Below are 57,671 nucleotides of genomic sequence, written 5' to 3'. Positions count from 1 at the left end.
CTACCTCCTCGGACGGCTCCTCAAGCAGCAGGTCGATGGGTTGCAACTCGACAACGGGCCCAGTCGCCGTGTTGAACGCCTTCCCCGGCTCCTGCCAGAGAAACGATGGGTTCACGATGTCGTCGGTGTAGGCGCGGGCGTATGCCGTCCCGCACTGACGGCAAGTGAACAGTTCGAAGACACGTGATCCGCAATCGCAGGTGGCCCGCGGCTGGCCGTACATCGCGCCGATGGGGCCTGGCGGTATACCGTCGCGACCCACGGCGCAGCCGGGATCGAGGCAGGCCCAGAGTCCTGGCAGTCCACGGAAAAAGGCATGCACACGACACGGCAAAAGGCCGGCCTCGTCAGGCTTGAGGCGGGCAGCACTGGCAAGCGAGATGAGTGTCGATACTGCTCGATCGGCTAGTTCGGCCTTCGCACCTGGGAACACCAGCGACCCCAAATCGCTGACCGGGAGAGCCTTCTTCATCGTCTCGTTGACGAGCTTTGCAAGCGGTGGGAAGTCGCGGAGCGCCTGATACAGCACCGCGCTCGACGTCGTTCCTGAATCGGCCGTGGTGTTGCGGTGATCGAGCAAGCTGACGACGGCATCAAGCCGTGCGGCATCGTCCTCGGCCCGGTAGTACTGGTCCATCGGGATGCCCGCGAGCATGGCGGCATCTGCCACCGATCCCACCGCCTCGGGTTTGCGAAGGGCGAGAGTGCCGACAACGGCATCGAAGTCATCGACGTCCTTGCCGGTGAGTTGGGCGGCAAAGGCTCGGGCGTATTCGGTGTCCGAGAAGCTCGCGCTTGTGGCGATGACTTGGACTCGCTCGGCCGGGATACCAAGCCGTGCCCGCAGTCGCCTCATGAGGAGGGCAACTTCTGCGCCAGCCGCACCCCGGTAAAGGTGCGCTTCGTCGATGATCAGGAAGAACTTCTCGCTGGGGTTTTCCTGTAGCCACTGCCTCGTGGCGTCAAAGATGGGCCGCTCCAACGGCCGCATCAGCATGTACTCCAGCATCGAGTAGTTGGTGATGAGAACGTCAGGTGGCCAATTGAGCACTTCGTGACGTGTGAGGAGTTCCGGGTCGTCAGGCAGCATCACTGCCCGCTGGAACTCGCCCGTCTGCGGGTTCTGCCAGCGCTGCCCGCTGGAGCCGTACCACGCCTTGAGGTCAGGCTTCGCCGGCCACTTTCCACGCGCCTTGAGCTCCTTGATCAGTTGACGGGCCCGCTTCTGCCGACTCGACCCGCCGTTCGCAGCCTCATCGATGAGGGCGATGTAATATTTCTCAAGCGACTTGAGTTTGACCTGGTCCTTTTTGGCGCTGCGCACACCTGGATAGAGCGTGCGACTGGTGTAGCGCGCGAACCGCGCGGGACGACCAGCCCAGATGTCGAACTGCGCCGTCACGCGGTCATCGCCAAGCAAGAGTCGCAGACGGCCAAGCTGGTCGTTGACCAGGGCGTTCATCGGGTAAAGGACAAGAGCGCGCACGGCGGGCGTGCCGAAAGACCCCGGCCGGTTTGCCGCCTCCTCCGCCAGCTTCGCAAGCATGGGCAGGAGGAAAGTCTCCGTCTTGCCCGAGCCGGTACCGGTGGTGACGACCAGGCTCCGACCGTCGCGCGCAGTAGCTTCAAGCGCGGTCGCCTGATGTGTGTACGGCGGGTCGAACAGTAGTGGTTTCACACCGCCCGACGTGGACGTCAGGACCGAGAAGAGCTGATGAACAGCGGGGTCGAGTTCTAGGTCCGCAAAGTGCTTGCCGGGTGTGTAGCGCGGGGTACTCTCCAAGAATGGCGCCCGATAGGTGTTGCCCTCCTCATCGAGTAGCAACTGCCGCTGGCGGATCAGCGACGGGTGTCCGACGTGGTATGTCGCCTCTATGTACTCCCGGAGAGCTGTCCGAATCTCGTCGATCGTCTCCGCGATCGTGAGCGCACGCGCTGTCATGTTTCCTGCACTTCCTCAGCAATTTGCATCCACAATGAATTGAACAAGAACTCCCTGACGTTGCCCTGAGCGCCGTCAGAAACACGGTAGGAGAACAACGACCCCTGAGACTTCGCGACAGGCAGGCCGGTCAGGTCGAGATACCGCTCGGCCCACGACGGCAGAGGACCGAAGAAGTCGAAGATGTAGCCCCCGTCCGGCTGGCCGGTCGGCCGGACCCGGAAGACCTGGGCGCTGCCTCGTTCGGCGTCGAGCGCGGCCTGCAGTCGGCGAGCCTCGTCCCACCCTGGGGCGACCGTTGAGTCGACTGGCAAGTCCAGCACAGCCTGAGGTACGCCGTCTCCGAGTTCCACCGCACACCAGACCGCCGCACCGTACGCCTGCGGGCGTCGGCCGACGAACAGGCCCTGATCGGTCAGAGCCGGCTCCCGCCATCGACCCTTGTAGTAGCGCACCGGTGCCGCCGCGTCGATGAGCGTCAACCCACTGATCTGACCTGGCGTCTGCGATGCTGCAAGTCGCTCTCGAGCTTCCTTAACAACCGTAGCTGCCTTATCATGGCGGGGTGCCTTGGTCCACTGCTCTCGCGTCAGTCGATGAAGGCCAGCTGCCGCCAGCACCTCTCTAGCTTCGCCGGGATCGAGCACCACCGAACGGGTGTGGGACTCATAGGTCACCGCCCTGCCGAGCCGTTCCTCATCAACAATCGGCCCGGCATTCGGTCGGATGCCAACTAGGAGGAAGTGGCCCTGCTGCTTCTCTACGTACGAAGGCGGGCCAAGGAAGAGTAACCGTGCCCGACCGCCGCTAGGACGGAGTTCTAGCAAGTCACCTGCACTAACCAGTACGTCGAGCGTCTCATTGACCTCATGCCGCTTCAAGCCAGGAATCAAGGGCATCAGGACATCCAGTACTGAGTCGACAATCTGACGTGGGGACGCCGGACACAAGAAGGACGCGGCGCGGCGCAGAGACGCGCAGATAGCTTCCGTCGAGAAAAGATCGACGGCGCTCTCATCGAGACCGAGGACGCCAGCCGTGAGTAGAGCCATCTCGTCGCGATTCACTCGCTGGATGCTCATCCCACACCTCCCGTTATTTCCTCTATCGTGCCCAGGACCGCGAACCGAGCGGCGCGTATCAGAACGGGGTCGGTCAGGACGCAGCGTAGATACCGATTGCGTTCCGTCTCGTCCCAGTCGAGCAGGTCGCCAGGAGAGCTAGCCAGTTGCAGAAGGAGGCGGGAACCCTTCATTGTGTTCGTTATACCTGCTGCCTCCATCAGGCCAGAGACCGCGCCGCCAAAGCCCTGGATAAGGACTTCGGGAGTACTCCAGCGCCACAAGTTGTCCGCGATCGCGTGCGCCGCTTTGCGTTGCGACGGGGAATCGCCCACAAGCGTCTGGGCCCGGTTGAGATCAATGTCGTCGACCGCTAGGCCGACGACCCTATGCTCGAAGGTTGCCCACTGCCCTGGGGCCAGCATGACTGCCGTGGCGGTCGTGATCGCATCGAGCACAAGCTGACGCTCATGTGCGCCGAACGGGTGAGCGGGCAGTTCCGCATCCTTCCACATACGATGGTGCTGGATGAGCGTACTCACCTCTGCGAGCGACTTCTGAGCGGTCGGTATCGAAGGCCGCACGACCCCGAGCCGGAGTAGCTGGTTCGGCTCGGGCGGAACAATCTGACCGACTACCTGTTCGCCGTTGGTAGCCCACAGCAGGCCACCACGGGGCGGAGCGACGAACACTTGATCGGATGGCCGCTCTTCCGCAGTCAGCGGACGCTCCACCGAAAAAAACTTGATCGAGACCGAGTTGGCGTCCGTTCGATCTATCAAACGGGCGACGTAATCGCCCTCGCGGTGCCGAGCGGACAGTACCCATCGGAGCCCTCGGAAGCCACGCTCGCACGACACCGTTGCGAAGCCAATGCCCGCCCGGCTCACTGCCAAGTGGGCAACGTCGGCTTCATCGTAATGCTTGGCGAGATCAGGCACATGGCGAAGCTGGCTGAACAACCGTCGCCAATCATTCCCTGTGATCGGAAGCCGTAGGCTCCGCTGGAACGAACTTAGTTCGATACCGTAGCCGTCGCACAGTGTGATTCTCAGGTCGGCGATCGTCCCGTCCGGACCATCGAGTTCGACCACCGCGTGGCCGTCCCAAAGCTCAGGCAGGCTCGGCTGGGCAGGCAGTGTGCGCAACCGGAGGCCTTCGCCGGCGGTGGAACCCTCGTCGTGCACCTGCGGGTCGCGGATCGTCGCGACCAGGGATCCCTCGGCCTTGCGGCCATCACCATCGGGATCCCCGATAGAGACAACAATCTCGTGGGTGCCGACTTCGAGGCCGTCGAGGATCAGGAATACCTCGGTCTCATGCGTCGGCCACTCTACATAGTGCGGCTCTCCGTTGATCGACAGCCGTGCCTTCGGCGGAGAGTGCTGAGCATGGACCGCGATCAGCGCGGGCTCTCCCGCGAGCCACTCGACAGCGCCTTCGCCATCCCAACTGCTCGCTACCACACCCACAGGTCTGATGCTGACATCGGAAACAACCGACAGTCCAGCCAACACCAGGGCTTTCGCATCTATCTCACTGAGCACAGTGGGCACGGCAAGATCGTACGCACTGACGCCCTCGACCGCGACGTCAGCCGCCTGACACCAGGCGACGTCCGGCGGCGCCAACTCCGTCGCGCCGACGATGCAGTACCGAACGCCAGGGCGAACAAACTTACCTTTCACTTCAACTCCGGGCTCGCCGGGCGCACGCCGGAACACCCACCACGGTCCGCTCGTGATCCGGCACTGATCCGCGATAAGCAGATTGACTTCCTGCGACGCACGCTGGAGCCGCAGGAACGGCTCCGTCGGCGCAGGCCAAGAACTGAACTCCACCGGCGCGGTGGCGAACAACAGGCCACCCGTTGGGATGACCTGACGAGCACCTGCGACGACGGCGCGGTACTTGCGCAGTTCGTCGTAGACGATCGGAAGGGTGTGTTGGAGTGACTTGAGATCGGGCAGGACGGCGTAGGCCTTCCAGACCCCACCTTCGCGCTTGACCTGCAGCTTGGGATCGGTCGCAGCGGGGAGGCGCTTCTGCTGTCGATCTCCCTGTCTGCCCGCTCGGGCTGCTGGCCTGAAGTTGTGTGTCCGCACGGTGCTGGCCGAGCGGCGAGCGTCATGCAACCAGCGTCGCGACTGTCGTTCGCTGTTGAGACTCTCGACCAGGCGCGCCAGGGTGGTCGAGGCAATGTAGGGCGAATCCTCATCTTCCCCGGAGAGCAGCAGCGCCACAGCGACATGACCGACAAGCGCGGTGTTCTGACAGAACTTCTCTAGGCGGTCACTGTAGCGCCGCGACCACGAGTGCAGCCGCACACCGAGTTCGTGCGGGTCATCGAGAAACTCAGGCCACCCAGTACGGTAGTCGGACAACATCTTCGCGAGTTGGACCTGGAGATAGCGAGGCAGCACCGCGTGCGTGATTGGCCACGCGATCTTCCTGAAGGTGTTGGCCCAAGCGCCCTGCGGGATTGCTCCGCCGTACTCCCGCGCGAACTTCCGGAACCAGGTACGAATGCGATCGCGCTCGTACTCGCTGTCGACCCAACCCTGTGTCGCCTTGGCGTAGATAGGCCAGTACTCGCCCCCGTCGTAGATGTAGCCCACCTCAGCGGCGTGGACAACGAACGGCAACCACGAGTGTCCGCTTGCCCGAGCGTGTAGCCCTTCCCGATGGGCCGACCGCACAGCCTCCTGGAGTAGTTCCAGGTCATTATCTGTGAGCCTGTGCTCCAGCGCGAAGACCGGCGCTGGAGGGTCGAGCAACTGGCGACGCTTGTACAGCGCACTGAAGTGGACGTCGAGTTCACCGTGGAGGTACTCCAACGTCTCCGAGGTGCTCGCGCGAGAGACTTCAGCCATCGTGGTGTTCCCTTACGTCGATCCGATCAACTCGTCATTAAATCGATCACAGTCTGGCTGAGGCTACCGACAGATTCGCAACAATTTGCAGGTGCAGACTGGATTTTGCCGACATCCAACGATCCTATCGGAACCCTTCAAATCACCTGTCGATAGGGCGCTCCGGTATCGATAGCTCGAACTGCGGCGTGGCACAGGCATAGGCACGTCGAACCTACGCCGGCTGGACGGGCGAGCGGTCGGCACCGCTCAGGGGACCAGAAAGATGCTCCCGGAAATGACGAGGCCCTGGTGAGAAACATGCTCTCACCAGGGCTTTCGGTCGGGCTGACAGGATTTGAACCTGCGACCCCTTGACCCCCAGTCAAGTGCGCTACCAAGCTGCGCTACAGCCCGATGGTCGCCGCTCGCACGGCAAACCAACCTGGACTAGCGTACCGCATCGCGAATGCTCGTCGATGCGGGGCTCAGTCGCCCCGGCGAAGAGCTCTTTACCCACCCGTCACTGGAAACGGCAGGGCAGCCCTTGCTCCTACATAGTCATCTGCGTGCGAAGTTGAGAGGAGATGACGGAAGGCGCGTCAGAATCTCGTTGCCAGTGCGGCCGCCTCAGTCGTCGCCACTGTCGAGAATGTGGAAACTCACTGGGGTGCCGTGCTCCACCGTGCGCGAGACCGTGCAGTACTTGTCGTGGGACAGGGTCACGAGTTTCTCGACCCGGTCTTTCGCGCGCTGCCCGTCTGCATCGTTGAGGAACGTAATGTCGAAACTCAGTTCAATGGCCTCAAGCCGGGACGCCCCGTCCTCATCGAGCTTCTCGCCGGCCGCTTTCACCGTGAACCGGGTCGGTTCGGTTCGGCGACTGGTGACGGTGTCCACATCGATCGACGAGCACCCGGCGATCGCGGCGAGCAACAGCTCGACCGGCGTCATCAGCCCCTCACCGCTGCCGAATTCGACGCTCGCGCCCGATGGCGCCTCGGCGCGGTAATGGTTCTGGGCGACTCGGGTCAGGTCAATACTGCGTGTGTTCTCGCTCATGGGCCCATCATGCCACCGTCAGCGTCGGTCGCCGCGTCCAGATAGAACCAGCGGCCGGCACGCTTGCGGAAGCGCGAGCGCTCCTCAATGACCTGCTCGCCATTGTCATCGCGGAACCGCGCCCGGAAGTGAACTTCCCCCACCTCATCGTCGGCAGTGCCGCCGATCACCTGGAGAATCTCCAACCCGAGCCAGACTGTCCCCCGGCTGGCATCCACCTCTGCCGGGCGAGTGCGTGGGTGCCAGGTGCGGAACAGATGATCGGCATCCCGGCGAACGAATGCGGTGTACCGGGAACGCATCAGCGCCTCGGCGCTGGTCGGCCAGGATGTCAGGTCCATCGCCGGCTGGCAGCACTCGGCGAAGGAGGCTCCGGCAGGCAGGCCACCACAGGGACACGTCATCCGGCCACTGTATTCCAGGTGCCGTAGCCAGACCCACAGGTGCCGCCGTCAGTTTCCCGGATGCGTGCACCGGTGGAGCTCCGGCGTCAGAATAGGTTGGCTGCGAACCCTCGACTGCATTCGCCGGCGAAGTGCAACCCGAGGCAACCAGACGCTACTAGGCACTCCCGCTAGTACTTGTTCGGGCCGCAGGGCGAGTAGACCCTCGGTAGTCGGACAATCACTGCCAACGGCGCTCCACGCCGACTGGCGGCTTTGCGAACGAAGATGGCCGAGCGGCGGCATCGTCCGAACACTCGATCGACAGGCGCCAACGGCTTGGCTGCATCCGCACCAGAAGGAAACCGAGTCAACCAGACGTTACTAGTCAGCCAAGCCGCAACGACGCTCCACCCAAGCCCCCAGGACCGGGGCGGCGAGAACTGCCTCTTGCCGTGCCCAATAGCGCCAGCTAACATACAACTCAACGGTTGTAGAAAGTTTGAAGTGATGCTCAGGTGGAACAGCTCTTTCCTACGCAGGCAGGCACCGCCCGACCTCGGAATCCCCGGCGATCCAGGCTGAGCTGAACCATAAGCTACCCCTTAAGAATCCAGATCACCGAAACGGAGCATCAGATGTCATTTCAGGCCTACCTTGACACGATCGAGGACAAGACCGGACTCACGCCCCGCGCCCTGGTCGAGATCGCGGAGCAGAAGGGCTTCAACGATCCATCCGTCAAGGCGGGCGCCATCCTGGAATGGCTCAAGGAGGACTACGGACTCGGACGCGGCCACGGAATGGCGCTCGTTCACGTGATCAAGAACGGCCCACAGATCAGCGAGAAACACGTCGGCACGACCGGGACGCACCGTGACGAGACCGACGTTCTGTGGCTGGACGGCAAGGCCACGAAACCAACGTCGTAGGTCTGCCCTGCCGAAGGCCGGCTCTCGGGGAGGTCCGTCGTCCGTGGAAACGTCGCTGCAAGGTCCGCCCACCCTCCGGAAGCCGCTGCGTGAACGCGTACGCAAAGCGCCGCTCCTCGGAACTGCTCCTCGGACGCGCGGTAGACATCGCTCCGAAGGGGCGAAAGCGCTGCTCCCGGCAGGCATCGTCCGACGTACCGGCGGAAGCCGCGCTTCCCGGAAAGCACCCCTCAGAATGCCCGGCGAAAGCAGCCTCCGCCCGAACCACCCCTCAAAACCCCCGCACCTAACCCCCAGCACGCCCTCTCCTCCCCCGCGCCAACAACACCGCTACGCCGCCGGCAACGAGAAGCGCAAGCACTCCCAGCGCGACGCTCACAGTACGCAGCGCGGTGCTGAATCCGGTGCCAGCCAGGTGTCCGCCGCTGATCGCGGCCAGGGCGGACCCCACTACCGCGAGCGCAATCGTCTCCGCGGTAAGCCGTCCGGTATTGAACAAACCGGCGGCGGTCCCGGCTTGTTTGGCGTCGACCCCGGAGATTGCCAGGCCATCGATCACGCCAGTGGTCAGTCCAACGCCCACACCGGTGAGCAGCAACGGAGCGAATAATTGCCAGGCCGTACTGTCCGCTCCGATCGTCGCCAGGAGCAGAACGCCGGCACCGCTGACCGCCGCCGACCCGGAAACCAGCAGCACCACCGAGCGCCTGGCGATCATTGCCCCGACCGAGGGCAACACAACCGAGGGCACGGTGAGCATCAGCAACCACAATCCAGCCTGATCCGCCTCCAGGCCGATCACGTCGATCAGGTAGGACGGCAGGTAGACCAGCAGCGGCACGAGCACACCCATCATCGTTCCGGCGACTATAGTCAGGCCGGCAAACGTCCGATTGCCCAGCAAGCCGAGGTCGAACATCGGATCACTTACGCGCCGCTCCACCAGGACGAAAAGGCTGCCGAGCACGAGCGCCGCAACCATTCCGCCGATGACCACCAGACTGCCGATGCCGAACGACGGCGCCACCACGAAAACGACGATCAGCACAATCAGACTCGACGTGAACAGTGCGCCACCAAGCCAATCGATGCGCCGACCGCGAAGACCAGGCAGCCTGGGCAACAGCGGGCAGAGCACAAGGACCAGTCCGGAAAGCACCGCCGGAAGCGCGAAAACTGAACGCCAGCCCAACGCCGTCACCAGAAAACCGGACACGGTAGGACCGAAGGCAAGCCCGATGCCGAGCACAGTGCCCAGCGCCCCAAATGCCCGGGTGCGCGCCGACCCCTGGAAGCTGGCAGCGAGGATCGATGATCCGGTGGCGACGGCTGCCGCAGCACCGAGCCCGGCTACAGCCCGTGCCGCATTGAGCAGCAGAATGTCGTCGGCCAGCACACAGCTGAGGCTGCCGACCAGGAACAGCACAATGCCGGCCGAAAACAACCGGCGCCGTCCGAGCAGATCCGCAAGCGAACCGGCGAAGGTCAGAAACGCGGCGAAGCAGGTGTTGTAGCCGTTGACCACCCATTGGGCCGCGGGAAGCGTCGCGGCCAGGTCGCGCTGAATGCCCGGGAGAGCCAGCGCCGCACCGGTGATTGTCAGCGGGAACGCCAGGGACGCCAATAGCACGGCTGCCAGCGCGAGCCGGTTTCGGGCAAAGGTAGAGACAGAGAAATGAAAGGGGTGCACAGAGAGCTCCGTGAATCGAACGCGGAGCCGGGTAGCGCTGTGGGCCACACCGGCGTTGGACGCTGATACGGCGAAGCGTGGTACTAGGAGTTCACGCCGCCGCTAGGGACGGCGCACTCTGTCTGACTCTGGCACGGAACCAACCTACCCGACGTGGCCGAGCACTGCCTGGAATTACACCAGCACCCGGCTCAGGTCATAGGCGATCGGACGCTCCAGCTGGTCGAATCCGCAGGAACGGGCGTCCCGGTCCGGGCGCCAGCGGGAGAACTGGGCGGTATGCCGGAATCGCGCGCCCTCCATCTGGTCATAGCGCACCTCCGCGACCCGATCCGGCCGCAGCCGAACGTACGAGGTGTCCTTGTTGGAGGAGAAACGGTTCTTCTCGGTCTCGCCCCTCACGATGTCGCCCGCCTCGTCCCGCAGAACCAGCGGCTCCAGCTCGTCAATCAGCTCCAGCCGGCGGGCATCGCTGAACGCCGACGCGCCGCCAATGTTTTGCAGATCGCCGTTGTCGTCATAGAGGCCGAGAAGCAACGAACCGACTCCGCTGCCACTCTTGTGAATCCGGTAGCCGAGCAGCACGACATCCGCCGTCCGGTGGTGCTTGGTCTTCAGCATCAGCCGTTTGCCCGGTGAGTATGCGGCTGCAAGCGGCTTCGCCACGACACCGTCGAGACCGGCGCCCTCGAACTCGACCAGCCAGCGCCGGGCTAGGTCGACATCCGTGGTGGTCTGCGAAACATGGATCGGATCCCCGAGTTCGCCGGCCAGTTGCTCGAGCGCCGCCCGTCGCTGCTCGAACGGAGTATCGACGTAACTCTCCTCCCCCTGGCCGAGCAGGTCGAAAGCCACGAATATCGCCGGCGTCTCTTCCGCCAGTTTGCTGATCCGGCTGGCTGCCGGGTGGATGCGTTGCGACAGCGCTTCCCAATCCAGCCGTTCACTCCCGGGCTCCCCGGCACGAACCACGATCTCGCCGTCCAGCACGCACGGGCCGGGCAGCAGCCGGGCGAAGGCCTCGGTCAGTTCGGGAAAATAGCGGGTGAGCATCTTGGAGCCGCGGCTACCGATCTCACAGGATTCGCCGTCGAAGTAGACAATGCCGCGAAAACCGTCCCATTTCGGCTCGTAACTGAGCCCTCCCGACACACTGCCGGGGTCGGGCACCGTGGGCACCGCTTTCGCGAGCATAGGCGCGACCGGCGAGCTGTGCGAAGGAATCATCCTTCGATCTTGGAACCTAATGTCGTGAATTACAACCAGCGTTGAGTACACTTTCGACAAAAGACTTAAATACTCACTGTGACTGCCGACGAAACTACTGAAAAACAAAACTGCGGCATCCCCCCATTCAATCGAAGGCTCACAGTTGAACATCATGAAGAAGGCGCTATTCGTTGGCGCCACATCGCTCGCGCTGGTCGCGGGAACCATTTCCACCGCACAGGCCGCCCCGCGCCCCGTCGACATCACCGGTTACTCCGTGAAAGACGTCGTCTTTGACCGCGCCGGCTGCCAGCGGGTACCGGTCAAAGTCAAGGCGAGAATCGACAAGACGGTCGATCGGGAAAGCCTCTCGGCAATTGTGGAACTGGCGCGCGGGAAGTACATCTACACGGATGAGGGATACGCATTCACCGACGGCTCGTCCGGCGAGGCGCTGATCTGCGATGACGATGGCTACGGCAAAATCAAGGTAGGCCCGGCCGAGGTCGACGGGATGCTTAAGAACTCCGAGGATGAGTTCTACTCCAAAGACAAGACCACCTCGTCGTTCCACGTCCGGGTCAAGGCCAAAGCGGCGCTCAACGCAAAGCGCAGCGGCAGCAAGGTTGTGCTGACCGCCAGCGCAAGCCGCTTCAACGAGCACACCGACGCCTACAAGGCGTATTCGCCCAAGAAGGCCAAGATTCAGGTCAAGTCCGGAACCAAATGGAAGACAGTGAAAACCGTCGACCTGAAAAAGGGCAAGGCAACGTACACCGTAAAGCGAAAGTCGAAGGCAAGCTACCGGCTCACTTTCGACCAGGTCACCTGGGCAACCGGGGCCACATCGAAATCGGTTAAGAAATAACAGCAGGCGAAAAGGCTCGGCCAATCGGCCGGGCCTTTCCGCATTCCCGGCTGCCATCGACAAACGAATGGGGCTAGCGGGCTTGTCGAGGGGTCGCCATTAGGTCACAGGCTGTCCGCTGGGATAGCTACTGTCGAACCATGAAAACAAGCAGCACGGAAATCCAGCCATTCCGCATTCAGATTCCGCAGCCCGACCTGGATGCCCTGAATGACCGATTGACCCGTACCCGCTGGCCCGACGAGCTGCCTGACGTCGGCTGGACCTACGGCACCCCCACCAGCTACCTGAAAGGGCTGGCCGAGTACTGGCGGGACTCTTACGACTGGCGGAAGTACGAGGCGAAGCTCAACGAGTTTCCGCAGTTCACGACCACAATCGACGGGCAGAACATTCACTTCCTGCACGTCCGATCACCCGAGCCGGACGCGCTGCCGCTGATCATCACTCACGGATGGCCGGGTTCGATCGTGGAGTTCATGAACATCATCGGGCCGCTCACCGATCCGCGTGCCCATGGCGGCGACCCCGCAGACGCGTTTCACGTCATCGCCCCTTCGATACCCGGGTTCGGATTCTCCGGACCAACGCGGGAGGCAGGATGGGACATGTCGCGGATCGCGCGTGCCTGGGCGGAGCTGATGATTCGGCTTGGCTATGAGCGGTACGGCGCCCAAGGCGGCGACACCGGCTCTGTGATCTCACCGATGCTGGGCGGCATCGACTCCGAGCACGTCGTGGGCGTCCATGTCAACGGCAGTCTCGGGTTTCCCACCGGAGATCCCGGAGAGCTAGCCGGTCTGAGCGAAGCTGAGCTGGCGCGACTCTCCAGCATGGAAGGACAGATGCAGGATGACGTTGGGTACGCGATCATCCAGTCGACGAGGCCGCAGACGGTTGGGGTCGGACTCTCCGACTCGCCTGCCGGGCAGCTCGCCTGGATCGTCGAGAAGTTCAAGGAGTGGACCGACCCTGCCGCCGAGCTCCCCGAGGACGCAGTCGATCGCGACCAAATGCTCACCAACGTCAGCCTGTATTGGCTCACTGGTACGGCCACTTCGTCGGCGCGACTCTACAAGGAGGGGCAGGCCAGCTGGGGGCAACAGGCGAAACGATCCGAGGTGCCTTCCGGTGTGGCCGTATTCCCAGGCGACTTAGGGATTCGACCTATTGCCGAGCGCGAGAACAACGTCGTGCACTGGTCGGAGTTCGAGCGCGGCGGCCATTTCCCGGCCATGGAGGTCCCCGAGCTCCTGGTCGGGGATGTGCGCACGTTCTTCCGCGGCCTCCGGTAGCGAGCGTAATGTCGTGATGCGCCAGCACCGCACGAAGCTCCCGCAGAAGCCTCAGATGCAAGACGCCCCCGGCAGGTGGTCCATCACCTGCCAGGGGCTAATCCGAGACTCAACCTATGTGGATAGGGAGTCGCGGACTGCTCACCAGCCTACGCCTTCGATGCCGGTTACAGACAATCACCGAGTGAAGTGGCACCCTGAATAGGTGAGCTATCCGAACAGCGAGACCCACGAGCACTCCCCGCGCATCGAGACCCTGCTGATTCTCGGCGCCTCGGGCGATCTGACCGGCAGGCTGCTGCTGCCCGGCCTCGCCAGCCTGCTGGCAGAGGGCAAGGGAACCGATATCACCCTGGTTGGCGCAGGATCCGACGACTGGACGGCCGAGCAGTGGCGGTCCAGGCTGAAGGAGTCGTTCTCGGCGGCACACGACACAGCACAAAACGCAGCGGACGACGCCGGAGAAAGGGCACTGGCCAGAATCCAGACCACGTCGGAGTACGTCCGGATCGACGTCACCGAGCCCGGGGCGCTGGCGAAACTGCTTGGTTCCCTGCAGGGCCCGATTGCGATCTATTTCGCGCTGCCACCGGCCATCAGCCAGAAGGCATGTTCCGTGCTGAAGGCGAGCGACCTACCCGCCGGCACCCGCCTGGTGCTTGAGAAACCGTTCGGATCCGGTCAGGAATCTGCACACGCTTTGAACGAAACGCTCGCGAGCCTGGTCCCCGAGCACCAGATCCACCGCGTCGACCATTTCCTGGGCAAGTCAACCGTGCTCAACATCCTTGGCCTGCGCTTTGCCAACCGGCTGTTGGAGCCGCTGTGGAACAACAACCACATCGAGAAGGTCGAAATCGTCTTTGACGAGGCCCTCACCCTTGAGGACCGTGCCCGGTACTACGACACAGCCGGCGCTCTGCGCGACATGATCCAGAGCCATCTACTGGAGGTGATGGCGCTGATCGCCATCGACCCGCCGACCTCCATCTCCGAGCGCGACCTGCGCGACCAGATCGGCGCGGTATTGCGGGCAACCGCCATCGATGGCGCGCCCGCGAAGAGTAGCCGGCGTGCCCGGTACACCGCGGGGACAATCGGCGCGTGTGACGTGCCGAACTACGTCGACGAGGCCGGCATCGATGCCGCCCGGCAGACCGAGACGCTGGCCGAGGTTCAGGTCGCCGTCAGCAGCTGGCGCTGGGCGGGCGTCCCCTTCATCCTCCGCTCCGGCAAGGCACTCGGCGCAGCCCGCAAGGAAGCGCTTATCACCTTCAAGCCAGTCCCCCACCTGCCAGCCGGACTGACCGGCGTCGACACGCCCACCCGGCTGCGGATCGGCTTCGGGCCGGACACCCTGCAACTGGAAATCGACGTCAACGGCCCCGGCGACGTCTTCACACTGAATCGCACTACTCTTTCCGCCGACCTGCACGCTTCCAGACTTTCGCCCTACGGCGAGGTCCTCGATGGCGTGCTGAGCGGCGACCCGCTGCTATCGGTCCGTTCGGATACCGCGGAAGAATGCTGGCGGATCGTCGAACCGGTCCTGAAGGCATGGAAGAACAACGAGGTGCCGCTGGAAGAGTACCCGGCCGGCTCGGATGGCCCGTCCGGCTGGCCGAGCTGACCGTCCGGTTATACCAGCGGGCAGAGCATCGTGTCGGAATTGCCGTTACGTCCGACAATCTCGAAGCCCTTGAGCCGATAGAGCTCCCTGGCCTGGTTGGCATCCTCGACGCTGAGGCTGACACCGTCGTACCCGAGGTCACGGGCCCTGGCCAGCAGTTCATCGATCAGCCGGCTGCCGATACCCAGTCCTCGATGCTCCTCACGGACCGCGATCGTCAGCTCGGGTACCAGCGAGGAGACGTAGCCATAGCCTGGGTCGTCGACGTCGAACAGCCGGCACCACGCGGCGCCGGCCGGCTGCTGATCGCCGTCGGTGCCCTGCCCGGCAAGCTCAGCGACGACGCCGAAGTCACCGGTCCGGGGCCAGCCGTCCACGTAATGCGAGATGTTGTCGTCATCCAGAACCTCGGCCCGGCTCCGCTGGTGGAACATCGACCAGTTTGCGGCCTCGACCAGCATCTCGGTCAGGAACTCGGCATCGTCCGCCTCCGCGGCCCGTATTGTGGCATCCATCGCTATCCGTCTGTTGAGCTATCTGTCTGTTGAGCTATCTGATCTGTTGAGCGGGCTTCGTCCCCAAAGCGTACGAAGCCGTCACCCAGCTTACGAAGCCTTCCTACCTCGACCCGCTACCGGTACCGCCGGGCGGCGTCCAAGGTCTGTGCCAGGTAGCCACCGCCGAACAGGATGACGTGCGCCAGCAGCGGAAACAACTGATGCAGGGCGATCCTTTCCCGCCAGCCGGGTTTCAGCGGGAACACCAGCGAATAGGACGCGGTGATCCGGTCCAGGAATGGCGCGCCGAACAGGTGCAGCATTGCCAGGTCACTCTCCCGATGTCCGCCATGGGCCGCCGGATCGATCAGCACGGCGCCAGCGTCAGTCCACAACAGATTTCCCGCCCAGAGGTCGCCGTGCAGCCGGGCCGGCCGGTCCCCGTCATCGAATTCGCCATCCCGGAGCCGGCGCAGCACCGGTTCGAAATGCCGCGCCTCGTCTGCGTCCAAGGATCCTCGTTCGGCCGCGGTATCGATCAGTGGCTGCAAGCGATAGTCGGCGTAAAACCTGCCCCAGCCGGGTTGGCCAGCAACCGATCCGGCCTGGTCGGTAGCCGACGCAGCCTGGCCAGCACCCGATCCGGCCTGGTCGGTAGCCGACGCGGCCGAGCCGTCCACCAACGGCATCGGGAGTGCGTCACCCAGCGGACCGAAGTAACCATCGCCGTGCCAGCCCTCGGGAGCGGCTCCGAAACCAGGCGCCCCGGCATCATGCGTCGCCGCCAGCCGCTCGCCGAAAGCCGCCGCGGCCTGTGCCGACGGCGCGACGCTGTGCAGTCGCTCCAGGCACAACTCGCCATCGCCGACCGTCAACACAGGAACGACTGCAGCTCCGCCCTCGGCAGCGGCGAGCCAGCGCAGGGCCGCCACCTCCCAGTCGAGAACCCGCTCAGATCCAGGCGGGTAACGCTTGCGATAGATCTCGGAGGCCGGCATCAGCCCAGATTAGCGAAGGCCCGGCAGTCTGGAATGGCCCGGCAGGCTACGCCGGGCGCAAGTCCCGGACTACACCTAGGCCGCTCCCGGCTCCTTCCCAGGCTTTACCGTCTACCATGGTCAAACCTCCTTCCGTGCATGGCGAACGAAAGTCGGTACCGATATGGCCCGGAAAGCGAAGGTCCTGTTGTGGATTGCGGCGGCAGTCGTCGTCGTGGTGGCCGGAGTAGCGATCGGCACCAGGCTCTATGTCGCGGGAGAGAATGAACGGGCGCCCTCGGCACTCACAGGTTCGCCCCAGACAACCGCGCAGGCATCGGAGCCGGCAGAGACAATCGACGGCAGCTGGACCAGCGTCGATGGTTCGCAGGCCGGTTACCGGGTGAAGGAAGTACTCAACGGCAATGACGTCAACGTCGTCGGCCGCACCGACCAGGTGGAGAGCACTGTCACTGTCGAGGGCAAAAAGGCGACCACGGCCGACATCACTGTAGACCTCGTTTCCGTCGCAACCGACCAGGACAAACGTGATCAGTATTTCGCCGGTCACGCAATCGACACGAATACCTACCCGGATGCCACCTTCAGCCTGACCGAGCCACTGGACCTCGCCACGATTGCCGAGAGTACCGGGGAGCTGGACATCGAAGCCAAAGGAACGCTTTCGATCAACGGCGTCGACAATGAAGTTTCAACCACGTTCAACGTGCGGCGCGAGGCCGAGACCATCACCGTCACCGGTTCGATTCCGCTCACCTTCGACGATTACAACGTGACCGCTCCGGATCTGGGCTTCGTCAAGGTCGAGCCCGAAGGCCAGATCGAGTTCGCGATCAACTACGCAAAGAGCTGACATCTGAGCTGATCGCACCAGACGGTGCGTTACAGTTCGATCCGTGACTCCTCGCCGATTCCCCAGATCTTTGCTGATCGCCTGCGTCATGCTCGGAATCCTCTCCAGTGGCTCGATCGCACCGGCCGCGGCGTGCGCCTGCGGTGTAGCGATTCCGCCCGCGCAGACCAAGATCGCTGTCGACGCCGAACGTGCCATCCTGCACTACGACGGAACGCAGGAGACGATCATGATGCGGCTCACCATGGCCTCGGACGGCGCAGAGACAGCGCTCGTCGTCCCCACTCCGCAACCCGCGACGGTGACCGCGGGCTCCAAGGATGCCTTCGACGAGCTTGACGCCATGGCGGAACCAAAGGTCGTCGGCCGGAAGAAGTGGTGGCCCGAGGCCGGCGACGGAGTAGGCAGCGCCCCGATGGAATCCGCGCCCAAGGTGCTCGATACGGTCCGGCTCGGCCCGCTGCAGGCCACGACGCTCGCCGCGGATGACGCAGCTGGCTTGCGCCGCTGGCTACAGGACAATCGCTACCCGCTCGACCCGGCCGTGGCCGAGGGACTCGACGAGTACGTCGCGGACGGATGGGCGTTCGTCGCGATGAAGATCTCGGCGGATGCCGCCCTCGACGGCGAGATCGACCCGGTGGTGCTGACATTCAGCTCGGATCAGCTGGTGTACCCGATGCGGCTGTCGAAGGCGGCCAAAGTCGATCAGCGGGTCCGCAACTACGTGATCGCCGAGCATCGGGTCGACCGGGAAGATGCCGAGATGGGCACAGGCGTCTACGGCGAGCCGACCGTGGCGTGGGCCGGCACGGTTGATGCCGGCTCGGTGCACGACGCACAGCTGAAGAAGCTGGTCGGCGAAACGGCATTCGTCACCGTCATCGACACGGCGTACAACGACCCGGCGGAACAGATCACCGACGACTACCGGTACGTTCAGGCGCCACGCGATGAGCCGTACCAGGTCGTCAATTACGTCGACGAGCCGGTGAAAATCCTCGGCGTCTACGCCGGACCGTTCCTCACCGGCCTTGGCGTGCTGCTGGTGATCACGATCGTTGTCGTCATCGCTGCCCGGCTCCTGGGCCGACGGCACCGGGCAACCTGACTCGGCAGCCGCCGGGCCGCGAGTCCCAGGCCGTCGGAGCCACGGCGCCGGAATGTCAGCTAGACGTCCAGCTCGAGTGACCGATCGAAGACTGTGGCGCCGCCGACCCGCACGAAGTCGCCATCCAGCTTCGTGAACAGTTGCGAGCCACTGCCCTGGGTGATCTGCAGATCACGGCCAAGTTTTTCGGTGACACGCACCGCCGCGGCTCCGGTGGCCTCGTCCTCGGCGATCCCCATCGCCGGAGCAAACATCCGCGATCGCAGCCTGCCAGCGGCTTCGTCGGCCCAGGCATAGACGTAGTGGTGTCCACGGCTGAACTCAGAACCATCGAAACCTTCCACGGCGTCCGCGCTATCCTGCGGCAGCCACTCGAACTTCGGCGCCCAGTTTGGCTTTGCCGAAATCCAGGTCAGGGTCCCGTCATACTCCACGGCGACATCGCCGGCCGGCTCATGCAGCACACCGACGCCGGTTCCCTGTTCCCGGAGCCACCAGGCGGTGCCAACGCTGGGGTGACCGGCGAATGGCAGCTCGGTCGTCGGGGTGAAGATGCGCAGCGCCGCGGTGCCGCCGCTCGCCGCGCTGTCCGCACTCGCGACGGCCTCGAGAAACACAGTTTCGCTGAATCCGAGCCGGGCGGCGATGTCCTGTTCGCGTCCCGCACTTGCCGGTCCGGAGCGGACGATGCCCAACTCGTTGCCGAGGTTCCCGCTTTCGTCGGTGAATACCCTGACCACATCGACTTTCAGTGTGCCCACGATCAGCCCTTTCTTCTGCGTGCTGCCGGCGCCGCCAGTCCGGCAGCGACTATCAAGGCCAAGACTATAAGCAGCGCTTTGAGCAGACCGACATGCTCGCCGACCAGGCCGAGCAGCGGCGGCCCGACCAGGAACGCGAAGTAGCCGATCATCGCCACTGCGCTCACCCGGGCACCGGCCTTGGCCGGGTCGTCCGCAGCGGCAGACATACCGACCGGGAAGCCGAGCGAGGCGCCGAGGCCCCAGAGCACGGTGCCGACCAGCGCCAACGGCACCCAGGGCGAGAAGATGAACAACCCGAGCCCGACGAACGCGGCGACGGCAGAGACCCGGAGCACCGGCACCCGGCCGACGCGGTCCAGCACCGGCCCGCCGAGCAACCTGCCGGCGGTCATCGAGGTGACGAAGATGCCGAAGACAAGGGCACCCATCGAGTTGCTCACTCCGTGCCCGTCGACGGCAGCTACGGCAATCCAGTCGTTCGCGGAGCCCTCGGCGAAGCTCATGCCCAGCATGATCACTCCGATCAGCAGCACCCGGGGCTCGGCCCAGGCCGAGAGCGCGATCTTGGCGTTCGTCTTCCAGCCCAGCTGCTTGCCGGTCGCCGGCGGGGCGGCCGGCGGCAGGTGCCTGGCGGCGACGCAGATCAACACCGCCACCAGCACCCCGACCGCGCCGAGGTGCCAGATAACCGGAACACCGATGCCCGCGGCCAATGCGCCGATCCCGGCCCCCGCCATCGTGCCGAAGCTGAAGGAGGCGTGCAGCAGCGGCATCAGCGTCTTACCGACCTGTTGCTCGACCATGGCGCCCTGCACGTTCATCATCACATCACAGCTGCCTTGGCCGACGCCGAACAGCAGCAGCCCCACGAACACCGCCTCGGGCGAGGGCACGATCGTCGACCCGAAGCCGATCAGCAGCAGCGCCGCGCCGGCGAGCACGAGCGCCCCGGCCATGCCGCGTGCCGCGCCGAACCGGGCCAGCAGCGGATTGGCGATCATCAGGCCAAGCACGGATCCGCCCGAGAGGCCGAGAATCAGCACACCGAGCTCGCCCGTACTCACGCCGAGGAAGTCCCGCACTCCGGGAAGCCGCGACACCCAGCTGGCCAGCGCGAAACCAGAGAGGATGAACGCAGTGAAGACCGCGTTGCGCCAGGCGCGCAGACCGGGCTGGCTCGGCAGACCGGGCTGGCCCGGCTGGCTCTGCTGGTCCGGCTGCCCCGGCTGGCCGGAGGTGTCTTTTACCGTCATCAATGTCCCGTCACTATCCAGCGCGAACCTTTGGCCCGCAGGCCGAGGGTCAGCGCGCGAACGCCGATGTACCCCAGACCGAAGCAGAGCCACAGCCACCCGAGCGAGGCGTTGCCGCCCGGCGTCCATGCCACTACTCCTGCCACCATCGGCAGGTATGCGGCGACGCTGATCAGGCCGGCGATCGCCAGGTAACGGGCATCACCGGCACCGATCAGCACACCATCCAGCACGAAGACGTAACCGGCCAGGGGCACGCCGATAGCCATCAGCAAGACAGTTAGACCGATGCCGCTGATCACGCCCGGGTCCGAGGTGAAGACATAGCCGACGAACGGAGACACCGCGGCGACCAGCAGGGCAAGGCCCGCGCCGCCGACGACGCCCCACCAGATCAGCCGCCGGGTCACCGCCTTGACCCGGGCCACATCGGCGGCGCCGAGTCCGTGGCCGATCATCGCCTGACCCGCTATGGCGAGTGCGTCGAGGGCAAGCGCCAGGGTGGCGAAGATGGTCAATGCCACCTGCAGGGCCGCCAGCTGGGAGACGCCGAAGCTGGTGCCGGCATACACGGTGACGAGCATGGCCACTCGCAGACTCGCATTGCGCACCAGCAGCCAGCTGCCCGCTGCGGCCGCCGACCACACACCGCCCAGGTGCGGGCTGAGTCTGGCACCGGTGTCCCGAGCCGCGCGGCCGGCAATCACCAGGTAGACCGCCGCCATCCCCCACTGCACAACAACAGTTCCGGCGGCAGAGCCGGCAAGGCCCCAGCCGAAACCGTAGATGAAGGTTGCGTTCAGCGCGGCGTTGGCGGCGAAGCCGATGCCGGCCACCAGCAGCGGCGTCCTTGTGTCCTGCAGGCCGCGCAGCAAACCAGTCGCCGCGATAACGATCAGCATTGCCGGTATTCCCCAGAGCGAAATCCGCAGATACGTGAGTGCCGCGTCGGCCACCGGGGTGCCCGGTTGGAACAGGCCGATCACCGGTTCGGCGCTGAACCACCCGACGACGAGCAAGATGGCGCCGATGGTTGCCGCGAGCCACAGACCGTCGATTCCCGCGCTGATCGCGCCGGGTTTGTCACCGGAGCCGAGGCGGCGGGCAACCGTCGGCGTCGTGGCATAGGCGAGGAAGACCAGCAGGCCGAGAACTGTCTGCAGGATCGCGCTTGCGATGGCGAGTCCGCCGAGCTTGCTCTCACCGAGGTGCCCGACCAGCGCGGTGTCGGTGAGCAGAAATAGTGGTTCCGCGATCAATGCGCCAAGCGCCGGGAGCGCGAGCCGGAAGATGTCCCGGTCAAGGGAGCGTCGCTGCGACGCTGGTGCTGCCGATATCACCTATACAGGCTATCGGTCAGGTCCGACAGCGCACGGGCACGATCCCCACCACCGTCCGAGCCGACTGACAGGTTAGGGTCGTTTCTGCTCGCTGACGGGACACCCAAGCTGTCACTCGGCACCTGGCTTGTTAAGGCACAGCGCGCCACGCCCAGGAAGCAGCGTCAGCGCAATACCGGTGCCGGGCCGACAATCCGGTGCCCGCCGCGCCACACATCCCAGGTCAGCGGAACGCCGGGACGGTACGCCAGATGAGCGGCCGAGGGAGCGTCGAGCACCTGGATGTCGGCCCGCGCTCCGGGTTGCAGCGAGCCGATCGCCGGGCTGTCCGCCGTGCCGCGGTCTCGTCGCAGCGCCTTGGCGCCGCCGCGGGTCGCCGCCCAGAGCGCCTCGCGGATCGTCATCCGCATCTGCAGCACGGCGGTCGCCACCACGAAGGGCATCGAGGTTGTGTATGACGATCCCGGGTTGCAGTTCGCCGCGAGCGCCACCGTGACCCCGGCGTCGAGCAGCTCGCGCGCCGGGCCGAATGGCTGCCGGGTGGAGAGGTCGCAGGCCGGAAGCAGCGTGGCGACGGTGCCGGCTGAGGCGCCGCCGTCCGATGCAGACCGGCTCTCGGCCAGCAACCGGATGTCCTCGGCGCTCAGATAGTTGCAGTGGTCGACGCTTGCCGCCGAGTACTCGACCGCGAGCGCCACGCCCGGACCCTCACCCAGCTGGTTGCCATGCACCCGTAACCCGAGTCCGTGTCGCAACCCGGCTTCGAGAACGTGCGCGCTCTGCTCGGCGTCGAAAGCGCCCCGCTCACAGAACACGTCGATCCAGTTCACGTGCGGCGCCACGGCGTCCAGCATCGGGCCGGCGACCAGACGGGTGTACTCATCGGCATCAGCGCCCTGCGGAACCAGATGGGCGCCGAGGAAGGTGACGTCATCGAGTTCTGCTTCGGCAATCCGCGCCGACCGCAGCTCACTGTCGACATCCAGCCCATAGCCGGTCTTGGTCTCCAGCCAGGTGGTGCCCTGGTGCTGCGCCTCGCTGATGTGCCGCCGCAGGTTCGCCCGCAATTCATCGTCGGACGCTGCCCGGGTCGCCGTCACGGTGGTCTGAATACCGCCGGCCTGGTACGGAGCGCCCGACATCCGGGCCTCGAACTCGGCGCTTCGGTCTCCGGCGAACACCAGGTGTGAGTGCGAGTCCACCCAGCCCGGCAGCGCCGCGCGGCCGGCCACATCCGTGCGGCGGTCGGCATCGGGGGCCTCGGCGGCCGCGCCGATCCAGGCGATCAGCCCGTCCTCGACGACGACCGCGGCGTCGTGCAGTTGCCGGTCCTCGTCGTCCATCGTGGTCAGTTCCGCGATGTTGGTGATCAGTTCACTCGGCATGGACTTTCCCTCTCCGGTCAGGGCTGATGGCCGCGGTCAGCAGCTGCTCGACGGCACGCGCATCCCCGGCTCCGGTTGAACGCACCTTGCCGGCAACGATAACTGCTGAGACGTCGGCGGCCGTCGCGGTGAGCATCACCTGCCCGGCTGAGCTGCCGATCGTCCGGGCGGAATCCAGCCGCACGGTGGTCAGGTCGCACAGCGCGCCCCTGGTCAGCGTGCCGCCGTCCCAGCCGATCGAGCTGTAGCCGGACGCCGTCATGGCGCGGGCGATTTCCTCTGGACGGAAGCGGCCGCGCTGGCCGGAGCGCAGCCGTTCGCCGGCCTCCAGGCCGCGCGCCTCCAGCAGCGGATCGATCACGGCATTCTGATCGGAGCCCAGCGTTATCGCAGCTCCGGCATCCGAAAGCTCACGTGCCGGTCCGATGCCGTCGGCGAGGTCGGCCTCCGTGCTGGGGCAAATCGAGATGGCCGCGCCGGACCGGCCCAGCAGTTCGATGTCGCCGACTGTCAGGTGGGTGGCGTGCACCGCGGTGATGGCGCGGTCCAGCAGGCCGACCCGGTCCAGCAGCTGGGTCGGCGTCACCCCGTAGGCGGCCAGGCACTGCTCGTTCTCGGCCGGCTGCTCGGAAAGATGGATGTGCAGCGGAACGTCGGCCGGAAGCTCACGGGCGATCACCCGCAGCTGATCCTCGGGAACCGCGCGCACGGAGTGGATGGCGGCCCCCAGCCGGATGGCGCCGTCGTCGGAGCCGGATTCTGCCGCTACCGCATCGCGCAGGGCGAACCAGCGGTTCAGCCAGCGTTCCGCGTCGCCATCGCCGAACCGGGCCTGTTCGGCCGTCAGCGGCTGGCCGATGCCGCCGGTCAGGTAGCAGGTATCCAGCAGGGTGAGCCGGATGCCTGTCGCGGCGGCGGCGCGCACGACCGCCAATTCCATCTCGTGACCGGGATACCGAGTTCCGTCCGGCCGATGGTGCAGGTAGTGGAACTCGCCAACCGCGGTGTAGCCCGCGTGCAGCATTTCGGCGAACACGGCGCGGGCCATCGTCTGGTAGCTTTCCGGGGTGATGCCGCCGGCAAGCTGGTACATCTGATTCCGCCAGGTCCAGAACGTACCGCCCTCGGAATGGGTCCGGCCGCGCAGGAACCGGTGAAACAGATGGGAGTGGGTATTGGCGAAACCGGGAAACGTCACGCCCTCAAGCACAGTGTCGGCCGGCTCCGGCCGGGCGGAATCCTCGATCGCCGCGATCCGGCCCTGTGCGTCAGAAACGACCCGAACGCCGGAGCGCCCGCCGGATGGCAGCCAGGCATGTTCGCACCAGAAGGCCGTCACCTGAGCAGATCCTTGAGCACGTCGACCAGCGCGCCGACACCCGCGGCGACATCGGCCGGCTCTGCGAATTCTTCCGGCGCATGCGAGATTCCGCTGGGATTTCGCACGTAGATCATCGCGGTCGGCACCTTGGCGGCCAGGATCCCGGCGTCGTGCCCGGCGCCTGTTGACAGCATCGGCACCGTGCAGTCCATAGATCTGCCGAGCACGCCGGAGATCCGGCCTGCCAGCGCCGGGTCGAAGAAGACCTCGCCGCCGTACGACTCCTCGCGGACCTGCAGTTCGCAGCCTTCCCGGTCGGCTGCCGCCTGCGCCTGCTCCACGATCTCGTCAACCGCTGCCCTGGTAACCAGGTCTGCGCCAGCCCGGACGTCGAGCCAGGCGTCGACGTGCGAGGCGATCACATTGGTGCCGCCGGGACGCGGGACCAGCCGGCCGACGGTCGCGCGCACGCCATCGCCCGCGGCGGCCACCGACCGGGCCGCGAGAACGGACGCTGCAGCGGCAATCATCGGATCGCGCCGCTCGTCGATGGCGGTGGTGCCGGCATGATTCCCGGTGCCGGAGAACGACAACCGCCAGCGGCCGTGCGCCAGAATGCTTGAGCCGACGCCGACCGGGCGGTCCAGGTCGATCAGTCCCCTACCCTGTTCCACGTGCAGCTCGACGAAGGTGCCGATCCGGCGCAGCGCCTGCTCGTCCTGGCCCATCCGCTCCGGTGCGAACCCGGCCGCCCGTGCAGCATCGGCGAAGGTGAGGCCATCGACGTCGCGCAGGGCGAGCGCCTTATCGGCGCCAATCGCTCCGGTCATCAGCCGGGAACCGAGGCAGGCGACGCCGAAGCGGGACCCCTCCTCCTCGGCGAAGACCATCAGCGCGAACGGCTTCGCCGGCTTGAACCCTTCTGCCTGCAGGCGTTGCACTGCATCCAGGGCGCTGGCCACGCCGAGCGGGCCATCGAACGCTCCGCCGCCGGGCACCGAGTCCAGGTGGCTTCCGGTGATGACGGCACCATCGCCGGGCGGGCCCCACCAAGCCCAGATGTTCGAGTTCCGGTCCAGCTCGATGTCCAGACCGAGTCGCTCGGCCTCGGCAACGAACCACTCGCGCAGCGTGGTCTCCGCGCCGGTGAATACATGCCGGGCATAGCCGCCCGCCGTGCTTCGGCCGATGTCGGCGATCGCAGCAAGATGCGCGTTGGCAGAACCGCCATGCACGTTGGCAGAACCGCCATGCGCGCTGGCAGAACCGCCATGCGCGCTGGCAGAACCGCCATGCGCGCTGGCAGAACCGCCGTGGGCGTTGGCGGAACCGCCGGCGTCCGTGCCATTCGTCGGGTCTACCGTCATGATTCCCACATCGGAATCCGGACTCCGCGCTCCCTCGCCACCTCATCGGCACGGTCGTAACCGGCGTCGACATGCCGGATGACGCCCATGCCCGGGTCGTTGGTGAGCACCCGGGAGATCTTCTCCGCGGCCAGGTCAGTGCCATCGGCGACGATGACCTGTCCGGCGTGGATCGACCGGCCGATGCCGACACCGCCGCCATGGTGCAGCGAGACCCAGGTGGCGCCGGATGCCGTGTTCAGCAGCGCGTTGAGCAGCGGCCAGTCGGCGATCGCATCGGAGCCGTCGGCCATCGACTCGGTTTCCCGGTACGGCGAGGCGACGGAACCCGAGTCCAGGTGGTCGCGGCCGATCACGATCGGCGCGCTGATCTCGCCGTTGGCTACCAGCTCGTTGAACTTCGCGCCTGCCTTTGCCCGCTCGCCGTAGCCGAGCCAGCAGATCCGGGCGGGCAGGCCCTCGAACTGAATCTTCTCCCCTGCTGCGGTGATCCAGCGGTGCAGGTGCTCATCCTCGGGGAAGAGTTCAAGAATTGCCCGGTCGGTGCGCGCGATGTCGGCCGGGTCACCGGACAGTGCAGCCCAGCGGAACGGCCCCTTGCCCTCGGCGAACAGCGGCCGGATGTAGGCGGGCACAAACCCGGGGAAGTCGAATGCCCGGTCGAAGCCGCCGAGCTTCGCTTCCTGCCGGATCGAGTTGCCGTAGTCGAAAACCTCCGCGCCGGCATCCATGAATCCGACCATCGCGGCAACGTGCTTCGCCATCGACTCACGTGCCCGGTCGGTGAACTCCTCCGGCTTCTTCGCCGCGTAGTCAGACCAGTCGCCGACATCGATGCCGGCCGGCAGGTAACTCAGCGGGTCGTGCGCCGAGGTCTGGTCGGTGACGATGTCGACGTCGACGCCGCGTTCGAGCAGCTCGGGCAGCACCTCGGCGCAGTTTCCCACAACGCCGACCGACAGTGGCAGGCGTTCGGCCTTTGCGGCTTCAACCTGCGCGATGGCGTCATCAAGATTGTCCGCGACCCGGTCGAGGTAGCCGCGGCTGCGACGTCGTTCCAGCCGCTCGGAGTCGACGTCGACGATCAGCACGACTCCCTCATTCATCGTCACGGCGAGTGGCTGCGCGCCACCCATTCCGCCGCAGCCGCCGGTGACCGTCAGCGTGCCGGCCAGCGTCCCGCCGAACCGTTTGCGAGCGATGGCGCCGAATGTTTCGTAGGTGCCCTGCAGAATGCCCTGGGTGCCGATGTAGATCCAGGAGCCGGCGGTCATCTGGCCGTACATTGTCAGTCCCGCGGCCTCCAGCTTGCGGAACTCCGGCCACGTCGCCCAGTCGCCGACCAGGTTGGAGTTGGCGATCAGCACCCTGGGAGCCCACTCGTGGGTGCGGAAGATTCCGACCGGTTTACCCGACTGGACCAGAAGTGTCTCGTCGTCCTCGAGGTCTTTCAGGCTGCGCACGATGGCGTCGAACGCCTCCCAGCTGCGGGCGGCGCGCCCGGTTCCGCCGTAGACGACGAGATCGTCCGGCCGCTCGGCCACGTCGGGGTCGAGGTTGTTCATCAGCATCCGAAGCGGCGCCTCGGTCTGCCAGCTTTTGGCGTTCAGCGCAGCTCCACGTGGGCTGCTGACTGGACGGGGGCCGGACGTACTCATCGATTTCTCCTAAAACGTCGTGCGCAAGGACGCAGTGGTTGAGTTCCTCCTCTAAGCACACTTCATCCAGGCAGCGGGCACAACGGATCGACGGCAGTTACGATCCGAAATGTCAGACTGTCTGCCCGCAATTCGCGTCGTCAAAGCTATTGACTGAAAATTCAGTCAGGAATATGATCGAGACGCACAGCACAATGAGGTGCCTCACGGAAGGCTGATCATGATCAGTAAGCAATCGCGCCAGGAAATGGGAAATGTCACCGCTCCGCCAGGGCAGCGGGACCGTTTCGGCCGGATAGAGCAAGCGGGAATCGAATACATCCCGGAAGAACAACGGACGTCACGTCCCCGGAACCTCTTCGCCGTTTTCTTCGGCGGCAACTTCGCTTTTTCGGTGATCGTCTTCGGCTGGCTTCCCATCACGTTCGGGCTTGACTTCCTCGGTGCGGCCTCCGCCAGCCTGGTTGGGCTGCTGCTAGGCACCGCCCTGATCGGCACGCTGGCACTCCTGGGACCGCGGACGGGAACCAACAACACAGTCTCCAGCGCAGCGCATTTCGGCATCCGCGGCCGACTGATCGGCTCAGGTCTTACCCTGCTCTTCGCGCTTGCCTACGCCGCCATCGCGGTCTGGACCTCAGGGGACGCCCTCGTCGCCGCCGCCGAACGGCTGCTGGGCATCCCGGTCACCGACGTCACCTTGGGCGTTGGTTACGCCGTGATCTCGGTGGAGATCGTTCTCGTGGCCCTCTTCGGCCACGGCACGGTCGTGGCTATGCAACGCTTTGTCGCTCCGGTGGTTGGCGTGCTGCTCCTGATCGGCGTGTTTGCATTCGCTCCGGCATTCGATCCGGCCACTGTCCACGCCGATTACCTGCTCGGCGACTTCTGGCCAACCTGGATTCTCTCAGCTGTGATCTCGGTGGGCGGCCCGCTCTCCTACGCACCGACCCTCGGCGACTACAGCCGGCGCATTTCCAGGACCAGGTTTTCGGACCGCTCCGTGGTGACCTCGGCCTGTCTCGGCGTCTTCCTTGGCTTGTTCGTCACCGCACTGTTCGGAGCCTTCACCGCGGCTGCCCTCCCCCGGCTGAGTGGTTCCTACGTTGCCGATCTGGTCACCGCGGCCCCTGCCTGGTACCTGCTGCCGATCCTGGTGATCGCCCTGGCCGGCGGCCTGGGCCAGGGCGTCCTGAACCTTTACGCAAGCGGCCTTGACCTTGAGGCCCTCTTTCCGCGGCTGCGGCGACTGCACACCACGCTGATCACGTCGGCGATCGCCGTCGGACTGCTCTATCTGGGTGTCTTTGTGTTCGACGCGGTCGACTCCATCACTGCCATGACACTTGTGCTCAACGGCCTCGCCGGGCCATGGGTCGCCATCAACGTTCTGGGCTTCCTCGTCGCCCGCCGCGGCGAGTACCACGCCGCTGACCTACAGCGCTTCCGGGCAAACGGGCCCCGTGGCCGATACTGGTTCGCCGGCGGCTGGAATCTCCGGGCCGTGGTGCCCTGGGTTATCGGCTCGGCGTTCGGCATCCTGGCCACCGACACGTCCCTGTACACCGGCCCGCTCTCCCAGCTGGCCGGCGGAATCGACCTCAGTTTCGCAGGATCCACCATCATCGGGGCCGCCGGCTACCTGCTGGCACTGCGACTGTTTCCCGAACCGGACGTCCTGCGACCGGCCACCTCCGAACCGGACAGCCTGCGACCGGCCACCTCCGCAAAGGGAGGTGAGCCAAGTATTACTGTCAAACAATGAGTGAAAAACTAGCCAGGATCCTCACCGCCGCCACCACCTGCATCGCCAGGAACGGTGTCCGGGGTATGCGGGTCAATGATGTGGCAAGCGAGGCCGGCGTTTCACCGGGCCTGCTGTACTACCACTTCACGGACCGGGCAGGACTGCTCGCCGCAACCTTGGAGCACATCAACAAGCAGGTGAGCAAGGATGATCCTGCCCTCTCCGCCGAACCCACCGACCCCGACCGGCACTTCCGGCATCTGCTCCTGGACGAAATTCAGGACGACGCCGACGTGCGGCGGAACTCGGTGGCCTGGAACGAACTCAGGGCCTGCGCCGTGTTCGAAGCGGACCTGGCCGAGCCGCTCGCCCGGACCACTGCGGAGTGGAACCGGGAGATCGCCGAGGCGATGGTTACCGCGGGTACTGATACCGCCGGGCAGGACACAGCGATTACCGCGGAGATCCTGACCAGTCTGGTCGAAGGGATTTCCGGCCGCTGGTTGAACGGCACCATCTCCGCAGACCATGCCCGAATGCTGGTGACGGCGGCGCTCGACGCCCTGGCGTCGTCGCCAGTCGCAACGGCGCAAGACCACAGCAAATGAACCACCATCCCAATCTTGACCGCGGCTACTCCAATGGAAATCCGCAGTCGAACCAGGGCCCTTAGCGCCCGGAACAGGAAGAAGCACCATGGACGTTGTCATCAACCCCGAACCACCCATCTCCTTCGCACGGAGCACCGAATCAACCCGGGAGCCGCTCCGGATAGCGCTGGTCCAGCACCACTGGCGGGAAGACATTTCCCAACTCACGGCAACCCTGACCGAGGCGATCGGACAGGCGGCCGACGCCGGAGCCCGCTCGGTGTTCCTCCCGGAATTGACGCTTTCCAAGTACCCAGCCAACGTCCGCGCCGGCGAAAACCCCGCCCGGGATGCCGAGGATCTGCTGACCGGCCGCACATTCGAGTTCGCCGCTGCGGCAGCCCAGCGGCACAACGTCACCGTGCATGCCTCGCTGTACGAGCGGGTGGACGGGCCGGATGGCCTGGGCTTCAACACCGCCATCCTGGTATCTCCGCAGGGCGAACTGCTGGCACGCACCCGCAAGACCCACATCCCGATCAGCGACGGCTACTACGAGGACACCTACTTCAGGGCCGGACCTGCCGATGATGCCTATCCGGTCCACCGGCCCGCGGCGCTGGGCGGCGCCGCCCTCGGACTTCCAACCTGCTGGGACGAGTGGTTCCCAGAAGTTGCCCGCCTCTACTCCCTCGCCGGGGCCGAGATCCTGGTGTATCCAACCGCGATCGGCTCAGAGCCGACCTTCCCGGACTTCGACACCCGGCCGCTCTGGCAGCATGTGATAGTCGGTCACGGCATCACCAACGGCACCTTCATGGTGGTCCCCAACCGGACCGGCCACGAAGGAGACATCACCTTTTACGGCTCGTCCTTCATCTCCGACCCGTATGGCCGAGTCCTCGTCCAGGCGCCGAGGGACAAGGAGGCCGTCCTGGTGGCTGACCTGGATCTGGACCAGCGCAAAGACTGGCTGGACCTGTTCCCGTTCCTGACCACCCGCCGGCCCGACAGCTACGCGGAGCTGGCCGCCGATATGGCGACGGACCGTCCGTACGGCGCCACCGCCGCGAAGCAGAAGGCAGGGCAGCCATGAGTTGGCGGATGCCGAGTGAAACCGATGCACAGGAGCGGGCGTGGATGGCGTTTCCGCCTGAGCGTTCCTCCCTGGGTAATACCGCCGAGGACACGCATGAAGCTCGGGTCAGCTGGGCCGAGGTGGCCCATGCGGTGTCAGGGTTCGAGCCGGTCACCATGGTGGTCGATCCCGCGGACCTGACGGCGGCGGGCAAGTACCTGTCGGCCGACATCGAACTCGTCACCGCCCCGCTGGACGACGCGTGGATGCGGGACATCGGGCCCACGTTCGTCAAGGACGACGCCGACGGCCTGCTCGGCGGAGTCGACTGGGTCTTCAACGGCTGGGGGCAGCAGGACTGGGCCAGCTGGGGCAAGGACGCCGGCATCGGCGCCGCGGTCGTCCGGCACTCGGGAGCGGAGCTGGTTGACAGTCCACTGGTCAATGAAGGCGGCGGGATTCAGGTGGACGGGCTGGGCACCGTCCTCGTCACCGAAACCGTGCAGCTCGATCCGTACCGGAATCCTGGTCTGTCGAAGGCCGATGTCGAAGCCGAACTTGCCAGCACCATTGGCGCAACACAGGTGATCTGGCTGCCCCGTGGGCTGACCCGGGACAACAAGGAGTTCGGCACCCGCGGCCACGTGGACATTGTGGCCGCCATCCCCTCTCCCGGTGTGTTGCTGGTGCACTCGCAGCGCGATGACGCGCACCCCGACTTCCAGGTCACCCGGGAGATCATTTCCCTGCTGGCCGGGACGAGGGACGCGCAGGGCCGCAGCTGGGAAATTGTGGAGGTCCCTGCCCCGGAGGTGCTTCGCGATGCGCACGATTGGGTCGACTACAGTTACATCAACCATCTGGTGGTCAACGGCGGCGTCATCGCTTGCAGCTTCGGCGACCGCGCCGACGAAGGCGCTCGCCAGATCCTGGAGCAGGCATACCCGGGCCGGCAAGTTGTGACTGTGGACGCCCGCCCCATCTTCGCCCGGGGCGGTGGCATCCACTGCATTACCCAGCAGCAACCGGCCGCCGACGCTCCGAAGCCAGGGCGCGCCCGCGAGGGTTTCAGCCGGCCGTAGCCTGCTGCGGCGCCCGGATGCCGAGCATCTCGAGCACAGCCGGCACGGGGAGGCCGGGCGAACGATGCCCGGCGCGGCCGATCATCTCCTTTCCGGCGAAGATCGCGTTCAGCACGGCCTCCTCCACCGACTCCACGACTGCGGTCAGCAGCGGATCCAGCTGTCCCCACGGGATGAACCGAAGTGTGTCGTAGCGTTCCTCTCGCGCGGCGGCATCGCCCATCTCGCTGCGCAGTGCGCCCTGGTTCGCGGTGGAGAAGGCCAGGAAGATGTCGCCGGAAAAGTGTGAGCCCGCCGTTCCGGTACGCGCCAGCCCCAGCGGAACCCGTCTGGCCAGCGCCTGGCACTGGTCAGGGAGCAGCGGAGCGTCGGTCGCGATGACGACGATCACCGATCCGGCCCCCTGATTGGCGAACCAGTCCGAACTTTCCATTGGGTTGTCCTCGCCAAGCGCCCGCCCGACCGGCTCGCCGGCGATGACGAGCTCCTTGCGACTGCCGAAGTTGGCCTGCACGAACGCGCCGACGGTATACGTGCTGTCGCCGTAGCCGATCAGCCGGGAGCTGGTGCCGGAACCGCCCTTGAACCCATAGCAGTTCATCCCGGTCCCGCCGCCGACCGATCCCTCCGCAACTGGGCCGCCTGATGCCGAGTCGATGGTGGCTATCGCGTGCTCTGGGCGCACGTGCAGGCCGTTGATGTCATTGAGGTAGCCGTCCCAGGTCTCGGCGACCACCGGCAGCAGCCACTGATTGGCCTGCCCGGGGTGGTTCCGCGCCGTCCACGCCACGGCACCCTCGTGGGCGGCGCCGACCGAGTGGGTGTTCGTGATCAGTATCGGCAGCGAGAGCGATCCGGTTTCATCCAGCCAGGCCGATCCGGTCATCTCGCCGTTGCCGTTGAGCACACTCCGCCCGGCGGCGCACGGCAGCGTGGCATGATCGCGACCGCGCGGCAGGATCGCGGTGACACCGGTGCGCACGTCGGCGCCCTCGATCAGCGTGGTGTACCCGACTGTGACCCCCGGAACGTCGGTGATCGCGTTGTGCTCGCCGGTTCTGCCGGGGAGTTGAATTCCAAGATCACGGGCACGGGGCTGCTGCAGCATTTACTCTCTTTTCGTGGTTTTCTCGGCGAGGTCACAGTCGAGCACAAGCTCGGCATAACCGATGATGTTGGCCCTGGCAACGGCGACCGGGATCCGGTCACCGGCCACGGCGTAGTAGTCGTAGGCATCCTCGAGCGCCAGGATGTTCTGCGCCACCGCCGCCAGCGGTGCCCGCGGCCGGAACGCGCCAAGCCCGACGCCGATCTCGAGTACCTGACGGTAGAGCGAGAGCTGGCGCTGCATAATCGTGCGGAACATCGGGAGCAATTCGGGATGCGCCCGGACATAGGCTGAGCTTTCGTACACGATCCGCAGGCTGTCGGTGATCCGGTCCGGGACTCCGTGCACTATCATCACCCGGAGTTTTTCGCAGGGATCGGCGACCAATTCCACCGCCGCGATCCGGCTCCGATGGAATTCGTCCAGGACGTCGTCCACCGCCTCGGCGAGCAATTGATCCAGCGTCGGATAGTGATAGAGCACCGATCCGGCGCTGACGGCGGCCTCGAGTGCGATATCGCGGACTGTCGTCGATGCCAGCCCGCGCTGGCCGGCGACCCGGCGAGTCGCGGTGATCAGCGCCTGGCGCTTGTTCAGGCTGCGGCTTGTCATGTGCATGATCGTATCGACTGCCCGGTCAGCGGACAGATCCCTGCTCGGCCAGGCGGGCGTAGTGATCCGGGTTCCGGCGTTTCATCACGAATCCGATCACGATGCCCACGACGAAGAGCAGCGGAGTCGGCACGATCATCACCCAGTTCACGGCGCCGGTCATCCCGGTGATCACGTCGAAGTTGGTCACGATCAGAATGACGCCGATGGTGAGTCCTATCGCGCCGAGTGCAGGCGCGATCAGCACCCGGAACGGTCCATACCCCTGCCGGTCCCGCATGAAGTAGGCCGTCACAGCCACCGCGGTGACAGCCTGGGCGAAGACGATCCCGATCACACCGGAGGAGTACGACCAGAGCCCGAAGCCGAGATACGGGTCGGCGCCAAGTACGACGCAACCGATTACCGCGACGATGCTGATCACGGTCATCACCAGGCTTGCTCGGTGGGGTGCCTTCGATTTCGGATGGGTAGCACCAAGCGCTGCCGGCAGCAGGCGTTCGCGGCCCATCGAGAAGATGTAACGCGACGACGCGTTGTGAAAGGCGATCAGGCAGGCGAAGAAGCTGGTGACGATCAGCACCTGCATCACCTTGACGGCAAGGAGCCCGAGGTTCTGATCGGTGGCAATGAAGGCCATCTCGGCGAAGTCGTCCCCGAGGGCCAGGCTCATGATGCCATCGATTCCGAAGGCGACTGTCAGAATCCAGAAGGTGAAGGCATAGAAGATAGCCAGGAATCCGATCGCGATATAAGTCGCTCTGGGAACAGTGCGCCGTGGATCCTTGGCTTCCTCTGAGTAGATCGCGGTGCCTTCGAACCCGATGTAGGAGCCGAAGCCGAGCACGAAGAGCGTTCCGGCGCCGGTGGCGAAGAAGACATTGGCGGGATCGAAGGGCGCAAGGGACATCCCCTCTCCCCCGCTCCTGACCAGCACGGCGACGGAGAGGATGAGCAGGATCAACACCTCGGCGGTTAGCAGCACGGCGAGCACCTTCGCGCCGACATCGATCTGCCGGTAGCCGAGGAAAGCCACGATCACCGCGGCCGCAATCGCCCATAGGCCCCATGGCAGGTCGATGCCGAAGAGATCCTTGGCCGTCAGCGCGGCGAAAAAGCCGAGGTAGCCGTAGAAGCTCACGCAGAGCATGCCGTAGGCGAATATCGTGACCATCGCCGCCCCGATGCCGGCCGGTTTGCCCAGGCCCTTGGCCACATAGGCGTAAAAGGCACCGGTGTTGCGCACATGCCGCGACATGGCGGTGAAGCCGAGGGAGAATAACAACAGAGTGACGCCGCAGGCGAGCATTGCGCCTGGCGCGCCGATTCCGCCGAGGCGGAAGGTGGACGGGGTTCCACTGACAAACACGGTCAGTGGGGCGGCGGCCGACATGACGAAGAAGACAATTGACCAGACCCCCAGCTGTCCCTGTGCCAGTTTGCCGCCGGATGAAACGACCTTGCCTGCCTGAAGCTCACTGCTTGACATGCTGACTCCTGTCGTCAGTGATGCGGGCCACACTGCCGCACATCATCTGAACAACCATTCAACTTTACGAAGTGTGGAGAAGTCAACGAATATCGGGTCTATTCTTAATTTCCTGAACAAATATTCAGATATGGACTCTTCGGTGTGCGGTGATTCGCCTGGCCGTTGAGGGCTCATTCGCCTGGCCGTTGCGTGCTCATTCTCCTGGTCGTCAAGGGCTGGATCGCGAGTCGGGTCCGGCGCGAGGCTGAGACTTCAGGTCCTGGCCGCTACCCTTCAAGTGGTTACTCTCCACTCCGATCAGCGCTAGGGGTCCTGATGGCAACGGAAATGCCGGCGGTGCGCAATACCGCCGCCGTGCTGCGCCACCTTGCGACCAGCTCACGGCCGGTACCGGCGAGCGCGCTCGCCCGGCATATCGGCATCCCACGCAGCAGCACCTACCAGCTGCTGAAGGTCCTGATCGACGAGGGCCTGGTTGTGCGGATACCCGAATCCCACTCCTATGGGCTCGGTGTCGGCGCCTTCGAGCTGGGCAGTGCCTATCTACGGTCTTCGCCGCTTCAGCACCTGGCACAGCCTCTGCTCGCGCGGCTGGTTTCCGCGAGCTCGCACACCGCGCAGTTAGGCATCCTGCACGGCAGCGAGACGATGTACCTGCTGAAGGAACAGCCGCAGGTGCCGACCACGCTGGTGACCGGCGTCGGTGTCCGGATTCCGGCTCACCTGACCGCCTCCGGGCGGGCGATGCTGGCACTGCTCCCCCGCCAGCAGGTGCTCGCGATCTTCTCCTCGGCCAGGCAGTTTGTCGATCGAACCGGAGTCGGGGCCAGGAACCTCCGGGAGCTTCAGGCGCAGTTGGCCGAGGACCGCCATCGTGGCTGGGCGATCGAGCGCGGCGCAGTCACGGAGGGTGTGACGACGATTGCCGCTGCGGCCACCGACCATGGCGGGCGGCCGGCGGCCAGCATCGGCGTGTCCTTCCATTCGGATGCCGTGCCGGACAGCGGCTACGAACGCCTAGCCGCCCAGGTCAGAAAGGCCGCCGACGATCTCTCGATCCGGCTCCGATAGTCGATGTCGGTGGCACCTGACATGCTGGGGAGATGGCAGACGCAGCAAGCATCACGACTTCTCCGGTGAGCCCGGAGCCATTGAGCGGACAAGCCTCCGCGGACGCGGTGAGCGACGACGGCCTGCGCGCGGCGGCGACGGAGATGCTGCGCGAGCTGGTCGGCTCGCCCGCTGCCGATTTTCATCCCGGCCAGTTCGAGGCGGTTGAGGCACTGGTTCGGGATCGGCGCCGCGCCCTGGTCGTACAGCGAACCGGCTGGGGGAAGTCGGCTGTCTACTTCGTCGCCACCCTGCTGCTGCGCCGGCTCGGCGCCGGCCCGTCGATCATCGTTTCGCCGCTGCTCGCGTTGATGCGCGATCAGGTGGCCGCGGCCGCCAGGGCCGGCGTGCGCGCCGCGGCGATCAACTCCGCTAACAACCACGAGTGGGATGAGATCCAGACCAGGCTGGCCGAAGATTCGGTCGACGTCCTGCTGGTTTCGCCCGAGCGATTGAACAATCCGCGCTTCCGCGACGAGCAGCTGCCTGAACTGATCCGGCGCACCGGCCTGCTGGTGATCGACGAGGCGCACTGCATCTCGGACTGGGGCCACGATTTCCGCCCCGACTACCGGCGATTGCGGGAACTGATCGGCCGACTGCCCAATTCCGTCCCGGTTCTGGCCACGACCGCCACGGCGAACTCCCGCGTGGTCGAAGATGTTGCCGAGCAGCTCGGTTCGGCCCAGGGCGAATCGGCCACCGGCGCAGCTCCAGACAGTGCGGTACTCACGATCCGCGGTGCCCTGGCCCGGGACTCACTTCGGCTCGGCGTGCTGAACCTGCCCGATTCCCGGTCCCGGCTCGCCTGGCTGCTCACCCACCTCGATGACTTGCCTGGCAGCGGGATCATCTATTGCCTCACGGTCTCCACCGCCGAGGACACCGCCAAAATGCTGCGCGACGCCGGTCACGCGGTGCAGGCCTACACCGGCCGAACCGATCCCAGCGAACGCGCCGAGGCCGAACAACGCCTGAAAGACAATCGGGTCAAGGCCCTGGTAGCCACCAGCGCCCTCGGCATGGGTTTCGACAAGCCGGATCTGGGTTTCGTCGTGCATATCGGCGCACCGTCATCCCCAGTCGCCTATTACCAGCAGGTCGGACGGGCGGGGCGCGCGACCGACAACGCCGATGTCCTGCTGCTCCCGGGTCCGGAGGACCAGGAAATCTGGAAGTACTTCGCCACGGCCTCGATGCCGAATGAGCAAAAGGCGGCCGCAGTGCTGGCCGAGTTGCGGGAAGCCGGCACCCCGCTGTCAACCACCGCTCTGGAGGCCCGGGTCGACCTTCGCCGCACGCCGTTGGAGCTGCTTCTGAAAGTCCTTGACGTGGACGGCGCCGTGCAGCGGGTCAGCGGCGGCTGGTTGTCGACCGGCCAGGCATGGGAGTACGACGCCGAACGCTACCAGCGAATTGCGGCCGGTCGGGTTGCCGAGCAAGGCGCCATGCTGGAGTTCGAGCGAACGACGCAGTGCCGGATGGAGTTCATCGCACAGTCGCTGGACGACGCCACGGCAGCTCCGTGCGGCCGCTGCGATAACTGCGCCGCAGCCTGGTATTCACCTGCCATCGATCCGGCTGCCGAACAGAATGCCCAGCAGTCTCTCGTAAAGGTCGGAGTCGAGGTCGCTCCCCGGCTGCAGTGGCCGCCGGGCCTCGCGCAGCGCGGCGTACCGGTCAAGGGGAAGATCCCGGCCGATAAAACCGTCGAGGAGGGCCGGGTGCTGGCTCGGCTCACCGACCTCGGCTGGGGCAATCGCCTGCGCGAGGTGTTTACCGCGGATGCCCCCGACCAAGCCGTGGATCAAGCCCTGTTGACGGCTTGTATCAAGGTGCTGGCTGGCTGGGATTGGGCTCAGCGGCCCACAGCGATCGTGAGCGTGCCCTCGGCAAGCCGCCCCGAACTCGTCGGCTCGCTCGCCACCGGGCTGAGCAACATCGGCAGGCTGCCGTATCTGGGGGCGCTATCGCTATCGGAGGGAGCGCCGGCGACCGGAAACAGCGCCTTCCGGGTCGGCTCGCTGTGGAACCGCTTCCGGGTCGGCGAGGAGCTTGAGTCCGGGCTGGCAGGGCTGGGCGGCGGGCCTGTGCTGCTGGTCGACGACCTCATCGACAGCCGCTGGACGATGACGATTGCCGGTGGCACCCTGCGTGCTGCCGGCGCGGGCTCCGTGCTGCCGTTCGCGCTGGCGCTGCGCGGCTGACGACGGCCGTCGGGCTGGCGGGCCCGGCTTGGAGGTTAGCGAAGACCGGCTGGCGCTGCGCGGCTGACAACGGCCGGCTGCGCGGCTGACGGCGGCCGGCCGGCGGGCTTGGCTGCGAAGGCCGGCTTGGAGGTTAGCGAAGACCCAGGTCGACCATGTCCAACAGCTGCGCTTCGACGACCCGCCGCTGCGCAGGTTCAAGCTCCCGCAGCGGGCCGTCGATCAACAACATGGCCAGGCCATGCACCGACGACCAGGCAAGGAACTCCGCGCCCTGCCGTTTGGCTGCGGGCAGCACGCCCGTCGCGACCAACTCGTCGAGCGCGATCCCCAGCAGCTGAAACGGAGTCTTGCCGCTCCTGCCGGCCGAGTCGGCGCTGGCGGCGCCGTGCAGGTCATCCGGAACCGAGAACGCCGCACGAAACAGACCCGGCTCGGCCTGGGCAAAGCGCAGGTAGCCGACGCCGACCGACCGTAACCTGGCGTGCGCCGTCTCGGCACTGGTCGTCTCCGGCAGATTCGCCAGCTCGGCTTCCATCGCGATCGCGAGCTGTGCCATAGCGGCCGCGGAGACCGCCTGTAGCAGCGCCTTCCGGTCGGCGAAATGCCGATAGGCGGCATTCGGTGCGACTCCGGCACGACGGGTTGTTTCCCTCAGCACCACCGCCGCCGGTCCCCCGGCGCGCGCCAGGTCGACGCCGGCGGCCAGCAAGGCGTTGCGAAGATCACCGTGCCGGTAGGTCGAACGCCGCGGTGGCCTGGCTGTGCCTGTCATTCGTCTCCTTGTGGACGCCGTCCACCTTGTTTTGTCGTACTGCACAGCATATCCAGCGCTGATTTGCGCACCGTCCGCCGAGAAGAGTAAGCCGTCCGTCAGTCGTGGGATTGTCGTCGAATTGTCGGTTATTACGCACGATTCGGTGCCAAACCCACGATTCGCCTGCCTTGCCCCGATTCGCTGCCTTACCACTATTCGACCTTCATGCGCGCCGTCCGCCGATCCGCAGAGCTAAGGTGGAATTCCCTTGCGGCACGCCACAGATCACGTGCTTCACGCAGCGCAGTTCGAAGGAAGAGGCTATGCCTGAGCAGACACCCGCGCTAGTGCGTCCGGTCAGGCTGAGCCTCTCCGACGCCGTGCACGAGGCGCTGATGGAACAACTGATGAGCGGCGAGATCCGCCCCGATTCGGTGCTGCGGATAGACGTCATCGGCAGGGAGCTCGGGGTCTCGCACAGCCCGGTTCGAGAGGCGTTATCCAGGCTGGAAGCGCGCGGACTCGTGGTGCGGAATGCGCTTAAGGGCTATCGTGCGGCGCCGTTGCTGACCAGTGACGAACTGTCCCAGTTGTATGCGGCCCGGCTGGCGGTGGAGCCGGCAAATGCCTTCGCTGCGAGCGGGAACGTGAACGCGAAGTTCCTCCGCCACCTCGAGGACACCGTCCGCCGGGGACGGAAGGCGCGCAAGGGGCCGACGTTCGACGACTACCGGGGCTATCTCGAAGCCGAAGAAGACTTCCACAACTCGATCAAGCAGCAGGCAGACAATCGATTCCTGGCCAGCGCCTACGACAGCATCGGCGGTCAGCTGCAGCGCTACCGGATCTTCGATGATCGCGGCGTCCCGGACGCGGAGCCCGCCCTGGCCGAGCACAGCGAGATCATCGAGGCCTTCAGGTCCGGGTCCGCGGACGACGCATGCAACGCGATGCAGCGACATATTCGGAACTCGCGACGACGGGCCTTTCCGAATGAATCCGGGCAGCGGACCCTTGACACGTCCGCGCAGCCGGGATGATCCTATAGGAACGACGAACCTGCTGCAGAGGAGAACCGTGAGCATACTTCGCCGGCCCCTCCCCGGCGGCAGCGCGGCCGTCGAATTTGCCCGGATGCTGCTGGCCGGAGGCATCTCGGTCGATGCCCTGGCGGCGGCTCCCACGATCAATGACATCAGGGAGCTGGCCAGACGGCGGATACCCAGGATGGCGTTCGACTTCGTCGATGGCGGCGCCGACGCCGAGATCACCTTGCGGGCGAACATCACCGACCTCGCCCGGGTCAGCTTCAATCCGCGAAGCCTGGTCGACGTATCGACGCAGAACACTGCAGGCACAGTCGTCGGAGAGCAACTTCCGTTGCCGCTGATCCTGGCGCCCGCCGGCTCGGTGCGAATCACCGGGGGCGACGGCGAGCTCTCGGCCGTGCGCGCCGCCGGCAAGGCTGGACTGACCTACACCATCAGCACCGCCTCGAGCTGGTCGATCGAAGAAATTGCCGAGCAGGCCACCGGGCCGCTCTGGTTCCAGCTGTACATGTGGCGCAGCCGCGAGGTGGTCGAGGCACTCGTCGACCGGGCCAGGAACGCCGGCTGCACCGCACTGGTGGTCACGATCGACGTGCCGGTCAACGGGAAGCGCGCCCGCGACCAGCGCAACGGTATGTCGATCCCGCCTCAGGTCACCGTCCGCAATGCCTTCGGGGCGCTTCGGCATCCAAAATGGCTCGGCAGCCTGTTGCAGGGACCACCGATCGGCTTCCGGAACATGCTGGGTATCGCCGAGGGCTCCAGCGCCATGTCCCATCAGGAGTACATCAATACCCAGCTGGTGAATCTCAGGAACAGCTGGGACGACGTCGCCTGGCTGCGTCGCATGTGGGACGGTCCGCTGCTGATCAAGGGCGTCATCAGCCTGGCTGACGCCCAGCAGGCAGCCAATGTCGGCGCGGACGGCATCTTCGTCAGCAACCATGGCGGCCGGCAGCTCGATAGCCTGCCCAGCTCGATCAGCATGCTGCCGCAGATCGTGACTGCGGTCGGCGACCGGCTCGACATCATTTTCGACGGCGGAGTGCGCAGCGGAGCCGACGTGATCAAGGCCAAGGCGCTTGGAGCGGACGCCGCGGCCATCGCCCGGAGCTGGGTCTGGGGGGCCGCGGCGGCCGGCGAGCGCGGGGTCGACCGGGTGATCGACATCTACCGCAGCGAGATCCGGGAAACCATGATCATGCTGGGTGTCACCGATATCAGCGAGCTGAACCGGGACACGGTGCGCTATCCCCCGGAATGGAACCACGCCGGGTAGCCGACCGGCAGCTCAAACGAGCTTCGCACCCGCCTTGGCGGCGGCGTCCAGCACCGCCCCGGATTCCAGCGACGCCACCACGGCGGCAATTTCCGGGCTGGCGAACCGATCCGGCCCCGGTCCTTCAACGGTCTCCCGCAGTTTCGCGATAACCGCTGACGTGACCGGCCCGGGCACCATGTGCTCGACTTCCCTGCGGATGTCCAGTGCCTTGGCGGCGTTCATCAGCTCGATGCTGATCACTCGGCGGAGTCCATCGACGGAACGACGCAGCTTTCGCGCCGCCGACCAGCCCATTGACACGTGGTCTTCCTGCATTGCGCTGGACGGAATCGAGTCGACACTTGCCGGGACGGCAAGCCGCTTCAGCTCGCTGACAATCCCCGCCGCGGTGTACTGGGTGATCATTCCGCCCGAATCCACGCCGGCGTCATAGGCCAGGAACGGCGGCAGGCCGTGCGACCGGGCCTTGTCGAGCAGTCGGTCGGTGCGCCGCTCGGAAATGCTGGCCAGGTCGGCGATCGCGATCGCAAGAAAGTCGAGCACGTAGCCGACCGGGGCTCCGTGGAAGTTTCCGTTCGATTCGATCTCGCCGTCGGCGATCACCGGATTGTCGATGGCGGCGGCAAGCTCATAGCCAGCAACCCGCCGAGCGTGGTCGATCGTGTCGCGGACGGCGCCGGCAACCTGCGGGTGGCAGCGGATCGAGTAGGCATCCTGGATCCGGTAGGTTTGCGGACCCCGGGAGGCCTCGATGATTGACGAGTCTTTCAGCACCGCCCGCACGTTTGCGGCGGACAATGCCTGCCCGGGCTGCGGCCGAAGCGCCACCAGATGCTCTTCGAAGGGCCGATCGGTGCCGAGCAGCGCTTCAAGTGTCATTGCGGCGGCAAGATCGGCCTCCTTGGCCAGCGCATCCAGCTCGTCGAGCGCGAGCACCAGCGTGCCGAGCATGCCATCTGTGCCGTTGATCAGCGCCAGGCCCTCTTTCTCGGCCAGAACAACCGGTTCAATGCCGGCGGCGGAGAGCACCTCGGCGCCCTCCAGGAGTTCGCCGTTCGCATTACGTGCCTGACCCTCGCCGATCAGGGCCAGGGCGACGTGCGCCAGCGGCGCCAGATCGCCCGAGCAGCCAAGCGACCCGTACTCGTAGACGATTGGCGTGATCCCGGCCGAGAGCAGCGCGGCATAAGCCTGTGCCGTGGTCAGTCGCACGCCAGTGTGCCCGGTGGCCAGGGTGGACAGCCGGAGCAACATCAGCGCCCGGACAACTTCCGTCTCGACTTCGGCGCCGGAACCTGCGGCGTGCGAGCGGATCAGCCGGCGCTGAAGTTCGGCCCGCTTGTCGCTTGGAATGTGCGTGGTCGCCAGGGCGCCGAAACCGGTCGAGACGCCGTAGACCGGTGTGTCGCTGGCGCTCAGCCGATCGATCAGGTGGCGGGCCTCGCGGATAGCCTCCTGGGCATCCTCAGCGAGCTCCACCGCATAGCCCTTGCGCGCCACATTGATCAGGTCTTCTTCGCTGACGGCGCCAATTCCCACCGCTACGGTCTTCTTCTTATGCATATCTATCAGAATGTCTGGCGGCGGCCGGCGGGACAAGTACGCGGGCCGGCAACCCGTCTGACATTTCGGACAGCGGTGTTCGCTACTTGCGGGAGCGCTTCTCCCGGATTCGCATGGTCAGCTCGATCGGCGTCCCCTCGAAGCCGAAGGTTTCGCGCAGCCGGCGAATGATGAACCTCCGGTAACCGGGATCCAGGAACCCGGTGGTGAACACCACGAACTTCGGTGGCCGGGACGACGCCTGGGTCCCGAACAGGATTCTCGGCTGCTTCCCGCCGCGCAGCGGATGTGGATTCGCCGCGACCAGCTCGCCAAGGAAGGCATTGAACCGTCCGGTCGGGATGCGGGCATCCCAGGAGGCCAGTGCCTTGTCCATCGCCGGCACCAGGCGCTCGGCGTGCCACCCGGTGCGGGCCGAGACGTTGACCCGCGGCGCCCAGGTCATCTGGACCAGATCGCGCTCGATCTCGCGCTCCAGGTAATGGCGCCGCTCGTCTTCCATCAGATCCCACTTGTTGTAGGCGATGACCAGGGCGCGGCCGGCCTCGATCACGGTGGAAAGGATCTTGGTGTCCTGAACGGACAGCACCTCGGAGGCGTCCAGCAGCACGACGGCCACTTCGGCCTTCTCCAGCGCGGTCTGGGTTCGCAGTGCGGCATAGAAGTCCGCGCCCGAGGCCTGGTGGGCCCGACGACGAATCCCGGCGGTATCGACGAAGCGCCACATTCTGCCGCCGAGCGAGACCAGTTCGTCGACCGGGTCGCGGGTGGTTCCGGCGACGTTGTCCACGATCACGCGTTCCGAGCCGACCAGCTTGTTCAGCATGCTCGACTTGCCGACGTTCGGCCGGCCGATCAGAGCGACCCGGCGTGGTCCGCCCTCTTCCACCGGTCCGGCGATCGCGGAGACCTCCGGAAGCGTTTCGATCACCACATCGAGCAGATCCGCTACGCCGCGACCGTGCAACGCCGACACCGACCGTGGCTCGCCGAGTCCGAGTGACCAGAGCACAGCGGCCTCAAGCTGGCCGCGCTCGTCGTCGACCTTGTTGGCCGCGAGGATGACTGGTTTCCGGGTGCGGCGCAGCATTCGGACGACAGCCTCGTCCGTGGCGGTGGCGCCGACGGTTGCGTCTACGACGAACAGCACGGCATCCGCAAGCTCTACCGCGATCTCGGCCTGTTCGGCAACCCGGCTGGCCATCCCTCGGGCGTCCTGCTCCCAGCCCCCGGTGTCGACGACGGTGAAGCGTTGGCCGTTCCAGAGCGCCGGGTAGCTGACCCGGTCCCGGGTGACCCCGGGGGTGTCCTCCACGACAGCCTCGCGCCGGCCGAGGATCCGGTTCACCAGGGTCGATTTTCCGACATTCGGCCTGCCGACGATCGCCAGCACCGGCGCCGGACCGGTGAAGCCGTCGCCATCCTCGAAAGCGCCGTCGCCGGAAAGCAGCGCAAGGTCTTCCTCGTCCAGTTCATAACTTTGCAGTCCGGTGCGCAGCGACTCGGCACGCTGCTCGGCGTCCGCCTCGTCAATGCTGACGACACGCTGCACGAACTCAGCGTCGGGCTGGTCGTCCCAGCTTGACTCGGTCGAGTCGCTCATTACTTCTCCTTGCACTTACGCGATATGCGCCTCATGGGTGACGTCGGACGGTGCGCCGCCGGCCCCGGATGTATCGGTGTCGATGATCGTGCTAAAAGTTCGCATCACCGTTGGGTGTGGACGATGCGACCATGTCCGCTTGAGCTACCGAGGGCAGCGTCTGGCCGGTCAGCTGCAGTGATTGCCGGACGTGATTGGCCAGTATGGCCTGTAGCTGCTTGCTTGCCGCAAGCCGTGCTGCACGGCCGGACTGGCCGGCCGGCTTCTCCAGATACACAGGATCGCCGAAGACTATGTCGATTTTACGGCCCGGAGGGGGTAAAAAGCGACTCGGTTCCCCGCCCCGCCTTGTGCCGAGCACCGCGACGGGCACAATCGGCACCTCTGCCTGCAGTGCGAGCCACGCCGCGCCGGATCGAACCGAGCTCGCCGAACCTTCGCCACGGGTGCCTTCCGGAAATATCCCGAGCACGTCACCGCGACGCAATACCCGCAGTGCGGTGCCCAGCGCGTTCCTGTCGTTACTTGCCCGGTCGATCGGGATCTGACCCGACGATTTCAACGCCCAGCCGACGATGCCCTTGAAGATGTCGTGCCTGACCAGCAGGTGCATCGGCCGCGGCGAGATCCGGTACACCAGTGGCCCGTCGAGGTAGGTCAGGTGGTTTGCGACCACGATCACACCGCCGGCGGCCGGCAGTTTCTCTGCCAGGTGCACCTTGCGCCGCCACGGCGACATCAGGATCCGGCCGACCAGGCGCCAACGATGTGGCGCTCCTGCCCGGGCCAGCTCCTCAGCCGCCGCAGGGCGGAACATCAGCCAGCGTCCGCGACGAGATCGAGGACCGCCTGCACCGTTTCCTCGAATGACAGCGCCGATGAGTCAAGGGTGTGCACCCCGTCAGAGGCCGTGATGAACTGGGTCACCGCTGAATCCGCGGCATCACGATCAATGATCTGTGCCCGGGTCGACGCGATGTTGTGCTCGTCGGCTTCACCATGCAGTTCCTTGGCCCGCCGAGCCAGACGCGCCTCCTCGCGCGCGGTCAGCAAAAGCCGCACATCTGCATCGGGGGCGACGACTGTGGTGATGTCGCGGCCCTCGGCAACGATTCCCGTCTCCGCAGCGGCTTCGATCAGTGCTCGCTGCCGTGCGATCAGCGCCTCGCGGGCCGCCAGGTTGGTGGACACGATGGTGACGGATTCCGAAATCCGGGTCTCGCGAATCTCGGTGGTGACGTCGTGACCGTCGATCACGACCTGCTCATGGTCCGGGTCGGTGCTGATCCGCAGGTCGGCGGTCCGCGCCAGCTCGGCTACGGCATCCGCGCCGTCGGCCTGGCGTTCGAGACATATCCAGCTGACTGCCCGGTACATTGCACCGGTATCGAGATAGGCGAGACCCAGCCGCCGGGAGACCTCGCGGGAGACGCTGGACTTACCCGAGCCCGAGGGCCCGTCCACAGCAATGATGGTCACGAATTCTTGCCTTTCTACTTCACTTACGTAAGCGGGCTTATCGGTGGGGTACGGCTATTCGGGAACCGTCCAGCCGCGGGCGCGCAGTTCCTCGATCAGGGGCCCGCGTGCGGCCGGCAGCACAGAAACTTCTGCCAGCCCGAACTGCTGGCCGTTGGCGTGCTCGAGCTGAAGGTCTTCCAGGTTGATGCCCGCTTCGCCCATTTCCGTGAACAGCCGGCCGAGTTCGCCCGGCTTGTCGCCGACGAGAACTGTGACCGTGCTGTAGACGGTCGGTGCGGTGCCGTGTTTGCCCGGAATCCGGGCCTGGCCCTCGTTGCCGGCGCCGATGGCCGAGGCGAGCACGCCGAGCGCGTCTACCCGGCCGTCCAGCGCCCCGATCACTGTATCGAGGTCTTCGCGAAGTTCGGTCAGGACATTCCGCACCTCGACGGCGTTGGCGTCAAGGATCTGTGCCCACAGCGCCGGGTCGCTCGCGGCGATCCGCGTCACGTCACGCAGGCCCTGCCCGGCGAGCGCGACGGCATCCATGGGCGCGTCCTTCAGGCGCGCCGCCATCAGGGATGACATCACCTGCGGCGCATGGGAAATTCGGGCAACCGCCGCGTCGTGCCGGTCGGCATCCAGGTGCACAGGCGTGCCGCCGACCAGACGAGCGAGATCGACTACGTGCTGCAGATCCTTGGCCGGCGTGTCCTCATCGGTGCAGATCACCCAGGGCCGCCCCGCGAACAGGTCTGCCCGGGCAGCGATCGCGCCACTGCGCTCCCGGCCGGCCATCGGATGTGAACCGATGTAGCGGTCGAGCGTGCGCGGCTCGACGAGCGCGCGCACCTGGTCGAGTATCCGGCCCTTCACACTGGCGATGTCGGTGACGGTCGCCGTCGGGTAAGCGTGCAGCTGATCGGCGATGACGCGTGCCGTCACGTCAGGCGGGACGGCGACAACGACGAGCTCCGGAGCGGCAGCATCGTCGCCATCTTCAGCAAGCCGTCCGGCGCCGAGGTCGCGTGCCAGGGCTTGCGCGGTCGGCGAACTATCCGACAGTTCGACATCGATGCCCTGCCTGGTCAGCGCCATGCCGATGCTCGCACCGAGCAGGCCGGTGCCGACGATCCTCACCCGCCGCAGCGTTCCCGCGGGCAAGCCGTGTGCTGGCAGAGTCACTGCGATCACATCTTGACGGATTCGAGCAGGATGCCGACCTCGGTGCGGTTGAGCGTACGCAGGGTCCCCTGCCGCTGATCGCCCAGGCGGACCGGACCCATCTGGGTGCGGACCAGCCGCAGCACCGGGTAGCCGACTGCTTCCATCATCCGTCGGACGATCCGGTTCCGGCCTGAGTGGATCACGATCTCGACCAGCGCGTAACCCGGTGTGGAATCGATCAGCTTGAACGAATCGACGTTCGCCAGCCCGTCGTCAAGCTCCACGCCCTCGCGCAGCTGCTTGCCGACGTCCCGGGCGACCGGCCCGCGTACTTCAGCCAGGTAGGTTTTGGGCACCTCGTACGAGGGGTGCGTCAGCCGGTGGGCCAGTTCTCCGTCGTTTGTCAGCAGCAGCAGGCCTTCGGTCTCGGCATCGAGGCGACCGATGTGGAAGAGCCGCTCGGTGCGGTCGACGAGGTAATCGCCGATGCATGGGCGTCCTTCCGGATCCTCCATCGTGGACAGCACACCGGACGGCTTGTTCAGCGCGAGGTACGCCATCGACTCGTCGAGTTGAAGTCGCAGGCTGTCGACCTGGATCACATTGCGCTTCGGATCGACCCGTACGCCGAGTTCGCGCACGATCTGGTCGTCGACGCTTACCCGGCCGTCCGCGATCATCTGTTCACAGGAACGGCGCGAGCCGTACCCTGCCTGGGCAAGCACCTTTTGCAGGCGCACGCCCTCCGGATCGTGCACGTCGACTGTCGGCTCTGGTGTTTTGCGACGCCGGTCGCGTCGGCTCGGCCGGGAACCCGGGTAATTCACTTCTGCAGCTCCTCTGCCAGATCAATGTCCTCGTCGGCCGGCAGGAAGGGCGCCAGCTGAGGTAGGTCGTCAAGACGGTTAAGTCCCATTTTCTCAAGAAAGTACGAGGTGGTGGTGTAGAGGATGGCGCCCGATTCAGGATCGGCGCCGGTATCTTCAATCAGACCCCGACTTACCAGAGTACGCACTACGCCGTCGACACTCACGCCACGGATGGCGGAAATACGTGCCCTGGACACCGGCTGTTTGTAGGCAACCACGGCCAGTGTCTCCAGCGCGGCCTGGGACAGCTTGGCACTTTGGCCATCGACAACATAGCGGCTGAGCACATCGTGGAAGGCCGGCCTGGAGTAGATACGCCATCCGCCGGCGAGTTCGCGGAGTTCGAAACCGCGCGGCCTGCCGCCCTGTTCGCCCGCGTAATCCGCCTGCAATTCGGCCAGCAGGGCGGCAACCCGCGGGGCGGGTAACGCCAGCGCCGAAGCAAGACGGAGCGTGCTCATCGGCTCCTCGATCACCACGAGCAGTGCTTCCAGCGCCGCAAGCGCGCCACCGGGGAGGACATCGAGATCGAGGCCCTCGGCGAAGCTCGCCGTCTCGGGATCACCGATGTCAGGTGTGTCGAATGTCTCTTCGACGAATCCGGATTCATCACTCATCGAGCGTCCTCCTCGGCTTCGGGCGGGGTGTTATCCGCGGCCGGCAGAACCTGAGCGTCGGAAGATTCGAACTCATCGAATCCCGAGGTGTCGAGTTCGGCGCCGTCGCCGCGCAGCCGTACAGTCAGTTCGCCAAGCGCCGACGCCTGCTCGAAGGACACTACCGAGTCCCGGAACATCTCCAATAGCGCCAGGAAGCGCGCAACGACGACAAGTGAATTGTCGGCGTCGGAGACAAGTGAGCGAAAGGACAGCGCAGCAGCCTTCGATGCCTTCAACCGGGAGAGCACTGCTTCTGCCTGCTCCTTCACGCTGACCGCGGGCGCATGTAAGTGGTCGAGGCCGATTTCGGTCGGTAGCTGCGGTCGCGGTCGAAACGCGTGCGCCGCGATCGCGGCCAGCGCTTCCGACGTGATGCCCAGCACAAGTTCCGGGAGCAGCGTTGCGAGCTGAGGTTCCAGGGCCACACTTCGCGGGAAGGACAGCGCATTGTCATTCAGGCTCTCGGCGAACCTGGCGGCCACCAGCTTGTATGCCCGGTACTGCAGCAGCCGGGCGAATAACAGGTCGCGGGCCTCCAGCAGCGCGATGTCCTCCTCGTCCTCGACCTGACCCGAGGGAAGCAGCCGAGCTGCCTTCAGGTCGAGCAGTGTGGCAGCGACCAGCAGAAACTCGCTGGTTTCGTTGAGGTCATCCTTGTCGCTGGCCCGCAGGTAGGCGATGAACTCGTCCGTCACCTGGGCCAGGGCAACCTCGGTGATGTCGAGCTGGTGCTTCGATATCAGATTGAGCAGCAGATCGAAGGGACCGGAAAAGTTCCCGAGATGCACCTCGAACTTAGCGCCCGCGTCCCGCGCTGCGCCGGCTTCCCGCGCTGCGCCCGCTTCCCGCGCTGAGCCGGCGTCGTCCCCCTGCGCCGACGACGCGTCGGGCTCGGCGGTCGGCGCCGTCATCAGGGGGCGCCGCCGCGAGAAATCAGCTCCCGGGCAAGTGCGCGGTATGCCTCGGCTCCGGGGTGTTTCGGGGCGTAGGACAGTATCGATTCCGCGGCAACCGAGGCATCCGGGAACTTGACCGTCCGGTTGATCACGGTTTCGAAGACCCGTTCGCTGAACGCCTCGACCACCCGGTCGACGACTTCACGCGAGTGCAGGGTCCGGCCGTCGAACATGGTGGCCAGGATTCCATCGATCTGCAGGCGGGGGTTGAGCCGATCCTGCACCTTCTCGATCGTCTCCACCAGAAGCGCGACCCCGCGCAGGGCGAAGAATTCACATTCAAGCGGAATCACGACACCGTGGGCCGCGGTCAGCGCGTTGACCGTCAGCAGGCCGAGTGACGGCTGGCAGTCGATCATGATGACGTCGTAGTCGTCCTCCACCTGGGACAGCGCACGCATCAGGACCTGCTCGCGGGCCACCTCGCCGACTAGCTGTACCTCCGCGGCCGAAAGGTCGATATTGGCCGGCAGCAGGTCAAGGTTCGGCACCGACGACTTCGAGATGACGTCAGCCGCACTGACTCTCGAGCTCATCAGCACGTTGTAAATCGTCAGGTCGAGGTCGTGCGGGTTAAGTCCCAGACCAACCGAGAGCGCGCCCTGCGGGTCGAAGTCGACGAGGAGGACCTTGCGGCCGTATGCGGCCAGCGCGGCCCCGAGGTTGATCGTCGAGGTCGTCTTGCCGACTCCCCCCTTTTGATTCACCATTGCGATGATCCGGGCGGGGCCATGGTCGGCCAGGGGCTGCGGTTCAGCGAATTCACGGATCGGACGACCGGTCGGCCCTATTGCGGTTGGGGCATTGCTGTCGAGGGTGAAAACCTGCTGGGAATTACCGGCATCCAGATCACGGGTCACGTAACGGTCAGCTCTCCTAACTGGTCTTTCGCACGAGGAGTAATGTCCTTAGCGGCGCTTTGGTAATGCTAATTCGCTCTACAGTATCGCGGCTAGCGCAACACACAACACTACCGCTATCTGGCTCGGGGATGAGCAAGGGCGTAAACCTCCCGCAGCGCATCGGCACTGACCTTGGTATAGATCTGCGTCGTCGTCACCGAGGCGTGGCCCAGCAGTTCCTGCACCACCCGGACGTCGGCTCCGCCTTCGAGCAGATGCGTCGCGAATGAATGGCGCATTGTGTGCGGGGAGATGTTGACCTGGATACCGGCACGGTCTGCCGACGCCTTGAGGATCGCCCATGCGCTTTGCCGGCTGAGCACGCCGCCGCGGGCATTGAGGAAGACACCGCCGGCCCGGGTACCGCGCGCAGGGGTCTTGGCTGCCAGGAGCGGACGGCCGCGGACAAGGTACGCGTCAACCGCATCGGCGGCGTACGAGCCGATCGGCACCATCCTCTCCTTGGAACCTTTGCCGAACAGCCGGACCAGGCGCCGGTCCGTGTCCACGTCGTCGATGAAGACGCCGACCGCCTCGCTGATCCGGGCCCCGGTCGCGTACAGCAATTCAAGCAGCGCCCGATCGCGTAATCCGGTAGCGGAGTCGTCTCCGGTGGCGTCGAGGATGGCGGTGACGTCGGCGATTGAGATCGCCTTGGGCAGGCGCTGCTGCTGCGCCGGCGGCTTGACTTCCTGTGCCGGATTTCCGGGTACCTGACCTTCGTCCTCGGCGAAACGGTGGAATCCGCGCACCGCGACGACGGCCCGGGCGGCGGATGACGGACTGAGCGCGGGCTTACCGTCATCGCCGGTTCGGATCGTGGCAAGGTACTCGGTGATTGTTTTCTCGCTCACGTCGGCGAAAGCCGAAATCCCGGCGGCGTTCAGATACTCCAGGTACCGGCCGAGATCACGCCGGTAGGCGGCCACCGTGTTGTCGGCGAGCCCACGCTCGACCCTCAGGTGCTGCAGGTATGACGTGACGCACCGCGTGATGGCGGACGACCGCGGTGGGTTCACTGTCCGCGTGATCGCCTGCCGGGCCATGGCGTGTCGGCCGGGCGCAGCGGTTCCCAGTTGCGGTCTTTTGCTGCGGCAGCGGCGAGGACGCCGATCACCAGACCCGGATTGCGTAGTCGCCCGGCCAGCACGGCGTCCACCACTTCCTGCAGCGGCACCCACCGGACGACGATGTCGCGTTCCTCATCGATCCGGGCATGTCGTTCGCCCTCAGGGACTGCCGTGCAGTCCCGTGCCAGGTAGACCCGCATGGACTCGGTCGATCCGCCTGGCGAGCTGAACCATTCCGTCAGCAGATCGAGCCTGCCCGGAATCAGGTCTGCCTCTTCGGCAAGTTCCCGCGCGGCGGCGATATGCGGCGGCTCGCCATCGACGTCGAGCAGGCCGGCCGGCAGTTCCCACAGCCGCATCCGTACCGGATGGCGGTACTGGTTGATCAGCAGCACCTGGCCGTCGTCATCGATGGCGAGAACGGCGACCGCCCCGGTGTGGTCGACGAATTCACGGTTGATCGGCCCGTCGTGGCCGGGCAGCGTGAAGGATTCGTCCACCAGATCCCAGACATACCCGGTGTGCACCAGCGTTCGGTCGTGCACCGGGACATCGAGGTAGGTGTCGGCTGGAGTCAGATCGGCGGTCGAAGCTGTCTCGTCGTTCGTGACGGCACTGGTCATGCCGGCTGCTCGCCCGCTGCTGCCTGCGCTGCGGCGTCGGCGGTCGGCCGAGCGGCGTCGCTTGAGGGGCGCGGTTCGCGGGACGAGCCATCCGGCTCGACCTCGATCAGGCGACCGGCCTTCTGCCGTTCGATGGCCGCCTCTACAAGTCCGGCGAACAGCGGGTGCGCATCGGTGGGCCGGGAACGCAGCTCCGGGTGCGCCTGGGTGGCGACGTAATACGGGTGTTCCTCGGCCGGGAGTTCGACGAACTCGACCAGTGCGCCGTTTGGTGAGGTGCCCGAAATCACCAGGCCCGCATCGGTCAGCTGATCCCGGTAGGCGTTGTTCACCTCATAGCGATGCCGGTGCCGCTCCGAGATCGTCTCTGAACCGTAAGCGCCCGCAACGACCGAACCAGGAGTCAGCGCGGCTTCGTAGAGGCCAAGGCGCATCGTGCCGCCCAGATCACCGGCACCCTCGACGAACTGCTGCTGTTCGGCCATCGTGGCGATAACCGGGGATGCGGTCTCGGGATCGAACTCGGTGGAGGAGGCATCGGCCACGCCAGCCACGTTCCGGGCATACTCGATCACCATGCACTGCAGGCCGAGGCACAGCCCGAGGGTTGGGATCTGCTTCTCCCTGGCGTACCGTAGCGCTCCGAGTTTGCCTTCGATGCCGCGGATTCCGAACCCGCCGGGAACGCAGACGGCGTCCACGCCGCCGAGTTCCTTCTCGGCGCCCTCCGGTGTTTCACAGAGGTCGGAGGCTACCCACTTGATGTTCACCTTGGCGTTGTTGGCGAAGCCGCCCGCGCGCAGCGCCTCGGTCACCGAAAGGTAGGCGTCGGGCAGGTCGATGTACTTGCCGACCAGGGCGAGCTCGATGCTGTGCGCCGGGTTGTGCACGCGCTTGAGCAGTTCGTCCCATTCTTCCCAGTCGACGTCCTTGAACGGGAGATCGAGCCGGCGGATCAGATAGGCATCGAGACCGCCAGTGTGCAGAACTTTCGGGATGTCGTAGATGCTTGGCGCGTCCATGCAGGAAATGACAGCTTCGATGTCGACGTCGCAGGCGCGGCCGATCTTCTCCCGGATGCTGTCCGGTACCTCGCGGTCGGCGCGCAGAACCAGCGCGTCAGGCTGGATGCCGATGCTGCGCAGCGCGGCGACTGAATGCTGCGTCGGCTTCGTCTTCAGTTCGCCGGACGGGCCGAGGTATGGCACCAGCGACACGTGCACGAAGAAGACGTTCTCCCTGCCGATGTCCTGTCGTACCTGGCGCGCCGCCTCGAGGAAGGGCTGCGACTCTATGTCGCCGACAGTTCCGCCGACCTCGGTGATGATGACGTCTGGTGCCGGTCCGCTCAACGGAGTGGCCTGCGATCGCATCCGATTCTTGATCTCGTCGGTGATATGCGGGATAACCTGCACCGTGTCGCCCAGATACTCGCCTCGCCGCTCCTTGGCGATCACCGTCGAATACACCTGCCCGGTGGTGACGTTGGCGCTGGCATCGAGGTTGGCGCCGAGGAAGCGCTCGTAGTGCCCGATGTCGAGGTCGGTTTCCGCGCCGTCATCGGTCACGAAGACCTCGCCGTGCTGGAACGGATTCATTGTGCCTGGATCAACGTTCAGATACGGATCCAGTTTCTGCATCGTGACCGACAGGCCACGTGCGGCCAGCAAATGGCCGAGGCTTGACGCAGTCAGCCCTTTCCCGAGAGACGATGCGACGCCTCCAGTAACGAAGATGTGCCGGGTCGTCTGGGACCCGCTGAGCCGGGGAAATGATCGCGTAACCACGGACTTTAACACTACCAGCATTCACAGCCGGCTGGGCAACCCCGCGCGATTGCCGACCTAGTGCGCGTGGCTCTTCTTGCCGGCCCTGGCCTCGTCCTGGCCGTCGTCCGAAAGCTCGCCACGCACAACCGCCGGGTAGAGCCGGGCGAGTTGCGCGACTACATCGTGCGCCGGCGATGATCCCAGCACGCGCGAGCGGGCGTTGATTGCGCCGACTCCGCGACGGACTGGATTGTCGACCAGCTCATTTATCGCCTTGAGCACGGCCGCTTCGTCATCCTCGTCGACGATAACGGCGGCCTCGCCGTAGTAGTCGGTCGCGTCTTGCCCGCCGAGGGCGACAATCGGCCGAGTCAGCTGCATGATCTGGTCGGCGTCGAGCCCGGAGAGCTCGGTCGTAGTGACGACAACATCGGCAGCGCTCAGAACGTCCACCGCCGAATCAGCGTCGGCGACCATCATCGACAGGCCGCGGCCGGCGAACTCTTTCTCAAGTACCTGACGCAGCGGGCCGGTTCCGGTGAGCGCCACCATGATCGATCGGTCGGGGCGGCTGTGTTTCAGCTTTTGCGCCGCAGACAGCAGAGTGGTCAGACCCTGCGTTTCGGCCAGCTTGGCCGGCGACGCGATCAGCCAGGTGCCTTCGGCCAGCTTCAGGTCTGCGCGTACCTCCTGCCGGGTCCGGCGTGGAATCAGAAACTGCGCCGTGTCGGTAGCCGGAAGAAGGGCACGCTCGGTGTGCGGTCCGTGGGAGGCGAAGCGGCCAACGATCGATTCCGTCGCGCCAAGCACCACATCGGCTCGGCGGGAAATCAGCCGGCCGGCCAGATGTTCGACGTCGACTGCCGCGCCGTTTGCCAGCCGCGGCACCGTCACGACCAGCGCCGGGCGGGATGACTTGGGCAATCCGGTCATCGCCAGCGCGCACAGAGCTCCGACGTGCAGGCCGTGCGCGTGCACGACATCGGTCTTCGGAAACAGTTTGTGCAGCTTCCACACAGCGCCAAGATCTCGCAGCGGTCGTGGCCGCGCGCCCAGCGAGATGGTGATCTTTCGAACCTTCGGTGCGTCTTTCCGCTTGCCCGGTACGAGTTCGCGCAGCACAGCAGCGCTGCCGGCTACGGCGACCTTGTGCCCGTACTTCGGCAGGGAGTTTATGGCAAGGGTCGCGACCTCGCCGTACACGCCGCCGGCCTCACCGACCGCGTGCAAAACGCGTAGCCCGGATTGACCTTCCAGCGACTTCTGGCGCGCGCGCATTCGAAAGCTCTCCCTTGTTTTGCTTGACGGACTATAGGTCGAGGTTATCCCAGCTCGCAGGCGGCACGGTCACGGCACGCGTGATATCGCGCCAGTAGTTCCGCGGCCACCTCCGCCTCGTCCGGAAATTCTCGTGCCCGGCGCCTGGCGCGCGCAGAGAGGTCGCCCCGCAGCGCGGAATCGTCGAGCACCGAGATGACGGCGTCAGCGATCTCCTCACGCCGAGGTGACCGCACCAGGATTCCGGCGTCGTCAATCAGCTCCGGCAAGCCACCCACCGCCCTGGCTATCACCGGCAGGCCAACCGACATCGCTTCCTGGACGACGAGCGCCCGCGCCTCCCAGTGGCTGGTCAGCAGAAACACTTCGGCGCTGCGGTACAGCGCTGAGACGTCCTGGCGAGCACCGATGAAATGCACCGGCAGCCCGTCCCGATCGACAATCCGGCGCAGACGCGCAAGCTCAGCCTGATCGGCGCCGCCTGCGATGATGGACACCGCATCGGGATGACTGGACCGCCATAGTCGGGCCGCCTCGAGCAGCAGGTCGTAGTTCTTCTGCGGCGCCACCCTGCCGACGGTCAGCACCAGCTTGCTGGAATCAGGCAGACCCAGCTCTTTAAGCAGCCTCTGATGCGCCGCGATTACCTCGCTCGGGTCGATGTCGATCATTTTTGGCGCCGCGACCGGAGCAAGCCGGGCGTTCCGGGCCCCGAGGTCCCGCGCCCGGTCGACCAGGTCCTGGCTGGCGCCGAATGTGAGGTCGACGGTGCGGGCCAGCAGTAACTCGATCCCCGCCTCCAACTTGCCGCGGAGGCCGCCGGCAAGCACTGCGTTGTGCCAGGTGGCGATCACCGTCGGACGGCCCGGCCCCGGCCCGCGGCGGGCGAGGACAGCCAACAGGGCGGCGCGGAAACCATGGGCATGCACGATGTCGAACCGCTCGCGGACCAGTACCGCGCGCAACGCCTGAACCTGGCTGACATCCCGCAAGGACAGCCGGGTCGGCACCTCGAGTGGGATGAACTCGACGCCGCCGGTCCCGGAGAAGCCGAACTGTTTGTCGGTTGCCTGCGGGCCGATCACAGTGACTGGCTGGCCCGTCCGGCCGAATTCCCTCGCCAGTGAGGCGACATGCGTGCCGACACCTCCGGCAGATGAGCCGAGCAACAACGCGATCCTCATCAGCCGTTCCCCCAATCTGTAGCGTTTCTCTTAGTCGTCTCGCCGGCAGCTCGCGGTCAACGGAGCGCTTTGGCGGCCGCTATGGTCGAACGGTCGGCAAGTACCACGACGGCGACAACGATAGCGATAGCCAGCAGCGCGGCGAAAATTCCGGCGACAAGCGCGGAGCTGACCGGACCGATCGGCTCGGCGACCCGCAGCAGCCACGCGGCAGCGAACCAGCCGGCCGCCGCGGCCACCACGCTGCCTGCCGTGCTGACGATTATGGTGCGGGGCAGGTCGCGCACGGCGTCTTTGCCTGCGCAGCGGCGCAGCGCGATCAGCAGCAACACCCCGGCCACCAGCATGCCGAGCGAGTTTCCTGCGGCCAGGCCGAACAGGGTTGCGCTCCCCCGGTCGCCCGGCAGCAGCCGTGCGAACAAGACTCCGAAGCCGATGTAACCGGCCGCGGCAACGGCCCAGCCGATTCCGGTCGCCGTTGCCGCCTGCCTGCCGCGTTCCAGGGCGTACAGCGCGCGGCTGAGGTGCGCCACGAGTCCCCAGCCCCAGAGACCTACGGCCATCAGGGCGACCGCGGAGCCCATGCTGAGCAGGACCTCGGACGGCTCGGTGGATCCTTCGGTGCGCAAGTTGGCGAAGAATTGCCCGACCGGTATTGCCGCGGCTATCAGAGCCGAAATGCTCAGCGCGTTGGTGGCGACGACGACCCTGGTCGTTCGAGCTGCGTGCTCGGCGAATTCGGCCTTGTTTCCGGCCCCGGCAAGTTCACTCAGTCGCGGGAAAGCAACCGTCGCCAGCGGAACGATAAGCACCGCATACGGCAGCAGGTACACGGCCTGGGTGTAGTTGAAAACCGGCAGCACGCTCTCGCCACCGTGGCGGTTGGCGAAGGTCAACATCACCACCGCGGCTGCCTGCTGAGCAAGCAGCGCCACGATGCCCGCGCCTGCCAGGCTGATGGCTCGCCTGGCCACGCCGTCCG

At 65.6% G+C, this 57,671-nt stretch carries 49 protein-coding genes and 1 tRNA gene (2 of these 50 cut by a window edge); 14 read left to right on the top strand and 36 right to left on the bottom strand.

What is annotated here, in order from left to right; translation table 11 throughout:
- From LWF01_RS05540 to LWF01_RS05515, 6 genes are all read right to left on the bottom strand, one after another.
- Positions 1-1,942, bottom strand: the 5' portion of a protein-coding gene (locus LWF01_RS05540; protein ID WP_349640045.1) for a DEAD/DEAH box helicase. The gene continues 3,647 nt to the left of window position 1, outside the view; the window shows 1,942 of its 5,589 coding nt (coding positions 1-1,942); the start codon lies at positions 1,940-1,942; its stop codon lies off the left edge, out of view.
- On the bottom strand, positions 1,939-3,024 hold the full coding sequence (locus LWF01_RS05535; RefSeq protein WP_349640044.1) for a hypothetical protein: 1,086 nt from the start codon (positions 3,022-3,024) through the stop codon (positions 1,939-1,941). The genes LWF01_RS05540 and LWF01_RS05535 overlap by 4 nt, the downstream gene beginning before the upstream one ends.
- Positions 3,021-5,876: a hypothetical protein gene (locus LWF01_RS05530; RefSeq protein WP_349640043.1), complete on the bottom strand. Its 2,856-nt coding sequence runs from the start codon at positions 5,874-5,876 to the stop codon at positions 3,021-3,023. Before LWF01_RS05530 ends, LWF01_RS05535 begins: the two co-directional genes overlap by 4 nt.
- 322 nt (positions 5,877-6,198) lie before the next feature.
- A tRNA-Pro gene (locus tag LWF01_RS05525) sits at positions 6,199-6,272 on the bottom strand.
- A gap of 213 nt (positions 6,273-6,485) precedes the next feature.
- Complete coding sequence (locus LWF01_RS05520) at positions 6,486-6,917, bottom strand: OsmC family protein (RefSeq protein WP_349640042.1); 432 nt, start codon at positions 6,915-6,917, stop codon at positions 6,486-6,488.
- Positions 6,914-7,321 (bottom strand): YchJ family protein, encoded by a 408-nt coding sequence (locus LWF01_RS05515; RefSeq protein ID WP_349640041.1) that lies wholly within the window; start codon positions 7,319-7,321, stop codon positions 6,914-6,916. Before LWF01_RS05515 ends, LWF01_RS05520 begins: the two co-directional genes overlap by 4 nt.
- Positions 7,322-7,938: 617 nt before the next feature.
- Here LWF01_RS05515 and LWF01_RS05510 point away from each other — a divergent pair.
- Positions 7,939-8,232 (top strand): DUF4287 domain-containing protein, encoded by a 294-nt coding sequence (locus LWF01_RS05510; RefSeq protein WP_349640040.1) that lies wholly within the window; start codon positions 7,939-7,941, stop codon positions 8,230-8,232.
- 286 nt (positions 8,233-8,518) lie between these two features.
- Here LWF01_RS05510 and LWF01_RS05505 read toward each other — a convergent pair whose 3' ends face one another.
- The gene (locus tag LWF01_RS05505) at positions 8,519-9,922 is read right to left on the bottom strand and encodes an MFS transporter (RefSeq protein ID WP_349640039.1); all 1,404 of its coding nucleotides are present in this window, start codon (positions 9,920-9,922) and stop codon (positions 8,519-8,521) included.
- 174 nt (positions 9,923-10,096) lie between these two features.
- The gene (locus LWF01_RS05500) at positions 10,097-11,149 is read right to left on the bottom strand and encodes an ATP-dependent DNA ligase (RefSeq protein ID WP_349640038.1); all 1,053 of its coding nucleotides are present in this window, start codon (positions 11,147-11,149) and stop codon (positions 10,097-10,099) included.
- A 154-nt stretch (positions 11,150-11,303) separates the two neighbouring features.
- Here LWF01_RS05500 and LWF01_RS05495 point away from each other — a divergent pair, with 154 nt between their 5' ends.
- The 3 genes from LWF01_RS05495 to LWF01_RS05485 all read left to right on the top strand — a co-directional run bounded on the left by LWF01_RS05495 (position 11,304) and on the right by LWF01_RS05485 (position 14,924).
- Positions 11,304-11,999 carry a hypothetical protein gene (locus LWF01_RS05495; protein ID WP_349640037.1) on the top strand — a complete coding sequence of 232 codons (696 nt, stop codon included), beginning with the start codon at positions 11,304-11,306 and terminating at the stop codon, positions 11,997-11,999.
- A 140-nt stretch (positions 12,000-12,139) separates the two neighbouring features.
- A complete protein-coding gene (locus LWF01_RS05490; RefSeq protein WP_349640035.1) occupies positions 12,140-13,294 on the top strand; it encodes an epoxide hydrolase family protein in 1,155 nt (384 codons plus the stop codon).
- Between the two features lie 205 nt (positions 13,295-13,499).
- The gene (locus LWF01_RS05485; RefSeq protein ID WP_349640034.1) at positions 13,500-14,924 is read left to right on the top strand and encodes a glucose-6-phosphate dehydrogenase; all 1,425 of its coding nucleotides are present in this window, start codon (positions 13,500-13,502) and stop codon (positions 14,922-14,924) included.
- Between the two features lie 8 nt (positions 14,925-14,932).
- On the opposite strand, the gene LWF01_RS05480 is transcribed toward LWF01_RS05485, so the two are convergent.
- Positions 14,933-15,439, bottom strand: a complete 507-nt coding sequence (locus LWF01_RS05480; protein ID WP_349640033.1) for a GNAT family N-acetyltransferase — start codon at positions 15,437-15,439, stop codon at positions 14,933-14,935.
- A gap of 116 nt (positions 15,440-15,555) precedes the next feature.
- Positions 15,556-16,419, bottom strand: a complete 864-nt coding sequence (locus LWF01_RS05475) for a fructosamine kinase family protein (RefSeq protein ID WP_349640032.1) — start codon at positions 16,417-16,419, stop codon at positions 15,556-15,558.
- Positions 16,420-16,582: 163 nt separating this feature from the next.
- On the opposite strand from LWF01_RS05475, the gene LWF01_RS05470 reads away from it, so the two are divergent.
- Complete coding sequence (locus LWF01_RS05470; protein ID WP_349640031.1) at positions 16,583-17,272, top strand: YceI family protein; 690 nt, start codon at positions 16,583-16,585, stop codon at positions 17,270-17,272.
- Positions 17,273-17,315: 43 nt separating this feature from the next.
- A complete protein-coding gene (locus tag LWF01_RS05465) occupies positions 17,316-18,383 on the top strand; it encodes a DUF2330 domain-containing protein (protein ID WP_349640030.1) in 1,068 nt (355 codons plus the stop codon).
- A 59-nt stretch (positions 18,384-18,442) separates the two neighbouring features.
- On the opposite strand, the gene LWF01_RS05460 is transcribed toward LWF01_RS05465, so the two are convergent.
- From LWF01_RS05460 to hutU, 7 genes are all read right to left on the bottom strand, one after another.
- The gene (locus tag LWF01_RS05460; RefSeq protein ID WP_349640029.1) at positions 18,443-19,144 is read right to left on the bottom strand and encodes a PhzF family phenazine biosynthesis protein; all 702 of its coding nucleotides are present in this window, start codon (positions 19,142-19,144) and stop codon (positions 18,443-18,445) included.
- A gap of 2 nt (positions 19,145-19,146) precedes the next feature.
- Positions 19,147-20,400, bottom strand: coding sequence for an MFS transporter (locus LWF01_RS05455; protein ID WP_349640028.1), 1,254 nt, complete (start codon positions 20,398-20,400; stop codon positions 19,147-19,149).
- Positions 20,400-21,737, bottom strand: a complete 1,338-nt coding sequence (locus LWF01_RS05450) for an MATE family efflux transporter (protein WP_349640831.1) — start codon at positions 21,735-21,737, stop codon at positions 20,400-20,402. Before LWF01_RS05450 ends, LWF01_RS05455 begins: the two co-directional genes overlap by 1 nt.
- 167 nt (positions 21,738-21,904) lie before the next feature.
- Positions 21,905-23,125 (bottom strand): imidazolonepropionase, encoded by a 1,221-nt coding sequence (hutI, locus tag LWF01_RS05445; RefSeq protein WP_349640027.1) that lies wholly within the window; start codon positions 23,123-23,125, stop codon positions 21,905-21,907.
- Complete coding sequence (locus LWF01_RS05440) at positions 23,115-24,464, bottom strand: formimidoylglutamate deiminase (protein ID WP_349640026.1); 1,350 nt, start codon at positions 24,462-24,464, stop codon at positions 23,115-23,117. Before LWF01_RS05440 ends, hutI begins: the two co-directional genes overlap by 11 nt.
- A complete protein-coding gene (locus LWF01_RS05435; protein ID WP_349640025.1) occupies positions 24,461-25,813 on the bottom strand; it encodes an allantoate amidohydrolase in 1,353 nt (450 codons plus the stop codon). Before LWF01_RS05435 ends, LWF01_RS05440 begins: the two co-directional genes overlap by 4 nt.
- A complete protein-coding gene (hutU, locus tag LWF01_RS05430; RefSeq protein ID WP_349640024.1) occupies positions 25,810-27,471 on the bottom strand; it encodes a urocanate hydratase in 1,662 nt (553 codons plus the stop codon). The genes LWF01_RS05435 and hutU overlap by 4 nt, the downstream gene beginning before the upstream one ends.
- 220 nt (positions 27,472-27,691) lie before the next feature.
- Between hutU and LWF01_RS05425 the strand changes: the two genes are divergently transcribed.
- The 4 genes from LWF01_RS05425 to LWF01_RS05410 all read left to right on the top strand — a co-directional run bounded on the left by LWF01_RS05425 (position 27,692) and on the right by LWF01_RS05410 (position 31,968).
- Complete coding sequence (locus LWF01_RS05425; protein WP_349640023.1) at positions 27,692-29,236, top strand: purine-cytosine permease family protein; 1,545 nt, start codon at positions 27,692-27,694, stop codon at positions 29,234-29,236.
- Positions 29,233-29,826, top strand: coding sequence for a TetR/AcrR family transcriptional regulator (locus LWF01_RS05420; protein WP_349640022.1), 594 nt, complete (start codon positions 29,233-29,235; stop codon positions 29,824-29,826). The genes LWF01_RS05425 and LWF01_RS05420 overlap by 4 nt, the downstream gene beginning before the upstream one ends.
- Before the next feature lie 88 nt (positions 29,827-29,914).
- Positions 29,915-30,904: a nitrilase-related carbon-nitrogen hydrolase gene (locus LWF01_RS05415; RefSeq protein WP_349640021.1), complete on the top strand. Its 990-nt coding sequence runs from the start codon at positions 29,915-29,917 to the stop codon at positions 30,902-30,904.
- A gap of 8 nt (positions 30,905-30,912) precedes the next feature.
- Positions 30,913-31,968: an agmatine deiminase family protein gene (locus tag LWF01_RS05410; RefSeq protein ID WP_349640020.1), complete on the top strand. Its 1,056-nt coding sequence runs from the start codon at positions 30,913-30,915 to the stop codon at positions 31,966-31,968.
- On the opposite strand, the gene LWF01_RS05405 is transcribed toward LWF01_RS05410, so the two are convergent.
- The 3 genes from LWF01_RS05405 to LWF01_RS05395 are packed head-to-tail and all read right to left on the bottom strand — an operon-like array spanning position 31,955 to position 35,177.
- Positions 31,955-33,076, bottom strand: coding sequence for a DmpA family aminopeptidase (locus LWF01_RS05405; RefSeq protein WP_349640019.1), 1,122 nt, complete (start codon positions 33,074-33,076; stop codon positions 31,955-31,957). The two genes, LWF01_RS05410 and LWF01_RS05405, sit on opposite strands and share 14 nt — an antisense overlap.
- Positions 33,077-33,688, bottom strand: coding sequence for a TetR/AcrR family transcriptional regulator (locus LWF01_RS05400; RefSeq protein ID WP_349640018.1), 612 nt, complete (start codon positions 33,686-33,688; stop codon positions 33,077-33,079).
- A 25-nt stretch (positions 33,689-33,713) separates the two neighbouring features.
- Positions 33,714-35,177 (bottom strand): APC family permease, encoded by a 1,464-nt coding sequence (locus LWF01_RS05395; protein ID WP_349640017.1) that lies wholly within the window; start codon positions 35,175-35,177, stop codon positions 33,714-33,716.
- A 318-nt stretch (positions 35,178-35,495) separates the two neighbouring features.
- Between LWF01_RS05395 and LWF01_RS05390 the strand changes: the two genes are divergently transcribed.
- The gene (locus tag LWF01_RS05390; RefSeq protein WP_349640016.1) at positions 35,496-36,251 is read left to right on the top strand and encodes an IclR family transcriptional regulator; all 756 of its coding nucleotides are present in this window, start codon (positions 35,496-35,498) and stop codon (positions 36,249-36,251) included.
- 32 nt (positions 36,252-36,283) lie between these two features.
- Positions 36,284-38,497 (top strand): RecQ family ATP-dependent DNA helicase, encoded by a 2,214-nt coding sequence (locus LWF01_RS05385; protein ID WP_432761991.1) that lies wholly within the window; start codon positions 36,284-36,286, stop codon positions 38,495-38,497.
- A 133-nt stretch (positions 38,498-38,630) separates the two neighbouring features.
- On the opposite strand, the gene LWF01_RS05380 is transcribed toward LWF01_RS05385, so the two are convergent.
- Positions 38,631-39,272, bottom strand: coding sequence for a TetR/AcrR family transcriptional regulator (locus LWF01_RS05380; RefSeq protein ID WP_349640015.1), 642 nt, complete (start codon positions 39,270-39,272; stop codon positions 38,631-38,633).
- Between the two features lie 305 nt (positions 39,273-39,577).
- Here LWF01_RS05380 and LWF01_RS05375 point away from each other — a divergent pair, with 305 nt between their 5' ends.
- Complete coding sequence (locus LWF01_RS05375) at positions 39,578-40,294, top strand: GntR family transcriptional regulator (protein ID WP_349640014.1); 717 nt, start codon at positions 39,578-39,580, stop codon at positions 40,292-40,294.
- 37 nt (positions 40,295-40,331) lie between these two features.
- Positions 40,332-41,582 carry an alpha-hydroxy acid oxidase gene (locus tag LWF01_RS05370; protein ID WP_349640013.1) on the top strand — a complete coding sequence of 417 codons (1,251 nt, stop codon included), beginning with the start codon at positions 40,332-40,334 and terminating at the stop codon, positions 41,580-41,582.
- 12 nt (positions 41,583-41,594) lie between these two features.
- On the opposite strand, the gene hutH is transcribed toward LWF01_RS05370, so the two are convergent.
- From hutH to murJ, 15 genes are all read right to left on the bottom strand, one after another.
- On the bottom strand, positions 41,595-43,148 hold the full coding sequence (hutH, locus tag LWF01_RS05365; RefSeq protein WP_349640012.1) for a histidine ammonia-lyase: 1,554 nt from the start codon (positions 43,146-43,148) through the stop codon (positions 41,595-41,597).
- Positions 43,149-43,230: 82 nt separating this feature from the next.
- The gene (der, locus tag LWF01_RS05360) at positions 43,231-44,751 is read right to left on the bottom strand and encodes a ribosome biogenesis GTPase Der (protein WP_349640011.1); all 1,521 of its coding nucleotides are present in this window, start codon (positions 44,749-44,751) and stop codon (positions 43,231-43,233) included.
- Positions 44,752-44,842: 91 nt separating this feature from the next.
- A complete protein-coding gene (locus tag LWF01_RS05355) occupies positions 44,843-45,568 on the bottom strand; it encodes a lysophospholipid acyltransferase family protein (protein ID WP_349640010.1) in 726 nt (241 codons plus the stop codon).
- The gene (gene cmk / locus LWF01_RS05350) at positions 45,568-46,230 is read right to left on the bottom strand and encodes a (d)CMP kinase (RefSeq protein WP_349640009.1); all 663 of its coding nucleotides are present in this window, start codon (positions 46,228-46,230) and stop codon (positions 45,568-45,570) included. Before cmk ends, LWF01_RS05355 begins: the two co-directional genes overlap by 1 nt.
- Before the next feature lie 54 nt (positions 46,231-46,284).
- Positions 46,285-47,397 (bottom strand): prephenate dehydrogenase, encoded by a 1,113-nt coding sequence (locus LWF01_RS05345; RefSeq protein ID WP_349640008.1) that lies wholly within the window; start codon positions 47,395-47,397, stop codon positions 46,285-46,287.
- A gap of 5 nt (positions 47,398-47,402) precedes the next feature.
- Positions 47,403-48,206 (bottom strand): pseudouridine synthase, encoded by an 804-nt coding sequence (locus LWF01_RS05340; RefSeq protein WP_349640007.1) that lies wholly within the window; start codon positions 48,204-48,206, stop codon positions 47,403-47,405.
- Positions 48,203-48,865: an SMC-Scp complex subunit ScpB gene (scpB, locus tag LWF01_RS05335; RefSeq protein ID WP_349640006.1), complete on the bottom strand. Its 663-nt coding sequence runs from the start codon at positions 48,863-48,865 to the stop codon at positions 48,203-48,205. Before scpB ends, LWF01_RS05340 begins: the two co-directional genes overlap by 4 nt.
- A complete protein-coding gene (locus LWF01_RS05330; protein WP_349640005.1) occupies positions 48,862-49,818 on the bottom strand; it encodes a segregation and condensation protein A in 957 nt (318 codons plus the stop codon). The genes scpB and LWF01_RS05330 overlap by 4 nt, the downstream gene beginning before the upstream one ends.
- Positions 49,818-50,711, bottom strand: a complete 894-nt coding sequence (locus LWF01_RS05325; protein ID WP_349640829.1) for a ParA family protein — start codon at positions 50,709-50,711, stop codon at positions 49,818-49,820. Before LWF01_RS05325 ends, LWF01_RS05330 begins: the two co-directional genes overlap by 1 nt.
- 128 nt (positions 50,712-50,839) lie before the next feature.
- On the bottom strand, positions 50,840-51,811 hold the full coding sequence (gene xerD, locus LWF01_RS05320) for a site-specific tyrosine recombinase XerD (protein WP_432761990.1): 972 nt from the start codon (positions 51,809-51,811) through the stop codon (positions 50,840-50,842).
- The gene (locus LWF01_RS05315) at positions 51,781-52,458 is read right to left on the bottom strand and encodes an NUDIX domain-containing protein (RefSeq protein WP_349640003.1); all 678 of its coding nucleotides are present in this window, start codon (positions 52,456-52,458) and stop codon (positions 51,781-51,783) included. The genes xerD and LWF01_RS05315 overlap by 31 nt, the downstream gene beginning before the upstream one ends.
- Complete coding sequence (pyrG, locus tag LWF01_RS05310) at positions 52,455-54,266, bottom strand: CTP synthase (protein ID WP_349640002.1); 1,812 nt, start codon at positions 54,264-54,266, stop codon at positions 52,455-52,457. Before pyrG ends, LWF01_RS05315 begins: the two co-directional genes overlap by 4 nt.
- 36 nt (positions 54,267-54,302) lie before the next feature.
- On the bottom strand, positions 54,303-55,505 hold the full coding sequence (locus tag LWF01_RS05305) for a glycosyltransferase (RefSeq protein WP_349640001.1): 1,203 nt from the start codon (positions 55,503-55,505) through the stop codon (positions 54,303-54,305).
- Between the two features lie 44 nt (positions 55,506-55,549).
- Positions 55,550-56,689: a glycosyltransferase family 4 protein gene (locus LWF01_RS05300; RefSeq protein ID WP_349640000.1), complete on the bottom strand. Its 1,140-nt coding sequence runs from the start codon at positions 56,687-56,689 to the stop codon at positions 55,550-55,552.
- A 56-nt stretch (positions 56,690-56,745) separates the two neighbouring features.
- Positions 56,746-57,671 carry the 3' portion of a murein biosynthesis integral membrane protein MurJ gene (murJ, locus tag LWF01_RS05295; RefSeq protein WP_349639999.1) on the bottom strand. The gene runs 727 nt beyond the window's last position, so 926 of the gene's 1,653 nt are visible here — the last part of the coding sequence; the start codon falls outside the window, past its right edge; its stop codon occupies positions 56,746-56,748.

Origin of the sequence: Saxibacter everestensis, assembly GCF_025787225.1 — a bacterium.
In the GTDB taxonomy this organism is placed as follows: domain Bacteria; phylum Actinomycetota; class Actinomycetes; order Actinomycetales; family Brevibacteriaceae; genus Saxibacter; species Saxibacter everestensis.
Note: the sequence above shows the minus strand (reverse complement) of the source record. Positions and strands in the feature narration are given on the sequence as shown.

Excerpts from the sequence above, each read along its gene's own strand:
- LWF01_RS05410 (WP_349640020.1), top strand. The coding sequence starts at position 30,913 with ATGCCGAGTGAAACCGATGCACAGGAGCGGGCGTGGATGGCGTTTCCG.
- LWF01_RS05535 (WP_349640044.1), bottom strand. The coding sequence starts at position 3,024 with ATGAGCATCCAGCGAGTGAATCGCGACGAGATGGCTCTACTCACGGCT.
- LWF01_RS05480 (WP_349640033.1), bottom strand. The coding sequence starts at position 15,439 with ATGGATGCCACAATACGGGCCGCGGAGGCGGACGATGCCGAGTTCCTG.
- LWF01_RS05470 (WP_349640031.1), top strand. The coding sequence starts at position 16,583 with ATGGCCCGGAAAGCGAAGGTCCTGTTGTGGATTGCGGCGGCAGTCGTC.
- hutI (WP_349640027.1), bottom strand. The coding sequence starts at position 23,125 with ATGCCGAGTGAACTGATCACCAACATCGCGGAACTGACCACGATGGAC.
- LWF01_RS05305 (WP_349640001.1), bottom strand. The coding sequence starts at position 55,505 with ATGCGCGCGCGCCAGAAGTCGCTGGAAGGTCAATCCGGGCTACGCGTT.
- LWF01_RS05510 (WP_349640040.1), top strand. The coding sequence starts at position 7,939 with ATGTCATTTCAGGCCTACCTTGACACGATCGAGGACAAGACCGGACTC.
- LWF01_RS05425 (WP_349640023.1), top strand. The coding sequence starts at position 27,692 with ATGATCAGTAAGCAATCGCGCCAGGAAATGGGAAATGTCACCGCTCCG.
- LWF01_RS05405 (WP_349640019.1), bottom strand. The coding sequence starts at position 33,076 with ATGCTGCAGCAGCCCCGTGCCCGTGATCTTGGAATTCAACTCCCCGGC.
- LWF01_RS05375 (WP_349640014.1), top strand. The coding sequence starts at position 39,578 with ATGCCTGAGCAGACACCCGCGCTAGTGCGTCCGGTCAGGCTGAGCCTC.
- LWF01_RS05420 (WP_349640022.1), top strand. The coding sequence starts at position 29,233 with ATGAGTGAAAAACTAGCCAGGATCCTCACCGCCGCCACCACCTGCATC.
- LWF01_RS05355 (WP_349640010.1), bottom strand. The coding sequence starts at position 45,568 with ATGTTCCGCCCTGCGGCGGCTGAGGAGCTGGCCCGGGCAGGAGCGCCA.
- der (WP_349640011.1), bottom strand. The coding sequence starts at position 44,751 with ATGAGCGACTCGACCGAGTCAAGCTGGGACGACCAGCCCGACGCTGAG.
- LWF01_RS05530 (WP_349640043.1), bottom strand. The coding sequence starts at position 5,876 with ATGGCTGAAGTCTCTCGCGCGAGCACCTCGGAGACGTTGGAGTACCTC.
- scpB (WP_349640006.1), bottom strand. The coding sequence starts at position 48,865 with ATGAGTGATGAATCCGGATTCGTCGAAGAGACATTCGACACACCTGAC.
- LWF01_RS05495 (WP_349640037.1), top strand. The coding sequence starts at position 11,304 with ATGAAGAAGGCGCTATTCGTTGGCGCCACATCGCTCGCGCTGGTCGCG.
- LWF01_RS05520 (WP_349640042.1), bottom strand. The coding sequence starts at position 6,917 with ATGAGCGAGAACACACGCAGTATTGACCTGACCCGAGTCGCCCAGAAC.
- LWF01_RS05435 (WP_349640025.1), bottom strand. The coding sequence starts at position 25,813 with ATGACGGTAGACCCGACGAATGGCACGGACGCCGGCGGTTCCGCCAAC.
- LWF01_RS05380 (WP_349640015.1), bottom strand. The coding sequence starts at position 39,272 with ATGACAGGCACAGCCAGGCCACCGCGGCGTTCGACCTACCGGCACGGT.
- LWF01_RS05455 (WP_349640028.1), bottom strand. The coding sequence starts at position 20,400 with ATGACGGTAAAAGACACCTCCGGCCAGCCGGGGCAGCCGGACCAGCAG.
- LWF01_RS05515 (WP_349640041.1), bottom strand. The coding sequence starts at position 7,321 with ATGACGTGTCCCTGTGGTGGCCTGCCTGCCGGAGCCTCCTTCGCCGAG.
- LWF01_RS05385 (WP_432761991.1), top strand. The coding sequence starts at position 36,284 with ATGGCAGACGCAGCAAGCATCACGACTTCTCCGGTGAGCCCGGAGCCA.
- LWF01_RS05315 (WP_349640003.1), bottom strand. The coding sequence starts at position 52,458 with ATGACCAGTGCCGTCACGAACGACGAGACAGCTTCGACCGCCGATCTG.
- LWF01_RS05475 (WP_349640032.1), bottom strand. The coding sequence starts at position 16,419 with ATGCCGGCCTCCGAGATCTATCGCAAGCGTTACCCGCCTGGATCTGAG.
- hutH (WP_349640012.1), bottom strand. The coding sequence starts at position 43,148 with ATGCATAAGAAGAAGACCGTAGCGGTGGGAATTGGCGCCGTCAGCGAA.
- LWF01_RS05490 (WP_349640035.1), top strand. The coding sequence starts at position 12,140 with ATGAAAACAAGCAGCACGGAAATCCAGCCATTCCGCATTCAGATTCCG.
- LWF01_RS05395 (WP_349640017.1), bottom strand. The coding sequence starts at position 35,177 with ATGTCAAGCAGTGAGCTTCAGGCAGGCAAGGTCGTTTCATCCGGCGGC.
- LWF01_RS05330 (WP_349640005.1), bottom strand. The coding sequence starts at position 49,818 with ATGACGGCGCCGACCGCCGAGCCCGACGCGTCGTCGGCGCAGGGGGAC.
- LWF01_RS05390 (WP_349640016.1), top strand. The coding sequence starts at position 35,496 with ATGGCAACGGAAATGCCGGCGGTGCGCAATACCGCCGCCGTGCTGCGC.
- xerD (WP_432761990.1), bottom strand. The coding sequence starts at position 51,811 with ATGGCCCGGCAGGCGATCACGCGGACAGTGAACCCACCGCGGTCGTCC.
- pyrG (WP_349640002.1), bottom strand. The coding sequence starts at position 54,266 with ATGCTGGTAGTGTTAAAGTCCGTGGTTACGCGATCATTTCCCCGGCTC.
- LWF01_RS05400 (WP_349640018.1), bottom strand. The coding sequence starts at position 33,688 with ATGACAAGCCGCAGCCTGAACAAGCGCCAGGCGCTGATCACCGCGACT.
- LWF01_RS05500 (WP_349640038.1), bottom strand. The coding sequence starts at position 11,149 with ATGATTCCTTCGCACAGCTCGCCGGTCGCGCCTATGCTCGCGAAAGCG.
- LWF01_RS05300 (WP_349640000.1), bottom strand. The coding sequence starts at position 56,689 with ATGAGGATCGCGTTGTTGCTCGGCTCATCTGCCGGAGGTGTCGGCACG.
- hutU (WP_349640024.1), bottom strand. The coding sequence starts at position 27,471 with ATGAGTACGTCCGGCCCCCGTCCAGTCAGCAGCCCACGTGGAGCTGCG.
- LWF01_RS05415 (WP_349640021.1), top strand. The coding sequence starts at position 29,915 with ATGGACGTTGTCATCAACCCCGAACCACCCATCTCCTTCGCACGGAGC.